Annotated in this window: 46 protein-coding genes (2 of these 46 only partly in view); 10 read left to right on the forward strand and 36 right to left on the reverse strand. The window is 51.8% G+C overall.

What is annotated here, in order from left to right; translation table 11 throughout:
• From MKY82_RS29365 to xylA, 4 genes are all read right to left on the reverse strand, one after another.
• Positions 1-560: the 5' end (the start) of a YcdB/YcdC domain-containing protein gene (locus tag MKY82_RS29365; RefSeq protein ID WP_339294914.1), read on the reverse strand. 1,792 nt of this gene lie to the left of the window's left edge; only the first 560 of its 2,352 coding nucleotides appear in the window; its start codon is at positions 558-560; the stop codon falls past the left edge of the window.
• A 243-nt stretch (positions 561-803) separates the two neighbouring features.
• Positions 804-1,433, reverse strand: a complete 630-nt coding sequence (locus MKY82_RS29370) for a bifunctional 4-hydroxy-2-oxoglutarate aldolase/2-dehydro-3-deoxy-phosphogluconate aldolase (RefSeq protein ID WP_071219632.1) — start codon at positions 1,431-1,433, stop codon at positions 804-806.
• A 150-nt stretch (positions 1,434-1,583) separates the two neighbouring features.
• Positions 1,584-3,080 carry a xylulokinase gene (gene xylB, locus MKY82_RS29375; RefSeq protein ID WP_220683871.1) on the reverse strand — a complete coding sequence of 499 codons (1,497 nt, stop codon included), beginning with the start codon at positions 3,078-3,080 and terminating at the stop codon, positions 1,584-1,586.
• Positions 3,081-3,288: 208 nt separating this feature from the next.
• On the reverse strand, positions 3,289-4,605 hold the full coding sequence (gene xylA / locus MKY82_RS29380) for a xylose isomerase (protein ID WP_071219634.1): 1,317 nt from the start codon (positions 4,603-4,605) through the stop codon (positions 3,289-3,291).
• Positions 4,606-4,972: 367 nt separating this feature from the next.
• On the opposite strand from xylA, the gene MKY82_RS29385 reads away from it, so the two are divergent.
• Both MKY82_RS29385 and MKY82_RS29390 read left to right on the forward strand, forming a co-directional pair.
• Positions 4,973-6,145 carry an ROK family protein gene (locus tag MKY82_RS29385; RefSeq protein WP_194544609.1) on the forward strand — a complete coding sequence of 391 codons (1,173 nt, stop codon included), beginning with the start codon at positions 4,973-4,975 and terminating at the stop codon, positions 6,143-6,145.
• Between the two features lie 153 nt (positions 6,146-6,298).
• Positions 6,299-6,502, forward strand: a complete 204-nt coding sequence (locus MKY82_RS29390) for a hypothetical protein (RefSeq protein ID WP_194544610.1) — start codon at positions 6,299-6,301, stop codon at positions 6,500-6,502.
• Between the two features lie 120 nt (positions 6,503-6,622).
• On the opposite strand, the gene MKY82_RS29395 is transcribed toward MKY82_RS29390, so the two are convergent.
• The 4 genes from MKY82_RS29395 to MKY82_RS29410 form a co-directional block, all read right to left on the reverse strand.
• The gene (locus MKY82_RS29395) at positions 6,623-6,859 is read right to left on the reverse strand and encodes a glutaredoxin family protein (protein WP_006212730.1); all 237 of its coding nucleotides are present in this window, start codon (positions 6,857-6,859) and stop codon (positions 6,623-6,625) included.
• A 67-nt stretch (positions 6,860-6,926) separates the two neighbouring features.
• Positions 6,927-7,868: a thioredoxin-disulfide reductase gene (trxB, locus tag MKY82_RS29400; RefSeq protein ID WP_071219637.1), complete on the reverse strand. Its 942-nt coding sequence runs from the start codon at positions 7,866-7,868 to the stop codon at positions 6,927-6,929.
• Positions 7,869-8,348: 480 nt separating this feature from the next.
• Entirely contained in the window at positions 8,349-10,370 is a 2,022-nt protein-coding gene (locus MKY82_RS29405; protein WP_339294915.1) for a heavy metal translocating P-type ATPase, read from the reverse strand.
• A gap of 336 nt (positions 10,371-10,706) precedes the next feature.
• A complete protein-coding gene (locus MKY82_RS29410; RefSeq protein WP_339294916.1) occupies positions 10,707-11,816 on the reverse strand; it encodes a PEP-utilizing enzyme, TIM barrel domain protein in 1,110 nt (369 codons plus the stop codon).
• Between the two features lie 266 nt (positions 11,817-12,082).
• On the opposite strand from MKY82_RS29410, the gene MKY82_RS29415 reads away from it, so the two are divergent.
• A complete protein-coding gene (locus MKY82_RS29415) occupies positions 12,083-12,697 on the forward strand; it encodes a hypothetical protein (protein WP_194544613.1) in 615 nt (204 codons plus the stop codon).
• A gap of 84 nt (positions 12,698-12,781) precedes the next feature.
• On the opposite strand, the gene MKY82_RS29420 is transcribed toward MKY82_RS29415, so the two are convergent.
• Together MKY82_RS29420 and MKY82_RS29425 are read right to left on the reverse strand one after the other, a co-directional pair.
• Entirely contained in the window at positions 12,782-14,074 is a 1,293-nt protein-coding gene (locus MKY82_RS29420) for a homocysteine synthase (RefSeq protein ID WP_194544614.1), read from the reverse strand.
• Positions 14,075-14,224: 150 nt separating this feature from the next.
• Positions 14,225-15,052 carry an SDR family oxidoreductase gene (locus MKY82_RS29425; protein WP_194544615.1) on the reverse strand — a complete coding sequence of 276 codons (828 nt, stop codon included), beginning with the start codon at positions 15,050-15,052 and terminating at the stop codon, positions 14,225-14,227.
• Between the two features lie 236 nt (positions 15,053-15,288).
• On the opposite strand from MKY82_RS29425, the gene MKY82_RS29430 reads away from it, so the two are divergent.
• The gene (locus MKY82_RS29430; RefSeq protein WP_127593924.1) at positions 15,289-15,546 is read left to right on the forward strand and encodes a DUF3949 domain-containing protein; all 258 of its coding nucleotides are present in this window, start codon (positions 15,289-15,291) and stop codon (positions 15,544-15,546) included.
• A 75-nt stretch (positions 15,547-15,621) separates the two neighbouring features.
• On the opposite strand, the gene MKY82_RS29435 is transcribed toward MKY82_RS29430, so the two are convergent.
• The 7 genes from MKY82_RS29435 to MKY82_RS29465 form a co-directional block, all read right to left on the reverse strand.
• Positions 15,622-16,479 (reverse strand): ABC transporter ATP-binding protein, encoded by an 858-nt coding sequence (locus tag MKY82_RS29435; protein WP_071219646.1) that lies wholly within the window; start codon positions 16,477-16,479, stop codon positions 15,622-15,624.
• Positions 16,472-17,314 carry a hypothetical protein gene (locus tag MKY82_RS29440; protein WP_071219647.1) on the reverse strand — a complete coding sequence of 281 codons (843 nt, stop codon included), beginning with the start codon at positions 17,312-17,314 and terminating at the stop codon, positions 16,472-16,474. The genes MKY82_RS29435 and MKY82_RS29440 overlap by 8 nt, the downstream gene beginning before the upstream one ends.
• Positions 17,295-17,984: an RNA polymerase sigma factor gene (locus MKY82_RS29445; protein WP_071219648.1), complete on the reverse strand. Its 690-nt coding sequence runs from the start codon at positions 17,982-17,984 to the stop codon at positions 17,295-17,297. The genes MKY82_RS29440 and MKY82_RS29445 overlap by 20 nt, the downstream gene beginning before the upstream one ends.
• A gap of 90 nt (positions 17,985-18,074) precedes the next feature.
• On the reverse strand, positions 18,075-20,276 hold the full coding sequence (locus MKY82_RS29450) for an ABC transporter permease (RefSeq protein ID WP_339294917.1): 2,202 nt from the start codon (positions 20,274-20,276) through the stop codon (positions 18,075-18,077).
• Positions 20,269-21,138 carry an ABC transporter ATP-binding protein gene (locus MKY82_RS29455; RefSeq protein WP_339294918.1) on the reverse strand — a complete coding sequence of 290 codons (870 nt, stop codon included), beginning with the start codon at positions 21,136-21,138 and terminating at the stop codon, positions 20,269-20,271. Before MKY82_RS29455 ends, MKY82_RS29450 begins: the two co-directional genes overlap by 8 nt.
• 307 nt (positions 21,139-21,445) lie before the next feature.
• Positions 21,446-22,351 carry an aldo/keto reductase gene (locus tag MKY82_RS29460; protein ID WP_339294919.1) on the reverse strand — a complete coding sequence of 302 codons (906 nt, stop codon included), beginning with the start codon at positions 22,349-22,351 and terminating at the stop codon, positions 21,446-21,448.
• Positions 22,352-22,400: 49 nt separating this feature from the next.
• Positions 22,401-23,195 carry a sulfite exporter TauE/SafE family protein gene (locus tag MKY82_RS29465; protein ID WP_194544620.1) on the reverse strand — a complete coding sequence of 265 codons (795 nt, stop codon included), beginning with the start codon at positions 23,193-23,195 and terminating at the stop codon, positions 22,401-22,403.
• A 123-nt stretch (positions 23,196-23,318) separates the two neighbouring features.
• Here MKY82_RS29465 and MKY82_RS29470 point away from each other — a divergent pair, with 123 nt between their 5' ends.
• Positions 23,319-23,498, forward strand: coding sequence for a hypothetical protein (locus MKY82_RS29470; RefSeq protein ID WP_071219655.1), 180 nt, complete (start codon positions 23,319-23,321; stop codon positions 23,496-23,498).
• A gap of 48 nt (positions 23,499-23,546) precedes the next feature.
• Here the strand turns inward: MKY82_RS29470 and MKY82_RS29475 are convergent, their stop codons facing one another.
• Together MKY82_RS29475 and MKY82_RS29480 are read right to left on the reverse strand one after the other, a co-directional pair.
• Entirely contained in the window at positions 23,547-24,107 is a 561-nt protein-coding gene (locus MKY82_RS29475) for a hypothetical protein (RefSeq protein WP_220683865.1), read from the reverse strand.
• Positions 24,104-25,015 carry a hypothetical protein gene (locus MKY82_RS29480; RefSeq protein WP_220683864.1) on the reverse strand — a complete coding sequence of 304 codons (912 nt, stop codon included), beginning with the start codon at positions 25,013-25,015 and terminating at the stop codon, positions 24,104-24,106. The genes MKY82_RS29475 and MKY82_RS29480 overlap by 4 nt, the downstream gene beginning before the upstream one ends.
• Before the next feature lie 188 nt (positions 25,016-25,203).
• Between MKY82_RS29480 and MKY82_RS29485 the strand changes: the two genes are divergently transcribed.
• Positions 25,204-25,545 carry a hypothetical protein gene (locus MKY82_RS29485; RefSeq protein WP_194544951.1) on the forward strand — a complete coding sequence of 114 codons (342 nt, stop codon included), beginning with the start codon at positions 25,204-25,206 and terminating at the stop codon, positions 25,543-25,545.
• Positions 25,546-25,691: 146 nt separating this feature from the next.
• On the opposite strand, the gene MKY82_RS29490 is transcribed toward MKY82_RS29485, so the two are convergent.
• The 5 genes from MKY82_RS29490 to MKY82_RS29510 form a co-directional block, all read right to left on the reverse strand.
• Positions 25,692-27,881: an alpha-galactosidase gene (locus MKY82_RS29490; protein ID WP_339294920.1), complete on the reverse strand. Its 2,190-nt coding sequence runs from the start codon at positions 27,879-27,881 to the stop codon at positions 25,692-25,694.
• A 48-nt stretch (positions 27,882-27,929) separates the two neighbouring features.
• Positions 27,930-29,972, reverse strand: coding sequence for a beta-galactosidase (locus MKY82_RS29495; protein ID WP_339294921.1), 2,043 nt, complete (start codon positions 29,970-29,972; stop codon positions 27,930-27,932).
• A 152-nt stretch (positions 29,973-30,124) separates the two neighbouring features.
• Entirely contained in the window at positions 30,125-31,411 is a 1,287-nt protein-coding gene (locus tag MKY82_RS29500; protein WP_339294922.1) for an ABC transporter substrate-binding protein, read from the reverse strand.
• Between the two features lie 69 nt (positions 31,412-31,480).
• A complete protein-coding gene (locus tag MKY82_RS29505) occupies positions 31,481-32,320 on the reverse strand; it encodes a carbohydrate ABC transporter permease (RefSeq protein ID WP_216534110.1) in 840 nt (279 codons plus the stop codon).
• On the reverse strand, positions 32,321-33,202 hold the full coding sequence (locus MKY82_RS29510) for a sugar ABC transporter permease (RefSeq protein ID WP_071219666.1): 882 nt from the start codon (positions 33,200-33,202) through the stop codon (positions 32,321-32,323). It lies immediately after the preceding gene.
• Between the two features lie 124 nt (positions 33,203-33,326).
• Here MKY82_RS29510 and MKY82_RS29515 point away from each other — a divergent pair, with 124 nt between their 5' ends.
• Together MKY82_RS29515 and MKY82_RS29520 are read left to right on the forward strand one after the other, a co-directional pair.
• Complete coding sequence (locus tag MKY82_RS29515; RefSeq protein ID WP_339294923.1) at positions 33,327-35,171, forward strand: histidine kinase; 1,845 nt, start codon at positions 33,327-33,329, stop codon at positions 35,169-35,171.
• Positions 35,149-36,786 (forward strand): response regulator, encoded by a 1,638-nt coding sequence (locus tag MKY82_RS29520; RefSeq protein WP_220687309.1) that lies wholly within the window; start codon positions 35,149-35,151, stop codon positions 36,784-36,786. The genes MKY82_RS29515 and MKY82_RS29520 overlap by 23 nt, the downstream gene beginning before the upstream one ends.
• Before the next feature lie 161 nt (positions 36,787-36,947).
• Here the strand turns inward: MKY82_RS29520 and MKY82_RS29525 are convergent, their stop codons facing one another.
• The 9 genes from MKY82_RS29525 to yicI all read right to left on the reverse strand — a co-directional run bounded on the left by MKY82_RS29525 (position 36,948) and on the right by yicI (position 51,615).
• On the reverse strand, positions 36,948-38,981 hold the full coding sequence (locus MKY82_RS29525; RefSeq protein WP_339219942.1) for a beta-galactosidase: 2,034 nt from the start codon (positions 38,979-38,981) through the stop codon (positions 36,948-36,950).
• Positions 38,982-39,054: 73 nt separating this feature from the next.
• Positions 39,055-41,430: a glycoside hydrolase family 95 protein gene (locus MKY82_RS29530; protein ID WP_339294924.1), complete on the reverse strand. Its 2,376-nt coding sequence runs from the start codon at positions 41,428-41,430 to the stop codon at positions 39,055-39,057.
• A gap of 211 nt (positions 41,431-41,641) precedes the next feature.
• On the reverse strand, positions 41,642-43,354 hold the full coding sequence (locus MKY82_RS29535) for an ABC transporter substrate-binding protein (protein ID WP_220683859.1): 1,713 nt from the start codon (positions 43,352-43,354) through the stop codon (positions 41,642-41,644).
• A 76-nt stretch (positions 43,355-43,430) separates the two neighbouring features.
• Entirely contained in the window at positions 43,431-44,339 is a 909-nt protein-coding gene (locus MKY82_RS29540; protein ID WP_194544629.1) for a carbohydrate ABC transporter permease, read from the reverse strand.
• A 14-nt stretch (positions 44,340-44,353) separates the two neighbouring features.
• Complete coding sequence (locus MKY82_RS29545; protein ID WP_194544630.1) at positions 44,354-45,316, reverse strand: ABC transporter permease subunit; 963 nt, start codon at positions 45,314-45,316, stop codon at positions 44,354-44,356.
• A gap of 124 nt (positions 45,317-45,440) precedes the next feature.
• A complete protein-coding gene (locus MKY82_RS29550; protein WP_339294925.1) occupies positions 45,441-45,593 on the reverse strand; it encodes a hypothetical protein in 153 nt (50 codons plus the stop codon).
• A gap of 132 nt (positions 45,594-45,725) precedes the next feature.
• Positions 45,726-47,282: a response regulator transcription factor gene (locus tag MKY82_RS29555; protein ID WP_339294926.1), complete on the reverse strand. Its 1,557-nt coding sequence runs from the start codon at positions 47,280-47,282 to the stop codon at positions 45,726-45,728.
• On the reverse strand, positions 47,257-49,065 hold the full coding sequence (locus MKY82_RS29560) for a sensor histidine kinase (RefSeq protein ID WP_339294927.1): 1,809 nt from the start codon (positions 49,063-49,065) through the stop codon (positions 47,257-47,259). The genes MKY82_RS29555 and MKY82_RS29560 overlap by 26 nt, the downstream gene beginning before the upstream one ends.
• Before the next feature lie 222 nt (positions 49,066-49,287).
• Positions 49,288-51,615: an alpha-xylosidase gene (gene yicI / locus MKY82_RS29565; protein ID WP_339294928.1), complete on the reverse strand. Its 2,328-nt coding sequence runs from the start codon at positions 51,613-51,615 to the stop codon at positions 49,288-49,290.
• A 171-nt stretch (positions 51,616-51,786) separates the two neighbouring features.
• Here yicI and MKY82_RS29570 point away from each other — a divergent pair, with 171 nt between their 5' ends.
• Positions 51,787-52,665 carry an AraC family transcriptional regulator gene (locus tag MKY82_RS29570; RefSeq protein WP_339294929.1) on the forward strand — a complete coding sequence of 293 codons (879 nt, stop codon included), beginning with the start codon at positions 51,787-51,789 and terminating at the stop codon, positions 52,663-52,665.
• On the opposite strand, the gene MKY82_RS29575 is transcribed toward MKY82_RS29570, so the two are convergent.
• Both MKY82_RS29575 and MKY82_RS29580 read right to left on the reverse strand, forming a co-directional pair.
• The gene (locus MKY82_RS29575) at positions 52,660-54,063 is read right to left on the reverse strand and encodes a glycosyl hydrolase family 18 protein (protein WP_194544635.1); all 1,404 of its coding nucleotides are present in this window, start codon (positions 54,061-54,063) and stop codon (positions 52,660-52,662) included. The two genes, MKY82_RS29570 and MKY82_RS29575, sit on opposite strands and share 6 nt — an antisense overlap.
• Positions 54,064-54,383: 320 nt before the next feature.
• Positions 54,384-55,139, reverse strand: coding sequence for a YqcI/YcgG family protein (locus MKY82_RS29580; RefSeq protein ID WP_339294930.1), 756 nt, complete (start codon positions 55,137-55,139; stop codon positions 54,384-54,386).
• A 184-nt stretch (positions 55,140-55,323) separates the two neighbouring features.
• Between MKY82_RS29580 and MKY82_RS29585 the strand changes: the two genes are divergently transcribed.
• Positions 55,324-57,042, forward strand: a complete 1,719-nt coding sequence (locus tag MKY82_RS29585) for a ribonuclease J (protein WP_220683855.1) — start codon at positions 55,324-55,326, stop codon at positions 57,040-57,042.
• 169 nt (positions 57,043-57,211) lie between these two features.
• Here MKY82_RS29585 and MKY82_RS29590 read toward each other — a convergent pair whose 3' ends face one another.
• A protein-coding gene (locus MKY82_RS29590; RefSeq protein WP_194544638.1) for an MFS transporter crosses the window boundary here: on the reverse strand, positions 57,212-57,671 show its 3' portion. The gene runs 764 nt beyond the window's last position; 460 of the gene's 1,224 nt are visible here — the last part of the coding sequence; its start codon lies off the right edge, out of view; its stop codon occupies positions 57,212-57,214.

Below are 57,671 nucleotides of genomic sequence, written 5' to 3' on the forward strand. Positions count from 1 at the left end.
TAAGCCTCATTCTCCTTAAGCTCGCTGGCCTTCAGATCCGATACATGGCTGCCGATCCATTTCAGCGCCTTCTCCTTGGCTGCTCCACGGGTTATCACCGGTTTGTCGCTACCTTGGTTCAACAAGGAACGAGGGATATAAATGTTAATAAGTTCACCCGTGACCGCATTGACCTGGGCATTGAAGCCGGAGCTTGAGTTCCCTTTAGTCAACACCATTTGCAGATCCCAAGCAAGCGCGCTCGATCTCATGCCATCATTCTCCAAGAACTGCACATTCGATACATTCACGTTCTTTAGCTCCGGGAAAGCCTTCTTGATGATGTCTTCCGCCTGCTTGGACGAAATTTTTGCACCCTTCGGTATTTCGTTATCCGTTACGCTTTCCGAACCGGCATTATCGCTGCTAGTCACGGCAGTTACCGTATCAGATACAGCGACTCCGCTGCCCGGAACGGAATTGTCTCCCCATACCGGCTGCGCCAAACATAACATAGCTGTAGCCGTAACCGCACACACGGTCTTTTTTACCCTTACCTTCTTCTTACCTGATGGATTCAACTTGATTCGCTCCCTTCCATTACTTGAACCTAACCATGCCTTACTTACACATGATGATATCCTTAACAAGTGACTGTACACGGCAGCAATGACATAACCAAGCTACCTAAATAATACCATAACTTGTCTATATATTCCTTATGTAGCAAGCTTCCAAAACATAACCAACATGATTAAGGATGAACGAAGTGTAACTATTTCGATCCCGCTTCTTACGAAGGGGAACACCCTATTGAACACACGCTAGCCAAGCTGGGCAGCTTCAACAAAAGCCGCGGTACGACGCCTGATCTCCTCCTTATTTCCGGACGCGAGCGCATCCTTCGGGAGCAGCGCGCTGCCTAAACCTACCGCAACTGCACCTGCATTAAAATAATCCGCAAGATTATCCAGCGTAACGCCGCCCGTGGCAAGCAGCGGAATGTGACTCAGCGGGCCCTGAAGCTCCCGGATAAATGACAAGCCCAGGCTGGCCATGGGAAACAGCTTCACGATCTCGGCGCCGGCTGCGTACGCCGCAACGATCTCCGTCGGCGTCATCGCCCCAGGCCATACATCAATTCCTTGCTCCAAAGCATATTCGATAACGGAAAGATCCGTGTTCGGCGAGATCAGAAATTGCGCTCCGGCGGAGACCGCCTCCTTCGCCATCTCCACATCAAGCACGGTTCCCGCCCCTATATATACGGCGCCATCATACCGAGTACGCCAATCCTGGATCATATGTAAAGCGTCTTTCGTATTCATCGTCACTTCCATGAACCGAATTCCGCCTTGGGTCAACCCTTCTCCTACGAAGTCCGCCTGTTCTCTCGTAATGCCCCGCACGATGGCAACGATTTTCTCGCGTTTGAGCTCAGGTGTCAGTTTCATTGTCTTCCCCCCATTTCTATTTACACTTCCGGCACGTTCCTAAATCGCATGGCTGCAATTTCAACCTGCTTCAAGTATATGCGGTCCACCGCGTTCACGCAAAAAAAGCAGGCCGGGAAACCTGTATTCCCGACCTGCTCTTCTATAGGGTTATCCCCGGAATTCGGACAGCTCAGCGCCTAGTTCACGCGTTGCTCCATATACGCTTTGATAGAGTTCAAACAATTGGTCATAAGCTTGAACTGCCTGCGGATTGGGAGAATACGAGCGTGCCGGCCGCAAAAACGCCTTGGCGCAGTCCTGAAGGCTTGGGAACCAGCCGCAGCCGTAGGCTGCGAGCATCGCCGCGCCCATAGCCGGGCCCTGTTCACTTTCCAGCTTCACGATTTCAGCGTTGAACACGTCCGCCTGCATTTGCAGCCACGTTTCGTTCTTGGCGCCGCCCCCGATGGAAATGACGCGGTCGATCCGCTTGCCGGATGAGCGAAGGATATCGATGGATTCACGGAGAGAGAACGTGATTCCCTCGAGTACTGAACGTGCAAAGTGAGGCAGCTTATGTCCCGCGTCCATTCCGATAAAACTGCCGCGAATGGTAGCATCCGGATGCGGCGTGCGTTCACCAACGATATACGGCGTGAACAGCAGACCTCCACTGCCAACCGGGATGCTTCCGATATCGCTTAACAGCGCGTCAAAGGAGACATCCGGCGCAAAGGTATCCTTGAACCAGGTCAGGCTGTATCCCGCAGCCAGGGTCACGCCCATGATATAGTAAGCATCTTTCTCTCCATGATTAAAGAAATGGACCTTGCCTTCAAAATCCACCTCGCGACGCTCCTCATAGGAGAGTACCACGCCCGATGTACCAATGCTGCACATCGTCTGCCCTTCTTCGAGAATGCCTGCGCCGATGGCGCCGCAGGCGTTGTCCGCACCGCCAGCAAATACCTTTGTATTTGGCAGCAGAGCGGCTTGCTCGGCGATCTCAGGGAGCAAGGTGCCGCACTGATCGAAGGATTCGACCAGCGGCGGGCATAGGGTGTGCGGCAGCTGGAAGGCATCCAAAATGTCGGTGCTCCAAGACTTGCCCGCTACATCCAGCAGCAGCGTTCCGGCTGCATCGGAATAGTCCATTGCGTATTGCCCGGTCAGGCGGAAACGCACATAATCCTTAGGCAGCAGGAACAAGGCAGCCTGTTCGAGCAGCTCCGGTTCAAACTCCTGCACCCATAGAATCTTGGGCAGAGTGAACCCTTCCAGCGCGCGATTGCGTGCAATCCCTAGCAGCTTCTCCTGCAGAGTCTCCTCGATTCGACGGCATTGCACCGTTGTGCGCGTGTCATTCCACAGGATGGCCGGCCGCAGCACTGCACCCTCACCGTCTACCAAGACCAGACCATGCATCTGGCCGGAGAAACTTATCCCCTCAACCTCGGATGGGTCAATGTTGTTTCTGCTCATTAATTCCCGTAACGACAATACCGTTTTGTCGACCCAATCCTCCGGTCGCTGCTCGCTGTAACCCGGCTTCGGCTGGCTCAGCGGATACGACTCCGAATGCTCGGCGACAACCTTACCGCTTGGGTCCACCAGCACGGTCTTCACAGCACTGGTCCCCAAATCAACTCCGATAACGTAACTCATCTATATCCTCCTTCGTCTCCTCATGAACCGAACATGAAAACATCGTTAGCACTTCCCCGGGGCGCACGATGCGTGATCCGAGGTATGCTTGGATGGCTGTCGACCATAGCTCGCTATAGTTTCCTGATTGAAATAAGTACACCGGCTTCCCTGGAGGGAGCCGGTGAAGGTTTGGATTTCATGGTACAAGCGCTAAAGAGAGTATCGATTAATTTGCAAGAATGTACTGATTCAGAATCGCTTTCAGCATTTCTTGACGTCCGGATTCGTTCTTGCGCGGGGACTCGTTGTTCAGGGCGTACTCTGCAAGGGAAGCCAGTGTAGCCTTGCCGGATACGACGTCTGCGCCGATGCCTTCGTTAAAGCTGCTGTAGCGTTTCGCGATGAAGTCCTCGAAAACGCGGTCTTCGATCAGCTTCGCTGCCACTTTCAAGCCTTTTGCGTAAGTGTCCATACCCGCAATGTGCGCATGGAACAAATCTTCCGGCTCGAAGGACGGGCGGCGAACCTTCGCATCGAAGTTCACGCCGCCGCGGCCGAGACCGCCGTTCATCAGCACTTCGTACAGCGTCAATGTCGCATCGTAGATGTTAACCGGGAATTCGTCCGTATCCCATCCGATGAGCATATCGCCTTGGTTCGCATCGAGGGAACCGAGCATGCCGTTGATGCGTGCTACGCGAAGCTCGTGTTCAAAGGTATGACCGGCGAGCGTGGCATGGTTCGCTTCGAGGTTCAGTTTAAAGTGCTTGTCGAGGCCGTACTTCTGCAGGAATGCAATTGTTGTAGCCGCATCAAAGTCATATTGGTGCTTGGTTGGCTCCTTCGGTTTAGGCTCGATCAGGAATTGGGCGTCAAAGCCGATTTCCTTCGCATAATCAACCGCCATATGGAACAGGCGTGCCAGGTTATCCAGTTCAAGGCCCATATCCGTGTTGAGCAGGGTCTCATAACCTTCGCGGCCTCCCCAGAACACGTAGTTCTCGGCGCCGAGGCGTTTGCCGACTTCAAGGCCTTTCTTCACTTGGGCTGCCGCATGAGCGTATACGTCCGCGTTGCATGTAGTGCCCGCACCATGCATGAAGCGTGGGTTCGTGAACATGTTCGCCGTGTTCCAGAGCAATTTCTTGCCAGTGGATTTCATGTGGTCTTCAATCGAATCCACGATCGTATCGATGTTGCTGTAGAACTCGCGCAGGCTGCTGCCCTCAGGCGCAATGTCCACATCGTGGAAGCAGAAATACGGAAGATTCATTTTCTCCATGAACTCAAAGCCTGCCTCAACGCGTGCTTTGGCGAGGTCCATGCCGGAGTAGTTGCCCCAAGGGCGAACCGCAGTGTCAGCGCCGAACGGATCCGAACCGCCTGCAGTCAATGTATGCCAGTAAGCCATGGCGAAACGGAGATGCTCTTCCATCGTTTTGCCGGCTACTACTTCTGTCGGATTATAAAATTTAAAAGCATAAGGGTTGGTTGATTGGCTGCCTTCGTACTCGACTTTGCTAATGTTGTTAAAATAGGCCATGAATAAATCCTCCTATACCTTGTTAAGGTGTGGTTAACGCTTACAAGGTTATCCTAACACAGGATTCCTACTTTGTCTATTGGTTAAACAAAGTTATTGCTTTACAACTTTTTCAAATCCGGTGACACCTGCTTTTAGGGCTATTTCTACAAAAGATCAACACATCTCTGTTTAGCTCACTGCCTAGAATTCCTGCAATTTCATATTTAAATGTTATGACGATGGAAACCACCGAACAAAAGATTAACGCGCACCCGGGCAGCGTTACGGGCTGTTGCAATTTCCGGACTTTGCCCCTAGACTATGAGCATATCAAGTCTCCAAAACTTATCATGATCAGGAAGCAAGACTAAAAGGATGAATACACATGGCGAATATTACCGGTGATCAGGCTCTGGTCAAAAAAATAAATACTTCGATTATCCTCGATACGATACGTCAGCACGCCCCTGTCTCCCGAGCGAAAGTCTCCAAGCTAACCGGACTGAACAAGGCTACCGTCTCCAATCTCGTGCAGGAGCTGTGCAGCAACCACCTGGTCCAGGAGATCGGACCCGGCGAATCCAGCGGCGGCAGGAAGCCGCAGCTGCTGCTGTTTAACGGACAAGCCGGTTATGCCGTCGGCGTTGAGCTGCGCGTCAAGCAAATGACCGCCGTGCTTACAGATCTGGAAGGCAAGATCCTTGCCGAAGAAGATACCGCCCTTGTAGGGCATGACGTGGAATCGGTGACGCGGCTGATGGTTGGTCTGATTCATGGCCTGATGCGGCAGACCCCTCCCTCCCCGTACGGGATCATCGGGATCGGCGTAGGCGTCCCTGGAATGGTGGACGGTGACGGCACCGTCCTCTTCGCTCCCAACCTGGGATGGGACATGGTGCCGCTGCAGAAGCAGCTAGAGGACGAGCTCGGACTTCCCGTAACCATCGACAATGAAGCAAACGCGGGTGCCCAGGGCGAGCTGCGCTTCGGAGCTGGCCGGGACGCCCGCCATCTCCTCTATATCAGTGCCGGCAGCGGTATCGGCTCCGGCATCATCATCAATGGCGAGCTCTATAAGGGGGCCCGCGGATACGCTGGCGAGAGCGGCCATATGTCCATCGATGCCGATGGACTGGAATGCACCTGCGGCAACCGCGGCTGCTGGGAGCTGTATGCCTCGGAGAAATCCTACGACAGCAAAGGCGCCGCTCTCCCGTCCAGGCGGACATCCGAGCTGATTCACCATGCAGAGCGAGGCCATGAGGAGACTATCCGGCATTTTGAAGAGCTTGGACGTTATCTCGGTATCGGCATTACCAATCTTGTCAACGGATTCAATCCGCAATCGGTCATTATCGGCGGTCCGCTGTCCGACGCACGGGCTTGGATTGAGGATACGCTGCGACAGGTCGTTGCCCAGCGCACGCTTCCTTACCACCGTGAGCTGATGGAGATTCGGTTTGCCGAGCTGGGCAGCCGCTCCACCCTGATCGGCGCGGCTTACTCCGCCATCTCGCAGTTTCTGGGGCCAGTGCGAGTCTCCATGCCGATTCATTAAAATTGACGATATTTTGTCGTAATTAACACCCTGCATATTAAGGAAAATCCCGCGATTTTCCGCTATAATTAATCTCGTCCTGCAATTTAAATCACGCTTCTCCTCGTGGAGATGCCGTGTGATCGTTATACTAAAGGGAGAGGAAACGCTCAAATGACCTATGTAAGCACTGCGGAAATATCGGCGGAAATGTTTGTGACCGTATTGCTGTGTCTCCTAGTTATCGCACCTTTGTTCAGTCTCGCCATCATGCGTTTTTTTCAAGGCAAGAAAAAAGCCGGCTTCATTCTCCTCGGCTCCGGCGTAGCAGCTTACGTCGTATTCCAGATCATCATGAGTCTGTTTTTTAACAAGTGAACACGATCTGAGCGAACGTCAGCAGCATATCTCGGCAACAAAAAAAAGCTCCTTCCCGGAAATCGGGGAAGGAGCTTTTTATCATAAGCAAGCAATAGGCTTGCCATAATGCTGATTAGATTACGCTTCGGGGTTCAACGCTTTGTTGAACTGGAGCTTATTCATGCCAAGAATGCGGTGCTCGCCGATGATCGTGAGCGGTACTGCGCGAACGCCCATATCCCATACTTGCTGCGCGAATTCGTCGTTTTGCTCGATGTTGCGCTCTTCAAATTCGATGCCTTGATCGGACAAGAAGCCTTTTACTTGTTTGCAGTGCGGGCAGTTGTTCGAAGTATATACAATCACATTTTCCATGGTTGATCAGTCTCCTCTACTCATGATTAGGCTCTGATTAAAGCCCGTTCGATCTCTATCTATCAGTTTACAACACAACAGCGTTGTGTTCCAAGCTCTCGATATATTTCTCCGCATCCATAGCTGCCATACAGCCGCTTCCTGCCGCGGTGATCGCTTGTCTGTAACGGGTATCCTGCACGTCGCCGCAAGCAAATACCCCTTGGATATTCGTCTCGGATGTTCCCGGGGTCGTTACGATATAACCGTTCGGATCCGTTGTAATGTTTCCGCCGAGGAAACCAGTGTTCGGATGATGACCGATCGCCACGAATACGCCGCTGACTGTAATCGTCTCCTCTTCGCCAGTTTCATTATTGAGTACTTTGATCCCTTTGACGCCTGTCTCGTCCGCGATGACTTCCTGCGGCGTGCGGTTCAGGGCCCATTCGATTTTCTCGTTAGCGCGGGCGCGGTCCTGCATGATTTTCGATGCACGAAGCTCCTCCCGACGGTGTACCAGTGTTACTTTGGATGCAAAGCGGGTCAGGAAGTTCGCTTCCTCCAGCGCGGAATCGCCGCCGCCGACAACAACGATCTCTTTTCCGCGGAAGAAGAATCCGTCGCATGTTGCGCAGGTACTTACACCGCGTCCTACATTATCCTGTTCTCCAGGAATGCCGAGATATTTGGCCGTTGCGCCCGTAGAGATAATCAACGTTTCGGCAACTACCTCACCCATACCGTCTACGTCCAGCTTGAACGGACGCTCTCCGAATTCCACGCTGTTCACCCAGCCTGTACGAAATTCTGCGCCAAAACGTTCAGCCTGCTGACGCATATTGTCCATCAGCTCAGGACCCATGATGCCTTCGGGAAAGCCCGGAAAATTCTCAACTTCGGTTGTGGTGGTCAGCTGTCCGCCAGGTTGCGGACCTTCAATGACGAGCGGGCTCAGGTTTGCGCGAGCCAGATAGATTGCAGCCGTAAGGCCGGCAGGGCCTGTGCCTATAATAACGGATTTGTACATATCGTTTCCCTCCTATATATGGAACGCTTAATTATAATCATTATAAATTAATATTAATTATGGTTATATCGCAGCCGTCTGTCAATATGTCACATCACACCCCCTCCGAAAATATTGTTAATCCATTCTTCATAATTCGAAATGTAATCCAATATTTTGGGGAACTGAACTTCTTTCTCCCAAGAAGGCGGCAATCTTTTGGGCCCGGAAGCGTTTACTTCGCAAACAATCGTACGCGGAGAGAGGGTTATATGAATTTAAGGGCACCACAAGACTCCCCCGCTCTTTTAACGAAAGGAAGATGAATGTTTGATGAAAAAAAGGACAACCCTTGGCAGCGAGTCCTTGCATGTCGAGCCTAGCAGCGAAGAGCTTGGGAGAAATCGAGATCGTCCACGGCCATTGAGAGCCAACAAACAAGAATCCCCTTCTTCTCACGAATGAAAAGAAGGGGACTTTTAACACAAGATACAGATTCGATTAACGGTTAGTGCGCAGCAGACGAAGCCCGTTCAGTATAACCAGAATGGTGCTTCCTTCGTGACCGATGACGCCCAGCGGCAGCGCCACGCCTTGAATGAAATTGGCTGCAATCAGCGTCAAAATCACGGTGATGGCAAAGATCATATTTTGCTTCACGATACGCTGAACCCGGCGTGCAACCTTGACGGTGCCGGCAATTTCATCGATATTGTCATTCATAAGCACCGCATCCGCTACCTCCAGCGCCGTTCCGCTTCCCGAAACGCCCATGCCGATGCCGACGGTCGCAGTAGCCAGTGCCGGTGCATCGTTCACTCCGTCCCCAACCATGACCACATGGCCGTAACGGGCCCGAAGCTCCTTAATATGTGTAACTTTATCTTCCGGCAGCAAATCGGAGAACACCATGTCTACGCCGCTCTGCTTCGCAATCACGTCGGCCGTCGCCTTGCGGTCCCCCGTCAGCATCGCTACCTTGATGCCCAGCTGCTGCAGCCGTTTAACGGCCATTGCCGCTTGAGGCCGGACCGCATCCTGCAGAGCGATCATGCCCGCGATACGGTCTCCCTTCAGAATAACGGAAACCGTCTTGCCTTCGGATTCCAGCATGTTCCGGATGGACAGCCAGTGCTGGCGATTCTCTTCAAGCGCGCTCAACTCCTTTTGCGCGGAAGCTGCACCGGAATGCTGATCAATAGTCGGATGATCCAAAATATCGCTTTTCCCTATTTTCCAAGTGATTCCTTCCACTTCCGCCTGCATACCCCATCCAGTTATGGACTGTCCGTTCTCTACCTGCTGCAGCGCGGCCCCCTCTTTCTCAGCCGATTGGACAATCGCCAAGGCCAGAGGATGCTTCGACATTCTTTCGATAGAAGCACTGATGCCAAGCAGTTCATGCCGTTCCCAGCCTTCGCCAGCGATAAAATCCGTAACTACCGGCGTACCCAGCGTCAAGGTACCTGTCTTATCAAAAGCGACAACCGCCGTGCGTGCCATATTCTCGATATGGGCGCCGCCCTTGAACAATACGCCTTTTCTGGCGCGATTGGAAATCGCCGACAGCATTGCAGGCATAATGGAGGATACCAGCGCACAAGGGGAGGCAACTACGAGAAACACCATCGCTTTATAGAAGGTCGTATCCCAATCCCATCCCAGAACGGGAGTAGCCAGAACAATCAGCGCCACGGTCGCAATGACAACGACACGGGCATAAATCGATTCGAACCGCTTGATGAACCGCTGCGATTCCGGTACTTCGTTCTCCGCTTCTTCCACCAGCTTGATAATCTTGGCAAACAACGTGGATTCCGCCGACTGGGTAACCTCAATGTACAATACGCCTTCCCCGTTTAAGGTGCCTGTGAACACTTCATCGCCTACGGACTTATCGACCGGTACGGATTCCCCGGTAATCGAAGCCTGGTTGACGGAGGAGCTGCCGCGATAAATTTTGCCGTCTGCCGGAATAAGCTCGCCCGGCTTTACCAGAATCAGATCGCCGATCTCCAGCTTGTTGATGGATACCGATACCATCTCTCCCTTCTCAATGCGAAGGGCCGTTTCCGGCTGCAGCTCCATCAAGGACGAGATATCCTTGCGGCTTCTCTCCATGGTATAACTCTCAAGCGCGCCGCTGAGGGCAAAGATGAAGATCAGCATCGCGCCTTCATTCCAGTACCCGATCGCTGCAGCTCCCATAGCAGCAGCAATCATCAGCAGATTCACATCCAGATCGCGCTCCTTCAGAAGGGTCTCCACACCTTCTTTCGCTTTCACCCATCCGCCGACGGCATAGGATATCACATACAACACAACGGAGAGCGGCTCAGACCATTGGCTGGTCAGCCAAGCGATCAGCATCAACAGGCCGCTGCCCAGCGCAGCCACGACCTCCGCGTTGCTCAGCAGACTGCGTATATCCCACTTCCCAGGCTGCCGCGGCTCACGAGGATCAGCTCCATTTTCTATTGTCGATATGCGTCCAGTCGTCGTTTGACTTTGTATCCATTGCATAACCAATCACCTTCCTAGTTGAGAATGAGATCCATTATTACTACCCTTAAAATGACACATGCTGCCCCGGCTTCGCCGGAGCAGCATGCTAAATGAGAATGAGAATCATTTTTGAACTTATACAATTTATTTTCCTTCGTACAACTTTATAAGTATCATACTCACTTCATCCTCATTTGTAAACCATATTTTTCACATTTTTTAAATACTGAAGAGTACCTATTGGCGTCCCCTGTTATTGAAGATGAACCTCTATACGTAAAAAAAGCCCTTGCGTTCTCTCCGCAAGGACTTCTCTTTAATCCTTCACCTAGTTTGTTAAGCGCTCACATTCCATCACTCGACAATCGTCGAACATCTGCGGCGCATCTCCAGCCTCGCACCGGTTATTCGAATGGCTGCAATCTCTGAGGACTGACAGCACACCTCGTGTATGCCCTGTCGGTAAACCATCCGCAAATCCGTGGTAGCCACCCCATTGATCCGGAGCGTTAATTGCGGCTTCGTTCGCTTAATTCGATGGATCATCTCGGAGAAAGCCGTGCCCCTGTGTCCTGCCTCATCCGACGATCCGGAATTCTCCGTCCCCTCCGAGTCGAATACAATCACATCGGCCAAACGGGCAATTTCCGCTGCCGTCGCTGGATTCATCCCTTCTCTGAGAAGCGCCCCATAACGAATACGCACAAAACGTCTTTGATCCATAAGGGTCTGCTCTGCCACTTCTTCGATAAAATTATGAATCGATATAAAGTCATCCGCGTGTGCCGGACGTACAGCCAGGAGCTCTAATTGGCAATCCACGCCTTCCTCGCTGCACTGCTCCATAGCCCGGAACAAGGACTCCAGCTGAGCATCCTGCGCTTCACGCAACTCCATCGTGTTGGAAAGCCGGGCATCGTGCAGCAAGCTGACCGCACACCTAGCTCCAGCCGCCGCCTGAAACACCGATACCCAATAGGTCATCCACAGCATGATAAGTCTCCGCCTCAACAGGACGCTCTTCTCTGCGCTCCGCGAATTCAACCACGCCGTGTAAACCTCCTGCAGCAGGCCATGCTGCACAGCATCCTCCCCGCGTATCAGCCCGATTCCCTGAGCACCTTGACTGATATCTCGTGCAATGGATTCAGGGTCTGCGGATCGGCTCATGACTTTCAGTCTTCGGTTCCTGTCACTCCACCCCAGCAGTCGGGTCAAGGAAGGTCTGTCCGTGCCGTTATGCCGAATCCCGGAAACCCTGAGGGCTTCTTCAATATCGTCAGGCGATGCCAATAACAGCAATACCTCCTCATGGGTGACTCCTCCTGCCATTGCAAAATGCTTCAGCAGATCCGTCTCGGGAGAAATCTCGTTTGCCCCAATCTCTTCAACTCCGATGAACTCTTGATCTTCAAATCGACGCTCTCCCAATTCACTGCGTGCTCCCCATTGCCTTTCCGTCATGGTTATCCTTCTACTCCCTTTCACCTTGAATTGGATAAACGCCTCCTTACAGATTATTATGAAACATTTGGAAATATACAGCCCACGGAATAAACACCGGCTGAAAAATAACAAGACGGAACAAACCAAGCACCCTGCTCTCCTTATACCGGATAACTGCGCAAGGGTGCGGATGCCTGACTCTATCTGTTTATCCTCATTTCAAGGACTGGATAAAACCTATACAATGGAGGAATGAATCCATCCCGGAAAAAGGAGAGTAGCACATGAGAACCGATTATGACCATTGGGAACCAATCAGCGTATCGGATGCCGCTGGAATTTTTGCTGAAATCCCTGCTCGTTGGTATATCGCCGGAGGTTGGGCTTTGGATTTATATTTGGGGGAGCAGACCAGGGAACACGGCGATATCGATATCCTGATCCTGCGCGAAGAGCAGGCCGCCATTTACGCGGCATTAGCCAAAGAATGGACGCTGTACAAAGCGGATCAAGGAACCTTATCCCTCTGGGAGGAAGGCGAATATTTGCACTCGGTTGGCGATGTATGGGTAAGTCGGAATGAGGAAGCCCCCTTCTCATTCCAGATCATGCTGGTGGAGGTCGAACTGGACAGCTGGGTTTATCGCAGAGAACCATCCGTTCGAAGACCGCTCCAAGATATATCCTTAATAACAGACCAAGGAATTCCTTATCTAAAACCGGAGATACAGCTCCTGTATAAAGGAGGAAGCAAGAACATCCGTGAAAAAGACGAACGGGATTTCAGGAAGGTCCTGCCCTTCCTCGATCGACAGGCTGCAGGGTGGCTTGCCCAAGCGCTGCGGACGCAGTTTCCATCGGGTCATCCATGGCTCGACAGCATGGATACAACCCCGTAGCGGCCTTGCGACAACAAAAAAGAGCACCTTCCTCCATATACAGGAAAGTGCTCTGAGATTTATTTGAAATCCATCAGTCAGCCTTTACTCCTGACTTGCCGCGATAGCTTGACCCAGATCATACAGGATATCATCGATAGACTCGGTCCCGATCGACAGACGCAGCAATTCCGGATTTACGCCCGCCGTAAGCTGTTCGTCTTCCGTCAGCTGCTGATGCGTCGTGCTCGCCGGATGAATGATAAGCGACTTGGAATCCCCGACGTTGGCCAAGTGGGAGAACAGCTTCACATTCTCGATCACCTTCTGACCTGCCGCTGCCCCGCCTTTGATACCGAAGGTCAGGATAGCGCCTTGTCCCTTCGGCAGGTACTTCTTCGCCAACTCATACGAAGGGTGACTCGGCAGCCCTGCATAGCTCACCCATTCCACCGCCTCATGACTCTCCAAGTACTGGGCAACCTTCAGCGCATTCTCGCTATGGCGCTCCACCCGGAGATGCAGCGTTTCCAGTCCTTGCAGCAGCAGCCAGGAATTGAACGGGGACAGCGATGCGCCGATATCCCGCAGCAGCTGCACGCGCGCTTTGATGATATAAGCGATCGGGCCTACTGCCTCTGTATATACAACGCCATGATAGCTTGGATCCGGCTGCGTCAATCCTGGGAACTTGTCATTAGCCGTCCAGTCGAATTTACCGCTATCGACAATGACCCCGCCGATGGAGGTACCGTGGCCGCCGATGAATTTGGTCGCGGAATGAACGACGATATCCGCTCCAAATTCAATCGGGCGCAGCAGATACGGGCTAGGGAACGTATTGTCGACGATAAGCGGAATACCGCTCTCGTGCGCGATGGCCGCAACGGCTTCCACATCCAGCACATTCCCCTGCGGATTGCCGATCGTTTCGGCAAACACGGCCTTCGTTTTGTCATTGATCGCTTTACGGAAATTCTCAGGATCCGTGGAATCCACGAAATGCACCTTGATCCCCAGCTTCGCTAGCGTATTGGAAAATAAATTATAAGTACCGCCATACAAACTCGAGGAAGAAACAATTTCATCACCTGCGCCTGCAATGTTCAGAATGGAGAAGGTGATGGCTGCCTGCCCGGAAGATGTCGCCAGTGCACCGGCACCGCCTTCGAGCGCTGCAATCCGCTTCTCAAACACATCCGTGGTCGGGTTCATGATACGCGTGTAAATGTTGCCGAATTCTTTAAGCGCAAACAGATTCGCCGCATGCTCGCTGTCTTTGAACCCGTAGGAAGTCGTCTGATACAGAGGGACAGCGCGGGATAATGTGGTCGGATCAAGCTCCTGACCGGCATGAACCGCTAAGGTTTCAATGGAAAATTGGCGTTCTTCTGACATGGGTGTTTCCTCCCTTTTCTTCATATGGAAAGTATGATGATTTCATAATTTCTCCCATTCTCTCATACTTTCTCTCGTTTGAAAAGAGAGATAACCCACTAAATTTATCGGAATATTATAAATTCTTCTGCATGCACCCGCAAGTCACCCTTATTCCTTGTCCTCCTTATACACTCTGCCCCATCCATATCCGGCTTCCGGGGACGTATCCTCCGGCATGCCCGGCAAGATTAAACCTCCGTCTATACGGAGATTGATGCCGGTAATATAGGATGCCGCATCCGAGCAGAGCCAAGCAATCGCTTCCCCGATGTCCGACGGCGTGCCGAGCCTTCCCAGCGGGATTTTTCTGCCCAGCGGCTCGTCCTCTGCCGATTGGTCCGGCTTGTGAACGGTTGCTCCCGGTGCCACGCAGTTTACGCGGATGCCATGCGGAGCCCACTCGAGCGCCAGCGATTGGGCGGCACGTATAAGCGCTGCCTTCATACCGCCATAAATGCTGTCCTTGGGATAGGCTCTCTCCCCCCGCGAAGACGTGATGAAGATGATATTGCCCGGAATTCCCTGGGCGATCATCTCCCGAACAGCATATTTGCTAAGCAGCATCGGCGCTCGAAAATCGAGATGAACCGTCATGTCCAGCGCGTCCTCTTCAATCTCCGTGAGCTCGTCATATAGGCCGATCCCCGCATTGTTCACCAACAGATCGATCCGGCCAAACTCCTCTATCGTCTTTCGTATCGTATTCTCCGCTTCACTGCGAACGGTCAGATCGCTTTGGATAATAAGAGGCGTCTTGCCATAGATATGGCGAATATCCTCTGCCATGTCCAATATTCCATCTTTACTCGAATTGTAGGTCATCGCCAGCCGATATCCTTTTTCAGCCAGAACCTTGGCAATCCCTCGTCCGATTCCGGCGCCAGCACCCGTTACCAAAGCCACCTTCTCCATTCCTTGATTACTTACGGTTCCCATTCAACTCGCTCCCTTCTCCATCATCCATTCATGCTACGATGACGCCGCTGTTCAGCGAATACGCGCACCGTGCCTACCCTTCCTTACCCTGTTCTGAAACGGATGATTGGCTTTCGATAGATAAAGTCGGCATGACGGGCGTTCATATGGTAAATATTTGAATCCATACCGAGGTTTATACGTAGTGTATATTAATATGGCTTTCCATATACGATAAACCAAAGGAGCGTGTACGTATGAGTTCTGCGATGTGGATTATTGCGAGCGTTCTGGTCGCCGTATTCCTGATCATGATCCCTGTACAGTACCGGTATATTGCAGCGTTAAAGAAAGATCCCCGGAGGCAGGGGGTCGATCAGGAAACGTATTACAACAACATGTCGTTTCAAGAAGAACAACTCCATTACAATACGCAAGGATGGTTTTGGCCTTCCACCATGGTTGCTTCGTGGATTTATAATTGGAGGCATAAGAGCGGAAAAACGACCAAATAGTCGGCTTTAAACGGATGAAAACGCAAAAATCATCGCCCGAATGAAGGCGATGATTTTTCATGATCCAAGCTATACTCAGCCGCGTCTGGCTAAGGCGTTCATATGTAGGAAAAAGGTATCCTCCAGCGTAGGCGCCTTCTCCACAAATTCGGGACCCGGCTGCTTTTTCCCCATCAGCCTTACTCTCATGTGATGTTCCGTCATTTGAAAATGAATCAGCAGCTCCTGCGGTATCCGCTCGAAGGCTTCCAGATCGATCTCGCCTTCCCAGACGCTGGACGCCACATTCAGCTTCCACTGGGTCGGTGAACCGATATACCGGATGCGACCGCGGTGTATCCATATCACGGTATCCGCCGCCTCTTCCCATTCGTTCAGCTCGTGGGCGGCCACGATCACCATTCGGCCCCTGGCGTACTTGGTCAGGTACGTGATAAGGAATTTGCGTTCCTCGGCGTCCATGCCGTTTAACGGCTCATCGAGGAATAGAAAAGAAGGAGAAGCCAGCAGCGCCTGTACGACGGCAATGCGCCGCTGCACCCCTTGCGACAAATTCTTGACCTTGCTCTTGCGAAAAGGCTCCAACCGAAAGTCCGCCATCAGCCTGTCAATGGCCTCCGGGTTATAGACGCCCTTTAACTCTGCCATATAGGTCAGCAGCTTGCCGACCTTCATATCTCCATACAGCTCGATATCCGCCGGGACATATCCGATTTGACTGCGGATTAGCGGCAAATGATCCCCTGCCCTGCGCCCGCTGTACAGGATCTCGCCTGCATCGGGCGCCTGCAGCGTGGTCAGCAGCTCGATCAAGGTGGTTTTTCCGGCGCCGTTCGCCCCGACGATGAGGTTGAGGCCGGATTGAATCTCCGCTTTGTCGATTTCAAGCCGGTACGTACCCGCCTGTCGTTCCAGTCCTTCCAGCCTAATCATTGGCCATTCTCCAGGCTCCGTTCAGCTTCAAACTGCGTCCGTAGGAAGAGACGAGCAGAATCACTCCGATAACAAGCAATGCCATGTCCGTCATCATTTTACCGCTCATCGAAACGCCGTGATCCACGATTTGTCCTTGAATCACGATCCACATGCCGTAGACCAGGACGGCCGAGATCAGTGAGACGACCATGCCTTTGCGAAACAGCATATACATCGCAGCTCCTCCCGTCACCAGCAGAATCCCCATCCACTCCAGGATAAAGGGTCCGAATAAAAAGCGGGAGGTTTCCGCCTGGATGGATCGCAGCCCGAGCGCGAGGGTACTCAGCAAGGCCATTCCGATGACGATACCGGTCACTAGCAGCAGGCGGGTATACAACACAAGAGCCGGCGGGTATGGGGTCAAGGTCTCCACGGCCCGCATCCCTTTATCCCAGGTTCGGCTGCTGAACAGCATCGATACAATCAGCAGCAGCGGGGTAATCAACGGAAAAATGCCGCCGGGCAATCCGGCAAACTGATCCAATGGATACTCCGGATCGATCAGCAGAACCAACATGCAGAATACCGCGCCTGCTGTGAGCAGAATGGATCTTTGATTCAATCGGATCTGGCTCCGGAGAATCTGTTTTAATGAGGGTGGGTCGACCTGCGGATTAAAATCCAGCTTGGGGGACTCGGGCTCAATCCTGAGCTGATTGAACTCTCCCTGAAGAGACGCAATGAGCTGCGCCGTCTCATCCGGTGACGGCGATGGAAGAGCAGCGCGTCTAAGCGGGCCGCGAAGCTCGTCTTCGAGTCTTCTCAATTCATTATCGAATGGATGATCCATGGAGATACACCTCACTTTCTTTTACTTTGCTCTGCGAATCCGGCTCTTCCGACTTGGAGCGGTTCCGTACCTGTTCCTGGGGACTCCTCTCCCGCGTCCTTCGGGACGAATGAACGGGTACCAAATCGGAATGCTCCATGGACAATGTTTTCTTCAGCTTTCTCAAGCCGTTATATAAATGCGTTTTCACCGTGCTTAAGGGGAGGTCGACCAGGTCGGCGATTTCCTGCAGCTTCAGATCATGAAAGAATCGAAGAGATATGACTTCCTGTTGTATATCGGGCAGGCTCTCCAGAGATGCTGCAATCTCAAGCGAGGTTTCCTGCCTTTCCACGAGTTCCTCCGCGCCGGGTGCAGGGTCGTATGCATCCGGCATCTCCTCACCCGCCAGACCTTCCGACCTGTAGGATGCGCTTTTCCAATAATCCTTGCACATATTCAGAGCCACGCGATAAAGCCAGGAGCGAACATGTTCCAGCGTGCCGTGCTGCTTCAGATGCCGAATGAGCCGGATAAACGTTTCCTGAACGATATCCTGGGCTTTTTGCCTGTCGGCCAGCCTCTGGGTCGTATAACTGAGCAGCGGACCATGGTACCTCGTCACCAGCATTTCAAAAGCTTCCTGGTCGCCGGCAGCCATGCGTTCGGACAGTTGCTGATCGGAAATCATGCCTTCCCCCCCCTTTCTATGTGCATTCTAATCTTCCCATTATATCTATTTCTCAATTATAACCGACCGTGTGCATGTGCATAGTCGTCATTATTTGACATTCAACATGGCATCCCATTTCTGCTGCCACTCTTTGTACGTAATCGGGCTCTCCGGATTTAAGTACGAATTCCGTTCGGTGCTCGGGAGCATCAGCCCTTGCTGGTAAAAATGAACCAGCAGCTCTTTGACCTGCTCCCCTCTGCCTTCTTCCAACGCCCTTCTGACTTGCTGAGCCATACTTATCCCTATTTTGTTTTGAGGATCATCGCCGTCCCCATTCCGGTAAAGGAGCTGCTGTACCGATCTAAGGCTTCCATAATCCTCTCTCAGCTGTTTATCGCTAAGCCCTTTCTCTTCCACATAATACACATACCAGAAAAGACTGCTGATCTTTCCGCGCACATCTCGTTCCGGATGTTCAAAATAATAATTAAGCCCATCCTGGTTGCCAAACAGAATCGAGTTCATCCATTCGCCCGACAAGTTTGAGTAGTTATATGTGTACTGGTTCGAGGACAGAATCAGACGATGATCCACCCGGGGATAATCAAAACCTTGACCTAAATATAAGATCTTGTCGACGTTGCTGTTGAACGCGGGTACCCACTTGGAGAAATAGTCATATTTTTTTTGCATATCCCGCAGCATCAACACGGATGCCTTCTCCATATATGGTGTTGTCACGACGGTAATTGGGAGATCATTCCGGCGGATTTCCTTCCAGAACCGACCTCCGTACAGGGAGATGTTCTGCTCGATCCCCCTATCCTCAAACCGCTGGTAGCCGGGCCTCCGTTCCAGCTCCTGCATCCCCGTATACAAGGGAACCGGATAACCTTCCACCTCCAGCTTCATCTCACCGAAAGAATAACGCATCCGGCCGAATTCCCAGCCCAAATAAACATATTTCGGAGGACGGTCTTCGTTATCGCTCTTTAAATATACATGCTGATAACCGGGAAGCGGATACCACGCGATAAATCCATCCAGTTTAACTTCGGGTCCCACACTGTAAACCGAAAATTCCTCACGGGAGTACCCGGCCATAAAGTCCATGACTTTGCCCCTATATTCCAGCTCGGCTTGAATGTCTCCTCCCTTGGCATCGCCGACCATCCTTACCGATAGCCGATCTCCCTGTCTGCGATAAGGAGCGTCAATACCTTGAAGTTGGACACGCTCAAGCTTGAACATCCGGTTCAGGGTTAACGGAAGCTGCCTCATGCCCGATAATTCGGAGGCGGGTATCGTTAGCTTTGCCATCACGCGAAGTTCATCGTTTGGCAGCCGCTTCAGTTTGATATCATAAGAAGAAACATGATAAAAGGATCCAGCTTCAGGATCATCGATATAAGAAACCGTAGGGTCTTCAAGCTTCGCATCAATTTGGGCATATCGTTCCGCCCATAGCGTGCCGTAAGGTACCGCTGCAGCTGCCGTCAATACGACAGCCCCGAGCACCGCGAGCCATCCCGCTTTCAGCAGCATCGTAGGGCGTTTGCGGTTTAACAAGAACAAACACACCGTTAGCAGCAGGAACGTGAAGGCAAGCACGAACCACCGGGAACTCATTAAATCTTCGCCAAACAGGTCGTACCCCCAATTCTCATATTCAAACCGATTGGATTGAAGGAAGAATTGATTGAGGTGAAACACTTGGGCCGGCATCCATCTTAATTCGCTGATAATATAAATTTCCATGAAAAACGTTCCGAACATCCATGCACAGAAACCAATCAAATAAACGATCCGATTCGGAATGCTTGCCCCGAGAAGCATGGCGAGCGCGAGTGTCACCATGTAGGAAACCTCATACTGGACAGCAAATTGCATGGTATGCATCATCGCAATATGACCGGCGATTCCTTGGCTAACCGACAGGATATAGAATATAACCGACGTCGACAATGTGAACAGGGAAAAGTACAACAAACTGACCACATATTTCGACGACAACAAGGTAAAGAAAGATACAGGCAAGCTGTGATTCCATTCAAAGGATCGACGGCGGACATCCCGGCGAATGGACAAGATGCCAATTAACATAGCCGGACCCAGGGTCATCGTATGACCCAGCATGTGGAAGGAGTAAGCCGCCGTGTACAGATTATGGTTCGGCCCGTTGCCGCTCGCCGCCTGCAGCATCATAATGATGAACAGAATCGCATAGATGATCGGAAGCGAGGCAAACAAAGGATTGCCGAACAAAAGCCGAAGCTCAAGAAGACTGTGCCTCCACCATTTATGCATGGCGATCCCTCCGCAGCAGGCTCAGATACCCATCCTCCAGAGTCGGATCCGCGGGAAACGCCCCTGCAACCGGAGGCGCTTGGCCGATAAACCGGCAGAGAACGCCTTCCGGGACGGTTCGGGTAGACACGACGGACATGGGATCAATCAAGGCAAATTCATCCGGACTCATCACCGCTTCCCATACTTGTCCCTTCCCGCAAGCCTGCAGTTCAGTCAGGCTGCCATTCATGGCCAACCTCCCCTTGTTCATGACTGCGATACGACGACAGTTGCTCTCGATATCGGCGACGATATGGGTGGATAACAGGACTGTCCGGTCGATGCTAAAGCGGGTTAACACATTCCGGAACCTGACACGCTCCTGGGGATCCAGCCCGGATGTCGGTTCGTCAACGATCAAGATATCAGGCGATCCCAATAATGCTTGGGCAATACCCAACCGCTGCTTCATTCCCCCGGAATAAGTGCGAACTTTTTTATCAGCCTTTCCCTGGAGATTCACCATCTCGAGCAGGCTGGAGATTTCCTTCTGCCTGGCACTCCGTTCCGTGATCCCTTTCATAGCGGCCACATAATCCAGATAATCTCGGCCGGTCAGCTGCGGATAAATGTGAAAATGCTGGGGTAAATACCCGATCATCTGCCGGATCTCCTCCGGCCGTCCAATCGATATCCCGTTCACTCTTACCTGCCCGGAAGTCGGCGTCAATAAGGTTGCCAGAATGCGCATCAGCGTGGTTTTGCCGGCGCCGTTGGGGCCTAGCAGACCCGTCATACCTTTATCCAATTGTAGAGAAACATCCAAGAGCGCCCAAGCGCCCTTGCGATAGGTTTTTGATAGATGCTCAATGGTAATCATTCTAGAATCCTTTCACCATTAACGATTATGGCATAAGCCGCGCGGTTTACGTTACTTGGAACGAACCATCGTCTCAAAAAGTTTGGCATTTCCAATCTTTTGACGCCAATTCATATATAAGGTACAAAAAAGCCCGTGATCCTTAAAGCGGATTGCGGGCATGATCTATATTCACCTAGCGTCAGGCTCTTATTCAGTTATTATAACATGCAAAGATGGGGTTCATCCGTAAACCTTCAGGCCGTAAATATTTCATGTCCCGAAAGATTAACGGGATGGATCATTCACAGGCTTATTTCACCGATCGTTACCGATGAGCCTCATATTGGTTGGCACGACTGATCGCCTGGATCGATTGGATGTCCTGCGGCGATAACTCTTCTATTTTTCCCGCCGCCAAGTTATGCCGCAGCTGTTCAAGCGAGCTTGCACCAGGGATGGTGCAGGCAACTGCGGCATGGGCCAAAGCATAACGAATAGCCAGATGGGAAAGATCCGTGTCACCGCCAACCTCTTCAAGCTCCTTGAGTACAGCGAGCAGCTCATCTTTGCTGTAATCCAGATAGCCCTTCTCGGCTTTGGCTTGTCCACGGTCCGATAAGATGCCGCGGGCAACGGGTCCCCGTGCAATGACGGATATTCCGTTCTCAGCAAGCAGGTCGAGCACCGCTTCCTCCGGTCGCCGGTCCAGAATGCTGTACTGGCTCATGACGCTGACGATATTGGATTTCGCAACATACTCGCGGATGACGTTCGGCCGGATGGACGAAATGCCATAGTATCGAATCCACCCTTCCCGCTTCAGCTCTTCAAAAGCTTCAATCGTCTCGTCAATAGGATCATCTAACGTCCCCCCATGAAGCTGATACAGATCGATATAATCCGTACCCAATCTGCGGAGGCTGTCCTTAACGGCGGATTTGATGTATTCCTTGGAAGGATCCCATACCCAGCCTTCCTGTCCCGGTACACGACGGTTGCCGACTTTGGTAGCGATGATCACATCCTCGCGCCGGCCTTGAACCGCTTGGCCTACCAGTTCCTCGTTACGGCCTTCGTCGTACAGATCCGCTGTGTCCAGAAAATTCACGCCCCGGTCCAGCGCTTCATGGATAAGCTTCACGGCTTGTCCCTCATCCGTACCCAGTGACATACAGCCTAGCCCGATTTCGCTTACATACAATTCCGAAGATCCCAGCTGATTGGTTCTCATGCTTGATCCCCTCCTCTTCCCTATAATGAATAAGGTTCTACTTCTTTACTTACCCTAAAATATCGATCCAGATCTTCACGGCCGTAACCGCAATGAGAAGTGCCAAGGCGTATCGCAGCAGTCGGACATTCATCTTGCGACTGATGATGGCGCCGAAGGGGGCACCCATCAAGCTTCCGGCAACCGCGAACAAGGACGGCCAGATCGGAATGTCACCAGAGGCGATTTTGCCGACAACGCCCCCGACCGCGGACAGAAAGACGATCGCGAGTGATGATGCGATGGTGATCCGCGTCGGTATCTTAAGGATCGTCAGCATGATGGGGATCAGGATAAAGGCGCCTCCAGCGCCGACAATCCCCGCAATACCGCCAACGATAAAGGCGGCTCCCATAGCAATCCCCGAGTGATAAGTCACCTCGCTAACCGACCTGTTTTCCATGGTTGCCCGGGTCGGCACAATCATCAATAACACGGCGATAACCGCCAGAAAACCGTAGATCACGTTAATCGTACCGCTGGTCATCAGCATCGAGGACAGACTCCCGATCAGACTGCCAACCAAGGTACTGATCCCCATCTGAATGACCAATGGCTTGTGAAAGTACGACTCACCGCCGCGCGAACTCATCCGGTTGGTGATCATGCCTGACAATGAGGCGAAAAATACCTGCAGCATGCTGATGGACGCCACTTCCTTGGAGGTAAAGGCCTCCAGTCCAAACCAGGAAGGAACGTAAAGCAGCAAGGGAAAGTTAATGATCGCTCCGCCAATTCCCAGCAGTCCTGAGAAAAAAGAACCGATGATACCTATAAAGATCATGACTACAAGCTGCACTATCAAGGTGATCGATCTCCAATTCAATTTAATATCGTGACGGCGCACATTGCTATTGAATGTGCCCCGTTGTTGATTTATAATAAACCCAAGTATTTATATCGGAAATAAAGGAGGTGTATGGTGACCATGTTGAATAAGCTGAAATTCCTTTTTCAGGACCGTTGCCCCGACTGCGAGCAGAAGCTGATTTCCAGGCAGGAAGACATGGCTACGATCAAGCATTGCCCGGATCACCACTACACCGAAGAAATATATAATCAGCTGGGAGTTACGATTGTCTATCATCCCAGCAAAGATAACAGTTAAACTTGGTTTAAACTCTTATTAGCAATTACGGGCAGAAGTCTTTGCGCTTTATTCCTTTCCCTCTGCCCATTCCCGTCCGGCCAGCCTGACGAGAAGCAGAACCGCGATCTCGGCAATCATCACAACGAGCGAGCATACAAAAATCACAGGGATCATATCGCCTGAATCCAGATTTAAGATGAACGGGTAGGCGATAAGCCAAAGCAGCTGCGCTGCCATAAACAAGTGCCCACGGAAGCGCGCCTTATGATCCAATCCGGATTCGGCGTCTGTGAAATTGGCTTGGATGCCTCGGCAGATTCCGAAAATCAATACCATATGCAAGCAGACGGCAGGCAGTTGAATCAGCAGCCCCTTCACCGATTGCATAGGCACGCTCCCTGTCCCCACCTCAGGAAACCAGAATAATGAAAGAACCGACCAGATCAGCAGCAGCCAGGCTGACAGATGACCTGCCCTAAAATATCCGTTTAATGCCTGAAGCCGCCATAATCCCGAAGCCATCAGCAGGTATCCCAGCATGTCCGGCAATACATCCACAAATTCGATCTTAAGGTCGACCAGTACAAAGAGCAGCCCCCACACGATGCGATAACAAGCGCTCCTCATGACCCCTTCCTGCTTTCCCGGACAAATTTCGCCATTTCTTGTTCCGTCGGACTTGGTTGATAAGGAATCAGCGTGTCTTCATACCATCTCCGCCCGCGTTCCTCTATAAAGGTGCTTCTCAATATCAACTGATATACCTGCATACTCTTCTTAAGCGATGGCATATCAAATTGATGGCTGATTCTAATGGAATCCCCTTTATTAATCTTAAGTGGAAGCTGAATCTCGTCGATAGGTTCACCTCTTAACTCGATGTGCGCTTCCGAAGGCTGCGACTGGTAACTAGTACCCGGTATTAGTCCGGAAATGTCGGCATGGATTCGAAGATCCCCCTCTTCTGCGATATCCAGCAATTTAGAAGAGAACGCCGTTAACTGAAGGTTCCGCTTCACGACGGCAGATTCGTAGCCCGAGTTATCGGAAGAGGATCCGCCGGACGTCCACGATACCGGATGTTGTTCTTCCTGATCATATACGCCAGGCCATATGTAAATCTCCCCGATATCCACTTGTTCCGAGGTTCCATCGGAATATAGGGCGGTAATCTCTCGAACGAGAACCGGTTCCTTAAGCTGCTCTACTTCTGGGGCTTCTTCCTCAGGAGCGGGTTTATTCAAGTTCACCATCATTTTGCCTAAGTATTGCCTCTGATACTCTGCATATTTGGGGTATGGCGTTACGATCTGTTCGGGATAACCTTCGATCCGGATGGAGCTTAACGTCTTGTCTGATCGTTTGTCCTCTACATAATACAAGTCAAATACGCTGCCTCCCCCTTCCCTCGTCTCCACATGATGCTCAAGGAATACGGTTCTTCCCAGTTGGTTGGCTTCATAATACCAGACATTCCCGACCCAGCTGCAGGCTACGAACAGGATGGCGAGAACATAATACCATTTCTTGCTCATGGCCCCTCCTTATGTATCATGCGATTGTTCCATATTATTTAACTATATTAACACGTAAATAGATGAAGAGGGTTTGATCAGCGTTAATTTTCATATGCTTCTGGCGGAGAAAGCCCATGAATTTGAAATAAGGTTACGCCATCATGGACAGACTAGTTGAAGCCACCCTAAAATCAAGGAAGGTGTTCATGATGAATCCATCGATCGAAGAGGTCACCCATTGGCTTCAATCCAAAAGCAATCACACTCTGCACATATCCAAGCAAGAAGAGAAGGATCAGGATCAGATTAAAATACAGCTGGAGCGTTTTGAACACCAGCAGCATCAAGAGCAGTCCATCGACGGTTATGGAGACCGCCATGCGCTCCTGCTGCACGGCCCCGGCGTTGTCATCACGGCCGGCCATGAAGCGCCCCTGCCAAGTGATGCCTTCGTCATTGGACTGGACGGGTTAACGGCTGCGGACATCCAGGACCATCAAGTGGTGCTCACTACGGATCGGAGTACCTATTCCATCACGACAACCTAAGGAGCAGCCGGAATGAAACAGCAAGAACCGCCAGAGTTGTTGAGCTCTGACGGTTCTTTTGGCTTTATTCGCTTATGCTGAATCTTTATTATACATAACGCTTGCGCTCGGGGCGCGTTTGGCCCCCCTTGGCATGAGTCAACAGCTTACACTCGCTCGAATCTCCACATGAAGCTCTGGAAATCGCCATGCATCGCGGGAATGGCCAATCCGGCGTTCATCAGTCGGTCCCCGCCGTAGATGTTCCCATCCTCCACGCACCGATAATCCCCTTCCGGATCCAGCCCTGCCGTGCGCAGCCACACAATCGGCTCATTCGCCTCGCTTAAGATGCGGAAGTAATACAGCACCGCTTCCGAGCGATCCTCGGAGACGATGGTCCAGGCTGCTTCGTTCCCTTCGAACGGATTCCGAAGGCGATAGAGATCCCCGAACTGCACCAGATGCCGAATCTCCTTGTACAGTTTCACCTGCTCGCGGACCTCTTCCTTTTCCTGCTCACTGAAGGCCGTCAGGTCAAGCTCATATCCGAAATTGCCCGACATCGCTGCATGGCCTCTCGTACGCAGCGAAGTATTCCGAAACACCTGATGATTCGGAACGGCGGACACATGGGCTCCCATGGAGCTTAGAGGATACACAAGGCTCGTTCCGTATTGAATCTTCAATCGGCTGACGGCATCGGAGTTATCGCTTGTCCACGTCTGCGGCATGTAATACAGCATCCCCGGATCATAACGTCCGCCGCCGCCGGAGCAGCTCTCAAACAAAATATGCGGGAACTCGGTCGTCAGCTGCTCCATCACCCGATACAACCCCAGCATATAACGATGGGCCGTTTCCCGCTGGCGCTCAGGCGGCAGCGCAGCCGATCCGATTTCCGTCATATTCCGGTTCATGTCCCACTTCACATAGGTGATCGGCGCACTTTGCAGGATGCTCCGAAGCATATCGGCCACCGCATCGCCTACTTCCTCACGGGAGAAGTCCAGGATCAGCTGCTGTCTTCCTTCCGTTCGCCGGCGTCCCTCCACATGCAGGCACCAGTCCGGATGCTGACGGTACAGATCGCTATCCGGCGAAATCATCTCCGGCTCAAACCACAAGCCGAACTGCATATCCAGATTGCGGACCCGCTTCACGAGATCCTCCAGGCCCTCCGGCAGCTTGTTCTTGTCAACGACCCAATCCCCAAGGGAAGTCGTATCATCATTTCGCTTGCCGAACCATCCGTCATCCAGCACGAACAGCTCGATACCGAGATCCCTTCCGGCGCTGGCGATCTGCTCGATTTTATCCGCATTAAAGTTAAAGTAGGTCGCTTCCCAGTTGTTAACCAGCACCGGGCGCGTGGCATCCCGGAATTGCCCCCGGCTCAGCCTTGTACGGTACATCTTATGATAGCGTCTGGACATGCCGCCGAGGCCCTCCGCCGAGAAGACCATTACCGCTTCCGGCGTCTGGAACGATTGTCCCGGCTCCAGCAGCCAGGAAAAATCGAATGGATTCAATCCCATCGTGACCCGGGCTGTTTCGTATTGATCCACCTCAACCTGCGCGGAGAAGCTGCCGCTGTATACAAGGCTGAAGCCGTACACCTCACCGTGCTCTTCGCCGGCGCCTTCGGACAGCAGCGCAAGGAACGGATTATGGTTATGGCTGCTTGAACCCCTGCGGCTCTCAATTCCCTGCATGCCGGGAGATAATCTCCTGCGCTGCACATGGCGCTCTCTCGCCCATGCCCCATGAAGATGCAAAAGATCATAACGGCTATGATTCATATCCACGCTGGCGCTCATGGCCCGCAGCAGGGTGATGTTCTCCTTGCTGTCATTACGGAAGGACACGGAACGCGTGATGGCGTCGAACGCATTCATGACCGTATAAGACAAATAAATCGTCAAGCCGCTTGCCCGATCAAGCAGTTCCAGCTCCAGCGTATCCGCCTCGGCATCCTGTTCCGTATATACGGCAGGCAAGCCTTCCAGCTTCGGTTTGCCGCTGTATATCCGGTGACGGACATATTCCGCTTCGGTGACCGTAGTCCCGTTAGCCAGCTGTACCTGATATGCAGGCTGCCGGAAATCGCCGCTGCCGTAGCCCGGATATTCCTGAGGCAAGCTGTCCAGGGAAAAGGAAGCATCCTCGCGAAACGGCGTTGGCGAAAAGGATGCTCTTCCCCGGCGTTCCAGCAAATTGCCGACGCGGTTATCGCGAATCCGGCGCCCCCAATAGGCATGCGCCGGATAAACGCCCCGCACAAGCTCAATCACGTAACTTGACCGATCGCTTTGGAGATGGAACACTCCCAGATCTTCATGAAAATGTATACTCACTGCTTTTTGCCCCCTAACAAGGTCCGAGTTAAATCTCCATGGTCCTTCTTAAGACCTTACGGCGGCCGTCCTTTCCAGAATCATGACGTCCCTTCCCGGAATCGTGACATGGCCTGAAATCTGCCGGCTGCCCAGGAGATCGAATTGATTGGCAGAACCTGCATCAAACGTCATCTCTTCGGCATTGTGGTTCATGATGAACAAGTAGGAGTTCCCATCCTTCACCCGCTCTACCACCTCTACTCCGGCTGGTGTTTCCAGCAGCGGCTTCACGCCCTGTTCTTCGCACAGATTGGCGAGAAGTCCCTGCAGGAACTGCGAATCCGGACTGCTCGCCACATAATAGGCCTGACCTTCGCCAAAGACATTCTTCGTGAGAACAGGCGTGCCTTTATAGAAGTCCGATCCGTACTCCGCCAGAACCTCCGCTGTCTCCGCATGGATGACGTCACACAAAATTCCACATGGATAACTTCCACGCAGCGACCCCCAATCCTGCTTCATGTTGATCTGATTTTGCTGCCCGGGAAGCAGGGCATCGATCTCCTCGGCCCAGATGCCAGTCACCTTGCGCAGCTCGCCGGGATGACCTCCCAGGGTCACCAGATCGTTCTCATTGACGATGCCGCTGAAGAAGGTCGTCACAAAGGTTCCGCCCCTGGACACAAACCGCTCCACGCGCTGGGCAACGCCAGGCTTAACCATATACATCACCGGGGCAATGACCACATCGTACTTGCTCAGGTCCTCCTCAACGCTGATGATATCCGTCTGGATATTCAGCTGGTACAGCGCATCATAATACTTATGAACCTCATCCACGTAGTTCAGCGCTTTGGAAGGTCCGCTTGACAGCTCCAACGCCCAACGATTCTCCCAATCATACATAATCGCTACCTTGGCGTCCGAACGGGAGTCGAGCAGCTTGTCTCCGAGCTGCTGCAGCTCTTGCCCCAGCTCCGCGCATTCCCGGAAGACCCGGGTATGCTCATGTCCGACGTGCTCGATCAATGCGCCATGGAATTTCTCGCATGCCCCGACGGAACGGCGGAGCTGGAAGAACATGACCGTATCCGCGCCATGCGCTACGGCCTGATAACTCCACAGCCTCATTACGCCGGGACGCTTAGCGGAATTGTAGGGCGACCAATTCTGAACGCTCGGAGTCTGCTCCATCAGCATGAACGGCTGTCCGCTTTTCAGCCCGCGCATCAGATTATGCGCCATCGCCGTAAAGCTTACCGGCGTATCGATCGCGGGATAATTGTCCCAGGATACCACATCCATGTACTTCGCCCACTCGAAGTAATCCAGCTCAGGATAAAAACCCATCAGATTAGTCGTGACCGGAATATCCGGCGTAATTTTCTTCAGCTCATCTCGTTCCAGTCGGTAACATTGCAGCAGGCTGTCGGACTGGAAACGGCGGTAATCCAGCGATATCCCTTGGAAGAAGGTTCGGTTTCCGGCGAATTCCTCGCTGAGCGCATTCGGTACCACAATCTCGTCCCACTCGTAAAAGGTATGGCCCCAGAAGCCGGTGTTCCATGCGGCATTCAGCTTGTCGAGCGACCCGTAGCGCTCTTTCAGCCAGACGCGGAACTGCAACTCGCAGTTGTCGCAATAACAATACCCGCCGTACTCATTCGAGACGTGCCAGATGACCAGTGCCGGATGATCTTTGTAACGCTCAGCCAGCTTACGCGCCATCAGCACCGAATATTTGCGATATGTCGGGCTGTTCGGACATGAATTATGGCGACCGCCGAATTTGCGTTTGCGCCCGTCGTAGTCAACACGCAGGATGTCCGGGTATTTCTTGGCCATCCAGGCCGGATGCGCCCCCGTGCTTGTTGCCAAGCAGACATGAACCTGCTCCTCTGCCAAGCGGTCCATAATTTCGTCAAGCCACGTGAAATCATAGCTGTCCTCATCGCGCTGCGTTTTAGCCCAGGAGAATACATTGAGGGTCGCCACGTCAACACCGGCCAGTTCGAACATGCGCAGGTCCTCTTCCATCGTTGCCTTATCCCATTGCTCGGGATTATAGTCCCCGCCATACCATATCTTGGGAAAACGTTGATTAATCATCAAATTGCCTCCTTCATCGTTCTTCTAGCTAGGAAAATCGTAACGATCGACGTGATTTGAATCTTAAAGAAAAGAGGCACCATCCCAAGTCTTGTCGGACAGGGATCATACCTCTTATGATGATTCGCTAACTCGGGTTAGAGTGCTGCTCCTTACTTTTTCAGACTATCCCAGGATGTCTGCATATCCTCAAGCATCTTGTTCGCATCGGATTTGCCGGCGAAGAAGGCCTGCATCGCACCGGAGAATTCCTGTGCTACACCGTCAGGGAACTTCGCGGATTGTCTTGGCAGTACTTTTCCAGCCTGCACATACTCCCACACAGCGGAGCCGAGGTCACCCATATCCTCAGGCGTTGCTTCGATGGTTTTCAAGGCCGGAATGAATTTGAATTTTTTGACGATGTATTCTTTACCGATATCGGATGTAACAAACCAGTTCAGGAAAATCTTCGCTTCTTCCTTAGACGCGGAATCCTTGTTGATGACCAGGTTTGCAGGTACGCCTACGTTCAGCTTGTCATTCAGCTCCGCATTGTCGCCAAGCGGCATCGGCAGGTAGCCAAGATTCAGGTCCGGATTGATGGCATCAATCTCGGTTTGGGCCCAGTTGCCGTTCTGCATCATGGCTGCTTTGCCGGTAGCCAGCAGGGAGATGGCCGTATTGTAATCGGTGGTCAGCGGGTTTTTGTTCCCGTGATCCAATGTCAGCTGCATCAGCTTGGCCCACTCTTCGAACTTCGCATTGCCCGCGAATTTTTGCGTGCCGTCGTTCAAGCCCTGGATAAAGGCATTCGGATCCTCCTGCTGGGCAAACGCCGGGTTAATGCCTTGGTTACCGATCAACCACCATTCCTGATAAGCATTAGCAAAAGGGGTTATGCCTGCCGCTTCCAGCTTCTTCGCGGCATCTTCCAGTTGGGCATAGGTTTTAGGAAGCTCGGTAATGCCCGCCTGCTCAAACAAATCTTTATTGTAGATGTAACCCCATCCTTCAAGGTTCATCGGCATGCCGTATACTTTACCGTCTTTGGTCATCGGCTCTTTCGCCATGTCCACCAGATCGTTCACCCAAGGCTGATCGGACAGATCCTCCAGCCGGTCAATCCACATCTCCATCTCGGCGTCGCCGCCATTGGAGAAAATATCAGGCGCATCGTTGGATGCAAATTTCGTTTTCAGAGCAGCACCATAGTCGGCACCGCCGCCCACGGTTTGAATATCCAGCTTGATGTTCGGATACTCCTTCTCGAATTCAACCTTGAGTTCATTCAAGCCGTCCACGATCTCGGTTTTGAATTGGAAAATCTTAACGGTCTTCACTTCGCCGGAAGCTCCATCCGAGCTTCCGCCCTGGCCTTCCTCCGACTTGCCGCCGCAGGCCGCAAGCACCAGCGAGAAAGCCAGCAGCATCACGAGTGATAATTTCATTTTGTTCATCTTTACTACCCCCTAGAATTGTTTATATATAAAGATGGAATAACCGATTTGGGAGAAGCCAGGCTGCCTTTACCCCTTAACGGAGCCGGCAGCTACGCCTTCAACAATGTACTTCTGTAACGACAGGAAGAAGATGATGATCGGCGTAATGCCCAGCACGAGCGCCGGCAGCGCCATATCCCATTGCTTCGAATACTGCCCGAAGAAGGCAAAGGTCGCAAGCGGAATCGTCCGCAGTTCCGGACTTTGCAGAATCAAGGACGGCAGCAGGTAATCGTTCCAGACCCACAGACAGTTCAAGATGATGACCGTCACCATCATAGGTTTCAGCATCGGCAAAACGATCCGGGCAAATACTCTGAACGGAGAAGCTCCGTCGACCGTGGCGGCCTCTTCGATTTCAAGCGGAATGCCTTTCACGAATCCGTGGAACAGGAAGACCGACAACGGGATGCCGAGCCCCAGATAACTGAGAATCAAGCCCACGATACTGTTGTTAACGCCCAGGAAGTTAATGACCTGCAGCAATGGAATCATAATGGATTGGAACGGAATGACCATGGCCGATACGAACAGCATGAACACGATTTGATTGAATCTCGTATTGGACCGAACCATTCGGTAAGCCGCCATCGCACTCAGCATGGCGATGATTAGATTGCTGATAACCGTAATGATGACGGAATTCACAAATGCTTCCGGGAAGCGGGTCATTTCCCAAGCCTTGCTGTAGTTGTCAAAATGAAAGGCGGTTGGCCAGTTGGCCGCGTCGACCATAATATCGCCCAGCGATTTGACCGAGTTCACCAGCAGGAAATAAAAGGGCGCCAGGAAGATCAGCGCTATAATGACCATCACAATCTGCAATACGATCGTGGAAGCCGACATAGGAGGTTTCTTCGATCTCATTTAAGCTTCAACCTCCTTCTGCTTCGTTAATCGGACTTGAATGAGCGTGATGACGGCAACGACCAGGAAGAAGATCAGGGACTTGGCCGTCCCGAGTCCATACCGGTTGTTCAGGAATGCCTCATTGTACACGTTCATGGCCAGTGATTCCGTGGAGCGGTATGGCCCGCCCTTCGTGAGGGACAGGTTCAGGTCGAACATTTTGAAGGACCAGGATATCGCCAGGAATAAACATACGGTGACCGCCGGCATGATGAGCGGAACGATGATGCTCTTAAGCACTTGAAACCGGTTCGCTCCATCAATCTCGGCAGCTTCCATGACTTCCTTGGACACATTCGTAATGGACGCGATGTAGATGACCATCAGATAGCCTGACGATTGCCATACAAAGACCATGACAATGCCCCAGAAGCCGGTCACTTCGTCTCCCAGCCACGGAAGATTAAAGAACGGAATCCCCGTAGCCTCGCCAACGGTGGCAAAGCCCTTTATGAAGATAAACTGCCAGATGAAGCCCAGCAGCAATCCGCCGATCACGTTCGGCATGAAGAAGATCGTCCGCAGCCAGTTGCGCGCCCTAATATTTTTCGTTAAGAAGTAGGCCAGGAAAAAACCGACCAGATTCGTTAGAAGCACGCCAACGATCGTAAACTTGGTGGTAAACCAGAAGGACTGTGCGAATGCGCTGTCATTTGTGAAAATCTGTTTGAAATTGTCCAGCCCGACCCATTCGACATTCCCCGAGACACCATTCCAGTTGGTAAACGAGTAATACATCCCCATCACAAATGGGATAATGATCGTAATACCGAAAAACAGCAGCGCGGGTCCGATATAAACCAACTGCTGCGTCAAGGCAGCCGTTCTCTTGCTGTTCATGTAAATCCCCCTCCGCTTGTCCTATCGTTTCTCTATCCATTTCTCTATGATTTAATTATGCTAAGATGAAGACCCTGGGACTACCACAGGATGTGAACTAAATGGTATAGAAAATTGATCGGCGGTGAATTTATTGAACTGGAATTGGAACAGCATTCGCACAAAATTGATTACCTTTATGATCATGGCCACCATCATTCCGACCACCATCTCCATGATCATCAGCTATGTCATGACCACCAACTCGCTCAAGGAACGGGCCGTTGTTGAAAATATGAACCTCCTCTATCAGGGACGGTTGAATTTGGAGAGCTATTTGGAAGACATGAACCGTAATTCCCTTACGGTTTATTCGGATCCGGATTTTTTCCGCAGCCTTTATTATAGTCATGAGAACATCAATGCCAGCGGCAGGCAGTCCGCCACGCTGCAGTCCATTCAAAAAGCCATCAGCGGCTCCAGACAGGTCTATCTTTATGTCGACGGCAAAAGAGAGGCCACATTGTTCGCCCAGGATATCGCCAGAAAAACAAGTGACGTCAACCTCTATCCCGAAATTCCCGATCTTAGTAACGATACGGTGGTCTTGCAGCCGCCCCATCCCCTGCACACGTATGGCTTTCAGTTAGCTTATCCCTACGAGGCCGATAAACAAGTATTCACGATGTACCGGGTCATAGAACGCGTCCCTTCTACCGAGCGATTAGGCATTCTCGCCATCGATCTGGATATGAACTTCCTGAGTCGGATCAGCAATCAGCTGTTCCAGCCCGAACATGAGCAGCTGTATATTACGAATGAAGCCGGCTATATCATGTATGCCGGCCATGACGAGAGGCTTGGACAGCAGATTCAAACGGAATGGTACGACACCATCAAGCAGTCCGGCAAGAAGGAAGGCCATTTTGAGTATAACAACAAAATCTATCTGTATAACAATATCAAGACGTCGATCAGCGACTGGACGATGATTAAGGAGATTCCTTCCTCCTATATTCTGAGCAGCGCGGACAAAGCAGCCTTCGTCAATATTTTGCTGATCGGCGTATCCCTTATTCTCATCATCGCTGCCACGATCTGGATTTCGGTCTATGTTACGGCGCCGATCCGGGAATTGGTGGGCCTTATGAGCCAAGTCAAAAGCGGACGAATGAGCGTGGATATCTCCTCTAACCGCAAAGACGAAATCGGAACCCTCCACCGCAGGTTCGGCAGCATGATGGATACGATCAACAACCTCATCTTGCAGGAATACAAGCTGAAGCTGGCGAACCGGACCAACCAGCTCCGGGCGCTGCAGGCTCAGGTGAACCCGCATTTTATGAACAATGCGCTGCAAACCATCGGCACCCTTGCGCTTGAGCATGGCATGAAGAGGATTTACTCCCTGATCTCCGCTCTTGCCCGGATGATGAGATACAGCATGTACAATACGGACAAGCCGGTCACACTGGCCACGGAGCTCGATCATATCAAGGATTACGCGGAGCTGCAGAAGGAACGATTTGAGAATCAGTTCGACTTCCGTTACGATGTGGATGAGTCGACTTTGCAGGTGTTGATCCCGAAAATGCTGGTTCAGCCGCTGATCGAGAACTTTTTCAAGCATGGCATGAACCCCTTGGCGGAAAACAATTACATCGCGTTAAAAAGTAAGCGCCTGTCGGCCTCCATCGTGCAGATCACGGTTGAGGACAACGGAAACGGAATGCAGGATGAGCCGTTTCAAACCCTGCAGGAGCAATTGCTTCGGATGGAAGAGATGGATCTGGAACAGCTTCAGGTTCATTCCGAAATGGAAACGGAAGACAACAGCGGGATCGGACTCATCAACATCATGACAAGGCTGAGACTGTATTATCGCGGAAAATCCAAGTTCAGCATCGAAAACAACAAGCCGCATGGCTTTCGAGTTGTACTGACTATAAATGTGGAAGGTGAAACGGATGAAGGCATTGATCGTGGATGACGAGTCTCGCGTGCGTAAAGCCATACGACTGCTGGTCCAATGGGAGACGCACGGGATTACCGATATTGAGGAAGCCGCCAATGGCCTTGAGGCGATGGAGCTGATTCCGGCGTTCCGACCGAGCCTCGTGCTCATGGATATGCTGATGCCGCTCAAAAACGGCGTGGATCTCATGGAATGGATTCATAAAAATTACCCGGATATTAAATTCATTGTTATCAGCGGGCATGACGACTTCGAATTCGTACGCAACACCATCTGGTACAGCGGCACGGATTATATCCTGAAGCCCATAGAGGAAGCCGTTATCAACCAAGCGGTAGCCAAGGCTACTGCCGCCTGGAAAGCCGAGGAACGGGAGCGCCTTGCAGCGCGGCAGCAGCATGTTCAGGTGAACGAGTACCGGCCGGTCTATTCCGAGAAGCTGTTATCCAGCCTTATCGATGACAAAAGCGCCCATTCCCAGGTGGTCCATCGCCTCAAGGATGAAGGCATCGTACCGGAGCATGCGCAGACGATACGTCTGGCCGTCATGCAAATGGACAAGTCTGACCACGCGCTTTATAGCCGCTTTGGCCATCATCAGGACTTGCTTATGTTTGCCCTGCTCAATATTTGCAATGAATTTCTGCAAAAGGACCGGATCGGGATCGCTTTCCGTCACTTTGGTTCACCTCACCAGCTGGTTATTTTGCTGTGGGATCAGCTTGCCACACTTGCCACGCTGCTACAAGAGATCAACAACGGGATGCACCGCACCTTGTCGCGCCACATGCATTTTGGCGTGAGTCCCGACGGTCAATACCCGGCAGACATTCCGGAATTGTATGCCCGAAGCTCGTCCGCCCTGCATCAGCGCGATTTAACGGTGCTTAATCACTTTATCCATGATACAGAGGAGCAGCGCCGATCGGGGGTTGACCATCATAGAGGCTTGCAGTTCAGCGGATTTGAGGATACCTGGAAGCTCGCCATACTTAGCGGCCAGCCCGCTCCCATAACCGAAGCCGTAGAGTCATTCATCGCAGCTATTCGGAAAAGCGGCGTTCTCACGCCGGAACTTCTGGAGCGCTGGGACCGCGATATCGAAAGATTCGCCAATCACGTCATTCATGAAACGGCTAACCCGTCGTCTGAAGCTTTGTTGAAATTGTACAAAGAGGAAAGCGCCACCATCGAGCGGCCAAGCCCCGACAAGTATGTGTGCTCGCTGTCCGAGTGGCAGCAGTATTGGATTGAATTAATGAGCCTGCTGGCCTCGGCTGTCCAGTCTCAGAAGCAAACGGGTCAGGACCTGATCCATGACATTACGGCGTTTATCGAGCAAAATTATCAGAACGATGTCTCGCTGTATGATATTGCAAATCGATTTCACGTAAGCCGTGAGTACATTTCCCGCAAATTCAAGCAAAGGCACGGCATTAACATCCCGGAACATCTGAACCGCATCCGCATCTCCAAGGCCAAAATCCTGCTGCAAAACCCGGGCTTGAAAATGGCAGCGATTTCCGAAATGATCGGCTTCAAGAACGAGAAATATTTCAGTCTTGTCTTTAAGAAGCAAGAGGGCATTTCGCCGAAGGAATTCCGCAAGCTGCATGAGCAGGAAGCATAGACTGGGCAGCGGTTTGCCGCTAAAGGCAAGCAGTCTGAGTTGGGCATATAAAATAAAGCAGAGAGAGCATGGGAATCCCCCGCTTTCTCTGCTTTTTTATGTGAACCCTTAGATTAATGCCTTCGCAGTTAATGCCTTCGCAGAAACTTCATGCACTCCTTCTACCCCTGCTGCTTCTCCAAGATCATGACTCCGCGTGCCGGCACTTCGCAGGAATCTCGATGCTCCTCTCCTGTCAGCAGGTCAACGTAGGTCTCCCCTGCCAATGGCACGAGTTTGCTCTCCGGCATGTGATTAAGTACAAAGGTGAACTCCACGCCCTCCTTCACGCGTTTTGTCACCTCAACGCCTTCCGGAGCCTTCAGGACAGGCTCAATGCCATGGTCATTGCATATCGTTTGCATCAGGTCCTTCAGGAATTTAGGCTCCGGACTTGTGGCCACATACCAGGCCTTCCCCTGCCCGAAGGAATTCACGGTTAACGATGGCATCCCCTGATAGTAATCGGAGCCGTATTCGGCAACGACTTCCGCTCCTTCAGCATGGATCACGTCGCATAGAATGCCGCAGTCGTAGGTGCCCTCCAGTTGTCCCTTCCGGCCTCGCAGCACCATCTGATTCTGCTGGCCCGGAAGCAGCGCATCAATCTCCTCGGCCCAAACTCCCATCACCTTGCGCAGCTCGCCCGGATAACCGCCCAGCGTCACCAGATCATTCTCGTTCACGATCCCGCTAAAGAAGGTCGTCACAAAGGTTCCGCCTCGCGATACAAAGGCCTCAACGCGCTCTGCAAATCCCTGCTTTGCCATATACATCACAGGCGCGATGACAACGTCATACTTCCGGAAGTCCTCTTCCACGCTGATCATATCGGTCTGAATATGCAGCTGGTGCAGAGCATCATAATATTTATGGACCTCATTCACGTAATTAAGGGCAACGGTCGGACCGCTCGACAGGTCAATGCCCCATCGATTCTCCCAGTCGTAGATGATCGCGACTTTGGCGTCGGAACGGGCATCCAGGATTCGGTCCCCCAGCTGCTGCAGTTCCTTGCCCAGCTCCGCGCACTCGCGGAATACGCGGGTATGTTCATGTCCTACATGTTCAATGACCGCTCCGTGATATTTCTCGCAGGCTCCGATCGAACGGCGCAGCTGGAAGAACATCACCGTATCCGCGCCATGGGCGACCGCTTGGTAGCTCCACAACCGCATAACCCCAGGTCGCTTGGCCGAGTTGTACGGCTGCCAGTTCTGGACGCTCGGCGTCTGCTCCATGAGCATAAAAGGCTGTCCTCCCTTAAGTCCCCGCATCAAGGCATGCGCCATGGCTGTATAGCTATATGGCGTATCCAGAGACGGGTAGTTGTCCCAGGATACAACATCCATCTCTTTGGCCCATTTGAAGTAATCCAGCTCGGGATAGAAGCCCATCAGATTCGTGGTCACCGGAATATCTGGTGTGATTCGCTTCAATTCATCCCGCTCCAGCTTATAGCAGTCCAGCAGGCTGTCCGACTGGAAACGGCGGTAATCCAGGGATATGCCTTGGAAATTGGTCCGATTACCGGACCACTCCTCGCTTAATGCGTTAGGTACGACAATGTCTTCCCAGTCGTAGAAGGTATGTCCCCAGAAGCGGGTATTCCATGCCTTGTTCACGGCATCCAGCGTGCCGTAGCGCTGCTCGAGCCAAGTCCGGAATGCCGCGGCGCAATTATCGCAGTAACAGTATCCGCCGTATTCGTTCGATACGTGCCAGATCAGGACGGCAGGATGATCCTTATAACGTTCCGCCAGCTTGCCGGCCATGATTTTGGCGTATTTACGGTAAGTGGGGCTGTTTGGGCAGGAGTTATGGCGACCTCCGAATTTGCGTTTACGTCCCTCGTAGTCGACGCGCAGCACATCCGGGTATTTACGGGCCATCCAAGCCGGATGGGCCCCTGTGCTGGTTGCCAGACAGATATATACCCCGTTCCGGTACAGCCGTTCGATCGTCTCGTCCAGCCAAGCAAAATCGTACGTATCCTCATTCGGCTGACTCAAAGCCCAGGAGAATACATTGATGGTGGCCACATCGATGCCCGCCAGCTTAAACATGCGGTCATCTTCCTTCCACGCTTCTGCATCCCATTGCTCGGGGTTATAATCGCCGCCATACCACATTTTGGGTAATTTTTCGTTAATCATTTAGGGTTCAGCTCCTTTAGCTTCTTAATTCCGAATCCAGTTCGCCATCAACAAAGCGTTCTACGTTGTACGATCAATCGTGTTCGCGGCTGCCTTCGGAAGTCGCTGGCGTGATCAGGTATATCGCCCCGCTGACCGTTTCAAATGAGCCCTGCTCATCCATCGTCACCGCACTTCCGTCTTCCCTTTTAACGGCGAGAGGCACGGAACAGCTAATTCTACAGACTCGGCCATGCGTAGAGATTACGCGCGCAGACGTTAGGATGCCTTCTCTCCATTCCATGTCCACAATAAACCCGCCGCGAGCCTTTAATCCTCTTACGGATCCTGCTGCCCACGCTTTCGGCAGTGCCGGCAGCAGCTGAATAGCACCCAAGTGGCTCTGGAGCAGCATTTCCACAAGTCCGGCCGTGCCTCCAAAATTCGCATCGATCTGGAAGGGAGGATGGTCTCCAAACAGATTAGGATGCATGGAACGGGAAATCAGCGTCCGGACATAATCATACGCCTTGTCCGGCTGCTGTAGCCGGGCAAACAGGTTGATCAGCCATACGCAGCTCCACCCCGTATGCCCTCCTCCATGGTCGATCCGCGACATCAGCGTACGATAAGCGGCTTCCGCAAGCTGCGGCGTATCCTGAAGGGTAATGTCGGAGCCGGGGTACAGCCCATACAAATGCGATACGTGCCGATGTCCGGGCTCCGCTTCCGGGTAAGGCTCGCTCCATTCCATGAGTTTGCCCTCGGCATCAATGGCGTAAGGCAGCAGCCTCGCTGCCGCTGCCCTCCACTCCTTCCGCAGCTCGGCATCCTGGTCCAGCAGCTGCGATGCTTCAATACAATTCTGGAATATATCCCGGATGATGGCCATGTCCATAGTGGAGCCTGCCGACACGCTGCAAGGCAGGCCTTCCGCGGTAAGGAACTGATTCTCGGGCGATGTCGACGGGCTGGTCACGAGATGCCCTTTCCCGTCTTCAATAAGCCAATCCAGGCAAAACAATGCCGCATCCCTCATCAGCGGATAAGCCGTTTCTCGCAAGTATTCAAGATTCGGCTGGAATTGGTAATGCTCCCATAGATGCCGGCACAGCCATGCGCCGCCCATTGGCCAGAAAGCCCACATGGCCCTGCCATCGCTCGGACTGGCCATTCGCCATAGATCCACGTTATGGTGGGCAGCCCATCCACGGGCGCCGTAATGAATTTTCGCCGTCCGGGCACCGCTTACGCTAAGCTCCCTGATCATCTGGATCAGCGGCTCATGACACTCGCTCAGATGCGTCGTCTCTGCGGGCCAGTAGTTCATCTCCGTATTGATATTCGTTGTATAATCGCTGTTCCATGGCGGCTGTACATGCGGGTTCCATATGCCCTGCAGATGTGCAGGCTGTGTACCTGGCCGAGAGCTGGCAATGAGCAAATACCTTCCGAATTGAAACATCAGCGCCTCTAGAGCAGCATCCTCCCGTCCTTCCCGGTACGCTTCCATCCGCTCATCGGTGGCTAAAGCTTCTATGGAACGTCCATTCTCTGAACGGCCAAGCTGAAGGTCCACGCGTCTGAACAAGGCTTGATGGTCTTGGACATGCCGTGAGCGCAATTCTTCAAAGCCACGCCCCATCGCGTCCTGAAGCCTTCTCCTGCATATACCGGACGGATCGGTTCCTCCAGAACCCGGAGAGCGATCGAAGCCTTCAAAATTCGTGGCAGCCGCAATCAGCAGCGTGACCGAGCCTGCGCTGTTAATACGTATACCGCTGTCATCCACCGTAACCTGCCCGCTATCCGTTAAGGCCAGCAGCCTCATTTCATACCGTATGCCAAGCCCGTCTTCATAGAGCACCGCCCCGGGGTGATCACCTCTGTAATTCTCAGCGATATGGGTGGGAGCGTGTCCGTACAACACCAAGGATCCGTCTTCTGCGCTGCAGGTACCATGCTGCAGCGGTGAACGAAGCCCGATCTCCAATTGGATGGTTCCAGCGTTCGTGGTCGTATAACGAATAACCGCTACCTGATCAGGCGCACTGATGAATACTTCCCTGCTGAAGCGACCATCGGAGCCAACGGCTCGAAAGTGAGTGGATGCAATTCCTGTATCCAAATCCAGTTCGCGCCTATAGTCCGTCCAATCATCCCCAACACCGCTCTGTCTAATAACCAAATCTCCTAAAGGTAAAAAGGACTCCGTGCTTCTGCCGACCATCTTGCCCTCAATCAACTGTTCGGCTTCGGTATACTTTCCGGACGCAATCAGCTCTCTTGCCGATGCCAAATGCCGGAGAGCCTCATAATTATTCGTGTCCCGGGGAAACCCGGACCAAAGTGTATCTTCATTCCATTGAATGCGTTCTTCCTGTACGCCCCCGAACACCATGGCGCCAAGACGGCCGTTTCCAAGCGGAAGCGCTTCTTCCCACTTGGCCGCGGGCTTCCGATACCACAATGTTGAGGCCTGCTGCTGTACTGAATTCAGTGTAATCCCCCCTTATTCCAATTTGATAAAGGTCTTCTCGAAAAACACCTTAAATCCTTCATCTTAGGTTGTATTTATTCGAATAACTTAAGGCCCGCCGCTAGCAGCAACTGAGCAGCAACTGCCTTGAATAGCGGTAAAAGGGGCCGCATACAGCCGGCCCCTTCTATTCGCTTCTATCTTAATTATTCCAGAGTTCCACGCGTTCGCGTACCAATTGGGTGTATTCCTGCTCCATCTTCTCGGCGCCGGCATCATTCAGTTCTTTGATGAACTGATCATACAGCGCATCGAATTTCGCCGGATCGGCAAGAATGACTTCCGGAATCCGCTTCCGGGTAATCTCTTCCACCTTTTTGTACGTGATATTGATATTGGAGTCGCTCGGTACCGGAATGTTGTAAGCAACGCCCCACGGCTTCACTTCAAATTCTTCTTGTTTCGGCCACAGGTCTTTCCACATTTCCGCGCCGTACGCTTTCAGCGTTTCCTTCGCGGATGGCGTATAGTTCTCTATGATCGTCTCCGGGAAGTTCGTTGTGTAATAATTGTCCGTCGAATCCTTCACGCCGTCGCCGTAACGAGGGAACATGGCGTTGTACAAGCCGATTCCTGTTTCCTTGGTGAAGTTGGCGTTGTCATAGGTTTTGCGCTCTTGGACATCTTCCGGAATGACGCGCTTGCCGTCCACCACGTTGTAATGCTCGCCTTCGATTCCCCAATTCATCAAAACTTGCCCTTCTTCGGAAGCCAGATAATCCAGGAACTTGATGATTCGAACCGGATCCTTCGCGGATGTCGTAATGCCTACGCCCCATCCGGCGACGTAACCCGTGTCTTGGAATGTTGCATCCTTGGTCGACTCATCCAGTTGGATCGGGAATCTCGCATAGGTGCGGTTTTCCTTACCGGAAGATCTTAGCGCGTTGGTTGCATTGCCGAAGCCCCACTCCTGATCGATGACGCCAAGAACACGGCCAGAGGAGATTTTAGCTTCGTATTGGTCCGTCTTCTGCACGAACGTTTCTTTATCCAACAAGCCCTCGGCGTTCATATGATTCAGCCAGCGGAAGTATTCCTTCTCTTCCGGCCGCTTGTAATGAAGCTTCGCCTCGGTTGTTTCCGGGTCGATATAGTACTCGCCGTCATCCGATACGCCTGTCGCGATAAACGCCGGGTTTGTTACCGAGATCATGATTCTCCATCCGTCCGCATTCAACGTCAGCGGAATCGTCGGCTGGCCGTCAATGGTCGGGTGTTTCTCGGCATACTCTTTCAGTGCGTTCTCATAATCCTTCACCGTTTTCAGTTCAGGGTAACCGAGTTCTTTCAGCACTTCATGCTGGATCTGGAACGTGCCGCCAGCATCAAGGGCCTGATGGTCCACCGCTGCAAGTGTCGGGAGGACATAGATGGCCTCATCCTCATTGCTCCATTTCAGACGGCTCATATATTCTCCATACACCTTCTTGATATTCGGCGCATGCTCTTCGATCAGATCTGTCAGATCAATAAACGCTCCGGAATCCACAAACAGATTGGCGTCACCCTTGGCAAATACCAAGTCCGGATATTCCCCGCTCGCCACCATCAGCGGGAGCTTCTGATTGGAGCCGTCCACCGCGTATTCGGCCTGGATCGTAATGCCGGTTTTCTCGGTCAGCTTCTTGCCGACCGCGTCCTGCATGTTGGCCCAGTTTGCATTGGAATCCGCGCTGTAATACGTCATGGTCATCGGCTCGAGCTTCTCTTCCTGCTGCGTATCGTTGCCGCTGCTTCCTTCTTCGCCGCCGTTTGCGCTATTGTTGCTGTCGCCGTTGCCGCATGCCGCCAGAACGAATGTGGCCATCATCATGATCGCGAGCAGCAGCGACAATCTCTTCTTATGTTTCATTGCTATACCCCCTAAATCGATTTTTAATCATCTATCGTATAACAGGACATGTTGCCTGCTGATACCATACTTGCGCTTAGCTTTTTACGGCTCCAAGCGTCATGCCTTTCACAAAATACCGCTGCAGGAACGGATAGACGAGCAATATGGGAACCGTAACCACAATCGTGATCGCCATTTTGATCGATTCCGGCGACACCTGCTTCACGATATCGGCCATGTTCTGCCCCGACATCATGCCGCTGGTTTGTCCCTGCGTGCTCTGCAGCACCTTCATCAGCTCGAATTGAAGCGTCGTGAGATGGGGTGCGTTGCCGTTATAGAGATACGTATCGAACCATGAGTTCCACTGCCCGACGGCCAGGAATAAGGCGATGGTAGCCAGTACGGGCTTACAGAGCGGAAGAATGATTTTGTAATAGATCGTGAAATCGTTGGCCCCGTCAAGCTTAGCCGATTCCTGCAGCGAATAAGGCAGGCTGTCGATGAAAGACCGGATAACGAATACGTTGAACGCGCTTACCATTCCCGGAATGATGTAGACCAGAAACGAATTCATCATGTTCAGGTCGCGGATCAGAATGAACACTGGAATCATTCCGCCGGAGAAGTACATCGTCAGCGCAAGAAAGGTCGACATGAACTTTCTTCCCTGAAAGTCCACCCTGCTGAGGACGTAGCCCAGCATTGTGCCGCTTAACAAGCCCAAGAATGTTCCTGCCAGCGTACGGAGAATCGTAATTTTGGCCCCTGTAATCAAACCGTCGTATTTGAAGATCTGCACGTAATTCTCAAGCGTAAACTCCCGCGGCCAGAGATAGATCCCCCCACGTACTGTATCTACGGAATCGTTCAATGATATCGCAAGAACATTCAGGAACGGATACAGAGTAACGATCATGACCAGTGTCATAAAAGTAAAGTTAACAATATCAAACACGCGGTCGGAGAGCGTGGGCTTGAATGCTGTTTTAGTTCGTGCCATGCTGCTTCCCTCCCCTACATAATCGATTGCTTCGTGAATTTTTTGAATACGCCGTTAGCGATCAGCAACAAGAGGATACTCACAATGGAGTTGAACATCCCGATGGCCGTACCGAATGAGAAACGCCCCATCCCAAGGCCATAATTCAGCGCATACAGATCCAGCACCTGGGAATAATCCACCACCAGCGGGTTACCCAGCAGGAACTGCTTCTCGAAGCCGATGCTGATCAGATGTCCGATGGACATGATCATTAGAATTGCAATCGTAGGGGCGATGCTTGGCAGCGTAATATGCCATATTTGGCGAAGTCGGCTCGCGCCGTCAACCTTGGCTGCTTCGAATTGCTCCTGATCAATGCCTGAAATCGCTGCCAAATAAATGATCGCGCTCCAGCCCATTTCCTTCCATATATCGGAGCCCGTTACGATGTACCAGAACAGGTTCCCCTGAGCCATGAACTGTATGGGCTGATCAATCAACCCCAGCCACATCAGCAGCTGATTGACAGCGCCTCCATCTGTGGACAGCATTTTGGTCACGATACCGGCAACAACGACCCAGGACACAAAATGAGGCAGATAAGATATCGTCTGTACGGTCCTCTTGAATACGCTTCCACGAAGCTCATTCAACAAGACTGCGAATAGGATCGGAATCGTGAACCCAACGATCAATCCCATGAAACTCATGGCGAGTGTATTCCGCAACACCAGATAAAACTTATCGTCCGCGAAAAGCGCTGCGAAATGGTCCAAGCCCACCCATTTTTGCTCGAATATCCCTTTGCCTGGCTTGTAATTCTGGAATGCCATCAACCAGCCCCACACCGGCAAGTAGCTGAAAATGAATACAATGACGATGAATGGAAGCGACATTCCGTACAGTACTTTCTGCTCTTTGAAAGTGGCCCAAAAGCCTTTCTTTTTCTTTGCGGCAGGTTGGATGCTACCTTCTGTCTTTGTTACCGCTTTCAAACCAACCCCTCCTCTCTTGTATATCCTGATGATAAACCAAGCTGGGGCAGGGAAGTACCCGAAGGATTGGCTTAAAAATCATATAAAAATTAGACATTAACGGGGGGAGAGAAATGCAGAAGAGCTATGTGCCGCCCCGTGTCCGGATCGTATCTCCGATCGCTGTTAAATCCGGGAAACTTCGGATGGTAGGGTAAGGTTGTTTCCCGGCTTTAAAGGCGACCGCTGTCGCTTCTCCGATACGATTCCGGCCCCTCCGCTCTATGCTTCGCAGCATTTGAATTCCCCGATAATGCCTTGGGGAAGGAAAGGGGGAAAACAAAAAGACGCGTACCTTAGTCGCGTCTAAAGGGCACGATATGAAAGTACTTATGTTTAGTCTGGTTGTAGGTGAGAATGTGACGACTGATTACAGGTCCAGCTCCTTACGGAAATTGGATGGAGAGGTACCGACGTATTTTTTAAACTTGCTATGAAAATAGTCGACATTCGTATACCCGACCTTCTCCGCAACCTGATACACCTTCATGCCCTGCTTCAAATAATCCTTGGCTTTGTCGATCCGGACCTTATCGAGGTACGTATTGAAGTATTCTCCGGTTGTATTTTTGAACATCTTCCCCAGGTAGGCGCTGTTGTAATTAAATACGGAGGCTAGTGTTTCCAGTTTAAGATTCTCATTATAATTACGCTGAATCAGATCCATGATCCGCTTCATCTCCTGATCCCGTCCGCCATTGCCCGCCTGCCAGTTCAGCTCCTCCAGGAATTGGGACGAATGGCGGCACAAATCATAGGCCGTGCGCTGGCGGAATATCGCCGCAATCCGATCCGAGTATTCCTTCGTGCGGGACTGCAGCTCGGCGTGATGCTGCATCAGCTTGTTGTGCACCCCGGTCAGAAGTTCCACGAAGGCGCTTTTCATCCTTTCCTCCGTGTAATCTTCATTCACCATGGCATACGCTGCAGCATGCAGCAGCTTCCGCTGCACCTCCACATTGCCCACATCCACGGCGTAATAGAGCTGTTCCATCAGCCGCTCCGGATCATAGGGCTGCCGTTCTTCATCCGTTATGCTGCCGGCAAACCGCTCGGATTCAGGGAATAACAACTCGCCGGGAGCATAGAAGAAGCGTTCGCGAATCCGTTCCTTGGCACAACGGTACGAATCCGCCACATCTTCCAAACGGTGGACCTGACGGCCCAAAGAGGCCGTTATCGACGTGCCAGCCCGACTTGCGGCTTCCTCCACCAACTGCAGCAATTCTTTACGCCCACCTGCCGTCAAGACCGGCGTATGCATTAGGACGCCGAGCTGTCCATGCATGGAAAAGACCGCGCCGTGGCCGTTCTCTTCAAAAGCTTTAATCAGCTGATTTTTCAACCGATCGTCGACCCCCTCAACGGATTCATCGTAGCCGTTACGATGAACAAGCAGCACTTGGTAATGGTTCCATAACAGTCCCGACCGCTCGGCCATATTCCGTAAAGCTGACGGATCGGGATTGCCCTCCGGGCTGAACCATGTCTGAATGAACTGCTCGCGGTTCATATCCGAGGCTGCTCTATTCAGTGCCTTCCTCTCCTGTTCCTGCTCGACGGCTTCTTTAATCTGAAGCAAATACATGCTCAGCTCGTCCTCATCCACCGGCTTCAAAAGGTATCCGTCCACGCGGTGGGACATCGCCCGCTTGGCATAATCAAAATCGGCATATCCGCTCAGGATGAGCAGATGGATCTCGGAATCCAGGCTTCGGATGGCTTCGATCAGCTGCAATCCGTCCATTCCCGGCATTCGGATATCAATTAACATCAAATCCAGGTCGTACATCCCGTGCTTCTCCAGCGCTTCGCTCCCGTTCGCTGCGGTTCCAACAACCTGATACCCAAGCTCGGTCCATGGCACAATGCTCTTCAGCCCTTCGCGCAGCTTGGGTTCGTCATCCACGATTAACACTTTCATCATCGCTCTCTCCTCCTGTCGGGATACTGAATTCAATACGTGTTCCTATGCCCGGTTCGCTGTAAATGATCAGACCTGCATCAGGGCCGTAGGTAAGCTGCAGGCGGACATGAACATTCCGAAGCCCGATCCGTCCTCCGTCCTTCTCATCGGTATCGTTCAAATAACCGTAGATCATCTGCAATCTCTCCAGGGTTATACCCGCCCCATTATCCTCGGTAATCACGTGCAGTTTTCCTTCACTTGCCGTGACCCTCACCCTGATGAAAGTGCCCTCTTCCTTGTGATCCATCCCATGTATGACCGCATTCTCCACAAGCGGCTGTATGATCAGCGGCGGGATTCTTACCCGATCGGCTTCGAGATCCACCAGCAGTTCATATTTCAGACGATCCTCATAGCGGAACTTTTGAATATCCAGATAACACTGCACCATCTCGATCTCGTCTTTTATCGTTGTTTTTCCGCTCCCGATCTCAAGATTGCTTCGCATCATTTTACCGAGCAGCCGCACAATCCGGGCGATTTCGTCTTCACCCTTGAGATGTGCTTCCATGCGAATAGACTCTAAGGCATTAAACAAAAAGTGCGGATTGATCTGACTGGCCATCATTTTGAATTTAATTTCGTTCTGCTTCTGCTCCATTAACCTTTTCTGTTCATTGGACTCCTGCACTTCGTTCATCAGGTCGTTAATGTTACCCACCATGGAGTTGAATTGGCGGGATAACTGACCGATCTCATCCTTACCGTCAATTTCCATGGCAACGCCGAGGTTACCAGTACCCACCTTCGTAATATGCTTGCTGAGGCGCAGCAGCCGGTTAGAGATCAATGAAGAGAAGCTATAGATCAGAAGAACGGCCAGCAGCAGGCTGATGATGATGACTGTCATCGCCAGCTTGCTGATTCGATTGGCTTCCGCCACAATGCTATCAATTGAAAATATGGAAATAATGCGCAGACCGTTAACCCCGGATTCCGTATTCAACGGTTCAATCAGCACCTTGGAGGCTTCCTCATGTATGACGGATTCATAGCTTCCGCTCGCATTGTAGACAACCCCGCTGGTATCTTGAATCTCGGCTAGCGTTTTCCCGTACAGCTCCGGACGGTTAGCGGCGACAATATTGTTATTGCTGTCCACAATAATGGTGTCAAACGTTTCCTGGCTCAGGATCGTGTTCAGCATGCCCGTATTGACATTGATTACAAGCACGCCACGGTTGTCCTTGCTTCCAAGATCAACCCCCTTGATTAAGCTGAGGTACACTTTCTGATCGCGTTCATCCGTTATATAGTCCCAGTAGATGACGCCGATATCATCCTCGGCTCGCTGATACCATTCCGTTCTCTTGATGTCATCCTCGGGATAAAGGAATTCCCAATTGTTCAGCATGGTGGGGTTCTCGCTGTAGAAACGGATATTTGAAATTTCCTTGTACATCAGAATCGCCTGCTGTAAATCGGGATACTCCCTGTATGCTACGAACACATCATATACGCTTTCATATTGTCGGTTGGCCAGATTTCTCAGACGCTCGTCGTAGGATAGCCGATAGGATAAATCGTCTGCCACGTTGATGACTTCGGTTGACCGTTTCTTGACCCGGTCCACGTTCTGGTAAGCTTGCTCCAACGCATTGTTGAAAGCAAATTTGCGGAGCTCGCCCGTAAGGAATATCCCCACGATGGCTACCGGGACAAAGACCACGACAACAAAAGACAATATCAATTTGTTGCGGATTTTCATGTCATTCACAAGTTGAATGAAATAAGATAACATCGGACCGTCTTCGCTCCTGTCCTTTAATCTTCGGCAAGCCCTTTATATAGGAAAACGGTTACAACCATTTGTGAATAAACCTGCCGCAGGCCTATTATATCAGCATTGCCTTTAGTCCAGGGCCAGCTAAAATATGGAAGAAGCCCGACTCCAGCATAAGGCTGGTCCGGGCTCATCTTTGCTATGCTTTTTTTCCTTATATCGAGCAGGCGTTCCCAGAGCTTACCCTTCCAGAGTTGCTGTGAAATTCACCGCTTGTTGTCCGGCTTCCACTTGAATGCTGCCTTCTTGCAGGCTCACTCCCGAGCCCTCTACAGATGAAACGGCCCCGGTGTCATGCAGCTTCACGGAGAATGGCTTGCCGCTGCCTTCCACCGTAAAGTCGATCCGGCTGCCTGCACGGACCGCCCGCACAACCAGCTCGCTCTCCCCGTTCATGTTGCGAACGGTGACCGAAGCTTCGCTGCCGTCCTCCAATGCATACAAGCCAAGCTCAACTCCGTCGGCATAATCATATTCCGGACGGGTGTCGTTTGCGCCCAAAGCCAGGAACGAGTTGCCGCGTACAAACAACGGCAGCCCGAGGAAATCGTACGTTTCCTTGCGCCAAGTTCCGCCATCCACCGTTTCTCCGGTTAACAGATGCGTCCAGCGGCCCTTCGGCAGATAGTACTTCACGTCGCCCTTCTCGCTGAACACCGGTGCCACAAGCAGGGAATCTCCCAGCATGTATTGACGATCCAGCATTTCAACGGCCGGGTCTTCGGGGAATTCCAGGAACATGGCGCGCATGCTTGGCACCCCTTGCTCCGATGCCTGTACGGCGGTATGGAACAGATAAGGCATCAGACGGCTCTTCAGCTTCGTGAAGAAGCGCGTAACGTCCACAGCCTCCTCGTCGTAAGACCACGGCACCCGGTAAGAGCTGCTGCCGTGCAGACGGCTGTGGCTGGACAGCAAGCCAAATGCCAGCCAGCGTTTGAATACATGCGCCGGAGCCGTATTCTCGAAACCGCCAATATCATGGCTCCAGAAGCCGAAGCCGCCGAGACCGAGGGACAAGCCGCCGCGCAGACTCTCCGCCATCGATTCATAATCCGCATAGCAATCGCCGCCCCAGTGAACAGGGAACTGCTGTCCGCCTACGGTTGCGGAGCGTGCGAATACCGCCGCCTGATTCTTGCCAAATTTCTCCACCAGCACATCAAAGACCACTTTGTTATAGAGCTGGGTGTAGTAGTTATGCATTTTATGAGGATCGGAACCGTCAAAATACACAACGTCCGTCGGAATGCGCTCGCCGAAATCCGTCTTGAAGCTATCAACGCCCATATCTGCCAGCTCGCGCAGGTATCCTGCATACCATTCGCATGCGTCCGGATTCGTGAAGTCCACCAGCGCCATACCCGGCTGCCATAGATTCCACTGCCACACATCGCCATTCGCTTTCTTCACCAGGTAGCCTTTTTCACGGCCTTCCTCAAAGAGGCGCGAGCGCTGCGCGATATATGGATTGATCCACACGCAGATTTTCAAGCCTTTTTCTTTCAAACGCTTCAGCATGCCTTCAGGATCCGGGAACACCTCTTCATCCCATTGGAAGTCCGTCCAGTTGAGCCCCTTCATCCAGAAGCAGTCAAAGTGGAACACTTCCAGCGGGATATCGCGTTCCAGCATACCGTCGACAAAGGAGTTGACGGTCGCTTCATCATACTGGGTTGTAAAGGAGGTAGAAAGCCACAATCCGAAGGTCCATGCCGGCGGCAGTGCCGGTTTGCCTGTCAGGTTCGTGTATTTGTCCAGCACGCCTTTCGGATCAGGCCCGTCAATAACAAAGTACTCCAGTGACTCGCCTGGCACGCTGAACTGCACCTTCTTCACTTTCTCCGAAGCCACTTCAAAGGATACGAGGTCCGGTTGGTTGACAAACACGCCATAGCCTTTGTTCGTCAGATAGAACGGAATATTTTTATAGGCTTGCTCGGAGCTTGTTCCGCCATCCTGATTCCAAATATCCACGACCTGGCCGTTCTTCACAAACGAAGTGAATCGTTCGCCAAGTCCGTATACCCACTCACCTACGCCAAGATCCAACTCTTCGCGCATGTAGGTCTGTCCGCCATCTTCCACGATATGTGCCATGGATTTGGCTCTGCTGCCGGTTATGCGTTCTTCTCCTCTATAGAAGTGAACCGACCACTCCGGACCTTTCTTGATCACGACGCTCAAATTGCCGCTGCGAAGAACCGCTTCCTGATCGTTCTCTTCAATGACCGTATGGTCACCTTCCTGTTTGTACAACTCGAATGCAGGTCCTCTATCTCTTACGCCCGCATAGTGAACCAGCTTTACGCCGATGACGCCGGGTGCCGGAGAATGAAATTGCACGGTGATCAGCTGGGCGTTAATCGTTGCTCCTCTGCCCGGAATCGGGGCCGTGGAGGCATAGGCTGTCAACGTATCTCCTTTTACCGCAAAATCATAAGCCTGAACCGCTCCCGAAACGGAATATCCTTCCCGGATAAGCCAGTTGCCGTCTGTAAATTTCATTTTTTAATCCGCCTTTCTATATTATGAAAATTGAACTTTAAGATGAAAGCGTTATAATATCATTATACTGATCTATTTTAAGCCAATCTAACAGTATTCCATTGTTTTATAGCACAATTTTGATATAAGATGACATCGTTCAAGCGGCAATTCATTCCAAGGAGGTACATCATGGATCAATCCTTTCGCCAGTCCTTAAAAGAAAGCACCGTTCACGGGAATGAACGCTTCCCGTTTGGTGCCTACTGGTATCAATTTGCCCCCGGGGCCCATGTGGTAGACTCCCATTGGCATAAGGAAGCGGAAATTTTCCACGTGCTGGAAGGCGAGGTTCTGTTTCAGATCGACTCGGAATACATCCCTGTCCGGGCGGGTGAAGCGATATTTATCGATGGAGGAGATCTCCATACCGGTCATGCCCGGGGCGACCAAGGGTGCAGCTTCTGCGCCATGGTGTTCGATCCCGGCATGCTTGCCAGCAGCAGCTACGATCTTGTACAAGAAGGAATGATTGTTCCCTTTCAGGAGCGAAGAGCCACCTTTCCGAGATGGATGACATCTGAAACCGATGAGCAGCTGCTTCAGCATATAAAGGAAATGACGCGGCTGTCGAAGCATAAACCTGCCGGTTATGAGGTCGCTATTAAGGGACATCTGTTTCTCATGTTGTTTCAGGCAACATCCTCTGGCCGACTGGTCAACAGGAGCCGGAGCGAAGCAGCAGATATGGTGAGAACGGAACGATTGAAGAAAGTCATTCTCTACATCCAGAATCATTATCACCGTCCTATCCGGCTGAGTGAGTTGGCTGATCTGATCCCGATGAGCGAAGGCCAGTTCTGCCGTTTCTTCAAATCCATGACCGGGCAAACGCCCGTGGATTATATGAATTCCTATCGCGTTCGCCAGGCTGCTGAACTCCTTCGTCAGCCAGACAATAAAATATCCGACATCGCACTCGATGTCGGATTCGGGCATATCAGTTATTTTGTTCGGGTCTTCCGTAAGATCATGGACTGCACGCCTTCGGAGTATCGGAGAAAATTATAATTTCGGCAGGCTCGGTATGGTCTGATTGCAATCTCCCGGTAGCGGCAGGTTTCGGCATACGTACTGGCCCGCACTGTTCTCATTCGCTGCACCTGACGGAGCGGGCTGATGAACGCGCTGTTTCCAGAGCTGCCACAGCATGAATCCATCATTCGCCCTTCCCTTATTTTTCATATAGTTCACCATCGTTTCTACATTATAATAAGGTGTTGCGATATTATTCTGACCGTTCATCATGTCGGCATCGTATACCGTGCCCGGTGCGGCATTCAGTTGCAGGACGGCCCCGCCGGATCCCTCCGGCGCAATTTGCATGCCCATGTTGATAGGTCCATTGTATATTGCCTTATACGATTCATAACCTTCACGCGGATCGTAATAAATACCGCCATCGTAGGACATCAGATTGATGAAGTCGATCTTGCCGCCATGATCCTTAACTACGCGGTACATGGTACCGCCAAAAGGAGATCCCCATTGAACCTTGCCTTCCTCAAACGGCGTTCCTTTTACGTAATAAGCGCCCGTAGACCAACCGGCGATGGAAATCTGCAGATTCGCGTTTCTTGCATGGATTTCATTATAGAGACTCGTAATAATACCCGCGATCTCTCCATCCTTGGTGCAGCTGAACTGGGAGGCTGTTCCTTTGTTGCAGCTGCTGCCGCTGGATTCCCAGTCAATATCGACTCCGGCAGCGCCAAGATCGAGAGCCAAATCCACAATGTTCTTGGCATTGAATCCGGACCACTGTGAACCTTGGCTGTATGACCAGCCTCCTACCGATAGGAACGCTTTCGTTCCGCGGGCTCTGAGAGATGCGATATGGTTACGCAGATCCTGAGACTGCTGGGCTGTAAATTTACGTTGACCGTTCGGGGTGGTCGCCCCTTCCACAAATTCCAAGCCCGCAACGGCTTGATCAAACGCGTAGGACCCTTGAATATACGTGGTATCCGGCCTTACGAATGCAAGATTGAGATGGGTGATGTAATTGGGAATGCTCGCGGTCGTCAGATCGTAAATACTGGTGTTCCAAGAACTCGCATAAGCGACATACATACGGTCACCAGGCAGCGGAGGATCTACAGGAGGGTCTACTGGCGGATCCACCGGGGGATCGACGGGCGGTGTCCCGGGAGTGCAATTTCCAAGGTCCTCCCATACACCCCATGGTCCGGTCGTTCCAGGCACCTCGCCCTGTGTCCACCATTTCGCTTTCCAGGCATGACCGTTGAAGGATACGATATTTCCCCCGCCATATACGGCAGAACTGCTCCATGCAGGCTCCGTACAGGCCTCAGCGGCTTGAGCCTTGTGCACAGGGAACATACCAAGCACCAGCACGGCGATGAATCCGAGAATCCATCCTCTCATCGTTCTGGACAACCTTGTCATTCATCAAACAACTCCTTCGCCAATGGATTTTGTTCATTAAAGCGGTTTCAAAGCTGGTGAAAGCCTCGTACCTTGCACACCTCCTAACACATATAGATGAAATGATATGACGCACTTTAAGTGTAACTTGGTCATTTTTTGTACAACAAGGATAAGATTTACTTATTCAGGGGCAAAATCCTATACCATGGCCACTCAGCACTTTTACGCAAAAAAAAGCTGTCACACTGCGGATTACCGCGAATGAGGCAGCTCTTAAATAGAAAGCATGGTTAACCCTGACTCCAATTTAGGGTATGATGATAGCAACGTGTTATTTCTTATCGTTGATTGATCTCTTTGTGCCGCCTTGCAAACGGACATTTCGATAGTGACTCCGTGTTATCTCGCAAAAAATATTGCTTCCATTCATAGTTATCCTCCGCCCCGTAGAGCTTTAAGTCAGGGTGCGGTGGTACGGGATCATATTGGGCCAATCGCTGACGAATCAATCCCTTGGTGTGTTCTGCTTGCCTTGTTCGGGCATTGAACTGCTTCAGAACCCAACGAGGCGTAAAAGCAAGCATCATGTAGGGAAAGTATCTGCTCTGGCGAAGTTCATGTGCCGGTGTAGCGCAATAAACAAAATAAGGCTCGCCTGCAAAACAAAATTCCCATAGATGATTCGTCGGTTCCTCCGGCAGATCCGCCGGCCAAGGTTCCGTATCATATTCGGTTGTTCGGCTTAAAAGCTGCCAGAACAAGCGCTCATAATACTGGACGCCTTCCAGGCTATCGCGGCCATGCTCCGTATAAATCATGACGACAAGTGAAGTATAGGGCCCAAAGTCCCTGGAGCCGAGCCCGAACTCGCGCAGCAGAGCAGCCAGCTGTTCCGCCGCAGCCTGTGATTCACCCTGATGAATAAAGCCGTATCTAAAATGATTCAGTGCATGTCCTTGCACAGCCGGAATACAGGGGAATTTGGCGTAACGGTCCGTCATTTTCTCGGTCAGCTTGGTTATCGCTTTCCGCTGCCATTCCTCATGCAATCCATGGACAGCATCCGTATGATCCAACCTCAATAAACCGCTCATTACCAGTCCTCCTCTACTACAGCATATAAGAGTGAGTAAAAATAGGTGACTGTCACGAGCGAAAAGCACATGAATTTCGAAAAGCGTTTCCCAAAAGCTTGAACTTTCTGATATCTTAAGTAGAGAAGAAATTAAAATGACCAGGCTTATGCCTTAATTACCATAGAGAGGATTCTTTCACATTATGTCTAAACCCCTGCTAACAGATAAGATTCAAACTGCCAAGCCCGCCAAAAAACCGAGGCCTTCCGCTCCACCTGTGCGCATCTTTGCGCTGGGGGGGCTTGGCGAGATCGGCAAGAACATGTACGGTGTGGAATTCAAAAATGAGATCATTATCATCGATGCCGGCCTGAAATTCCCGGATGCCGAAATGAGCGGCGTCGATTACATTATTCCGGACATTCGTTATTTACTTGATAACAAACATAAAGTAAAAGGTATGTTCCTGACCCATGGTCATGAAGATCATATTGGGGCTATTCCCTATGTGCTTCGTCAAATCCAGATGCCGATCTATGGCGGGGCCCTGACCATCGGCCTGGTTCGTGCGAAGCTGGAAGAGCATCGGCTGCTGGATCAGAGTGATCTACGAATCTTCCATGAAGACGAAACAATTGCATTCCGTCATCTTTCCGTTCATTTCTTCAGAACCACCCACAGCATTCCGGATGCCTTTGGGGTCGTAGTGGAAACACCGTACGGGCCGATCGTACATACCGGAGACTTTAAATTTGATTTTACGCCGGAGGACAAGCCCGCCAATCTGCATAAAATTCTGCATATCGGCGCACGGGGCGTCCTGGCCCTGATGGCTGACAGCACCAATAGCGAGCGGGACGGGTTTACCCCTTCGGAACGCACCGTCGGCGATTCCATCCTGCGTCTGTTCCGGGAATGTCCCGGACGGATCCTGTTTGCTACTTTTGCATCGAACGTTCATCGTTTGCAGCAGGTTGTTGAAGCTGCCATCCGGACAGGCCGCAAAATCGCCATCGTCGGCCGCAGCATGGAGAAGGTGTTTGTGATCGGTCAGGAGCTTGGTTATATTCGCGTACCGGACGGCATGATGATTGATGTAAAAGCCGTTAACCGTTATCGCGACGACCAGGTGCTGATTATTTGTACAGGCAGTCAGGGCGAACCTAATGCGGCGCTGACACGCATCGCTTCGGGTGCCCACCGTTCGATCCAGATTCATCCGGAGGACACCGTTATTTTCTCGTCTTCACCGATTCCTGGGAATACCCAGAACGTCAACCGCAGCATCGATCTCTTGATGCGGGCAGGAGCGGAGGTTAAATACGGCTCCATTCTCGATATCCACACTTCGGGTCACGGCTGCCGCGAAGATTTGAAGCTTATGATCAGCAGCTTGCGTCCCAAATATTTTGTACCGATCCATGGGGAATACCGGATGATGCTTAATCATCGTCACCTCGCCGTGCAGGTGGGGGTTCCCGACAGCAACGTTTACTTGATGAACATCGGGAATACACTGTCCCTATTCCGCAACTATGCGCGTAAAGGGCGGAACATCCCCTCCGGAGATGTCTATATCAACAATGGTGAGCTGCGTACCCATGAGAAGGAATTGCTCGAGGAACGAGTACAACTCGCTCACGATGGCGTTGTCATTGTCGCTATCACCATTAATCGCGAGACCCGCAAGCTGCTCTCCGGGCCGGAGCTGATTACCCGCGGATTTGTGTATATGCAGGACTCCAAGCCTCTTCTGCGCCGGGCTGAAGCGATGCTGCGCAAGCAGCTGAACAAAGCCGGTGAACAGCGTGAATACAACCGCGCTGCCTGGGAACAGATGACGAATAACACACTCAATCGTTATTTTAAAAGGGAACTGGGCCGGAGCCCGTACATTATGCCTTCCATTATGGAAGTATAAGTCTCATTGACTTTGAGCCTTAACTGTATCTCAAACATAAAAAGGGTGGATCCAAGGTAATTTGAACCTTTGGATCCACCCTTTTCTTCCGATATCAGAAAGCATACACTACGAAGCATGTCCTGCTTGATTCGCAAGAAAAACGCCATCTAAACGGGACTCTTTAGCCTTAGTCCGCAAGCTCCAGCCCTTTCGTTTCCTTGCCAAGTACCAGTACGCCGAGCGCACCGATCAGGATGGTCACAAAAAACATCACGAAAATGAATTCGATAGGGGTGCCATTTTGCTTCAGCACACCCACGAGCAGCGGCGCAATAACGCCGCCGATCCGTCCAAACGAAGTGGCAAGCCCTACCCCCGTTGAACGAACCTTCGTCGGATAGAGTTCCGGACTGTAGGCATATAAACCTCCCCATGCTCCCAGATTGAAGAATGACAAGGAAATGCCTGCTGCGAGCAGCGAACCTTCCGTGTTGGCGTAGCCAAACCAGATTGCGCTAAAGGCCGTTAGCACCAAATAGGTAACGAGCACGAATTTCCGCCCGAACTTTTCTATAAAATACGCGGCTGTAAAATAGCCCGGCAACTGGGCAAGCGTCATAATCAGCACATATTGAAAGCTCCTGACC

The sequence above is a fragment of the Paenibacillus sp. FSL W7-1279 genome (genome assembly GCF_037969845.1).
In the GTDB taxonomy this organism is placed as follows: Bacteria; Bacillota; Bacilli; order Paenibacillales; family Paenibacillaceae; genus Paenibacillus_AQ.

Excerpts from the sequence above, each read along its gene's own strand:
- MKY82_RS29370 (WP_071219632.1), bottom strand. The coding sequence starts at position 1,433 with ATGAAACTGACACCTGAGCTCAAACGCGAGAAAATCGTTGCCATCGTG.
- xylB (WP_220683871.1), bottom strand. The coding sequence starts at position 3,080 with ATGAGTTACGTTATCGGAGTTGATTTGGGGACCAGTGCTGTGAAGACC.
- xylA (WP_071219634.1), bottom strand. The coding sequence starts at position 4,605 with ATGGCCTATTTTAACAACATTAGCAAAGTCGAGTACGAAGGCAGCCAA.
- MKY82_RS29385 (WP_194544609.1), top strand. The coding sequence starts at position 4,973 with ATGGCGAATATTACCGGTGATCAGGCTCTGGTCAAAAAAATAAATACT.
- MKY82_RS29390 (WP_194544610.1), top strand. The coding sequence starts at position 6,299 with ATGACCTATGTAAGCACTGCGGAAATATCGGCGGAAATGTTTGTGACC.
- MKY82_RS29395 (WP_006212730.1), bottom strand. The coding sequence starts at position 6,859 with ATGGAAAATGTGATTGTATATACTTCGAACAACTGCCCGCACTGCAAA.
- trxB (WP_071219637.1), bottom strand. The coding sequence starts at position 7,868 with ATGTACAAATCCGTTATTATAGGCACAGGCCCTGCCGGCCTTACGGCT.
- MKY82_RS29405 (WP_339294915.1), bottom strand. The coding sequence starts at position 10,370 with ATGCAATGGATACAAAGTCAAACGACGACTGGACGCATATCGACAATA.
- MKY82_RS29410 (WP_339294916.1), bottom strand. The coding sequence starts at position 11,816 with ATGACGGAAAGGCAATGGGGAGCACGCAGTGAATTGGGAGAGCGTCGA.
- MKY82_RS29415 (WP_194544613.1), top strand. The coding sequence starts at position 12,083 with ATGAGAACCGATTATGACCATTGGGAACCAATCAGCGTATCGGATGCC.
- MKY82_RS29420 (WP_194544614.1), bottom strand. The coding sequence starts at position 14,074 with ATGTCAGAAGAACGCCAATTTTCCATTGAAACCTTAGCGGTTCATGCC.
- MKY82_RS29425 (WP_194544615.1), bottom strand. The coding sequence starts at position 15,052 with ATGGGAACCGTAAGTAATCAAGGAATGGAGAAGGTGGCTTTGGTAACG.
- MKY82_RS29430 (WP_127593924.1), top strand. The coding sequence starts at position 15,289 with ATGAGTTCTGCGATGTGGATTATTGCGAGCGTTCTGGTCGCCGTATTC.
- MKY82_RS29435 (WP_071219646.1), bottom strand. The coding sequence starts at position 16,479 with ATGATTAGGCTGGAAGGACTGGAACGACAGGCGGGTACGTACCGGCTT.
- MKY82_RS29440 (WP_071219647.1), bottom strand. The coding sequence starts at position 17,314 with ATGGATCATCCATTCGATAATGAATTGAGAAGACTCGAAGACGAGCTT.
- MKY82_RS29445 (WP_071219648.1), bottom strand. The coding sequence starts at position 17,984 with ATGATTTCCGATCAGCAACTGTCCGAACGCATGGCTGCCGGCGACCAG.
- MKY82_RS29450 (WP_339294917.1), bottom strand. The coding sequence starts at position 20,276 with ATGCATAAATGGTGGAGGCACAGTCTTCTTGAGCTTCGGCTTTTGTTC.
- MKY82_RS29455 (WP_339294918.1), bottom strand. The coding sequence starts at position 21,138 with ATGATTACCATTGAGCATCTATCAAAAACCTATCGCAAGGGCGCTTGG.
- MKY82_RS29460 (WP_339294919.1), bottom strand. The coding sequence starts at position 22,351 with ATGAGAACCAATCAGCTGGGATCTTCGGAATTGTATGTAAGCGAAATC.
- MKY82_RS29470 (WP_071219655.1), top strand. The coding sequence starts at position 23,319 with ATGTTGAATAAGCTGAAATTCCTTTTTCAGGACCGTTGCCCCGACTGC.
- MKY82_RS29475 (WP_220683865.1), bottom strand. The coding sequence starts at position 24,107 with ATGAGGAGCGCTTGTTATCGCATCGTGTGGGGGCTGCTCTTTGTACTG.
- MKY82_RS29480 (WP_220683864.1), bottom strand. The coding sequence starts at position 25,015 with ATGAGCAAGAAATGGTATTATGTTCTCGCCATCCTGTTCGTAGCCTGC.
- MKY82_RS29485 (WP_194544951.1), top strand. The coding sequence starts at position 25,204 with ATGATGAATCCATCGATCGAAGAGGTCACCCATTGGCTTCAATCCAAA.
- MKY82_RS29495 (WP_339294921.1), bottom strand. The coding sequence starts at position 29,972 with ATGATTAATCAACGTTTTCCCAAGATATGGTATGGCGGGGACTATAAT.
- MKY82_RS29500 (WP_339294922.1), bottom strand. The coding sequence starts at position 31,411 with ATGAACAAAATGAAATTATCACTCGTGATGCTGCTGGCTTTCTCGCTG.
- MKY82_RS29505 (WP_216534110.1), bottom strand. The coding sequence starts at position 32,320 with ATGAGATCGAAGAAACCTCCTATGTCGGCTTCCACGATCGTATTGCAG.
- MKY82_RS29510 (WP_071219666.1), bottom strand. The coding sequence starts at position 33,202 with ATGAACAGCAAGAGAACGGCTGCCTTGACGCAGCAGTTGGTTTATATC.
- MKY82_RS29520 (WP_220687309.1), top strand. The coding sequence starts at position 35,149 with ATGAAGGCATTGATCGTGGATGACGAGTCTCGCGTGCGTAAAGCCATA.
- MKY82_RS29525 (WP_339219942.1), bottom strand. The coding sequence starts at position 38,981 with ATGATTAACGAAAAATTACCCAAAATGTGGTATGGCGGCGATTATAAC.
- MKY82_RS29535 (WP_220683859.1), bottom strand. The coding sequence starts at position 43,354 with ATGAAACATAAGAAGAGATTGTCGCTGCTGCTCGCGATCATGATGATG.
- MKY82_RS29540 (WP_194544629.1), bottom strand. The coding sequence starts at position 44,339 with ATGGCACGAACTAAAACAGCATTCAAGCCCACGCTCTCCGACCGCGTG.
- MKY82_RS29550 (WP_339294925.1), bottom strand. The coding sequence starts at position 45,593 with ATGCTGCGAAGCATAGAGCGGAGGGGCCGGAATCGTATCGGAGAAGCG.
- MKY82_RS29555 (WP_339294926.1), bottom strand. The coding sequence starts at position 47,282 with ATGATGAAAGTGTTAATCGTGGATGACGAACCCAAGCTGCGCGAAGGG.
- MKY82_RS29560 (WP_339294927.1), bottom strand. The coding sequence starts at position 49,065 with ATGTTATCTTATTTCATTCAACTTGTGAATGACATGAAAATCCGCAAC.
- yicI (WP_339294928.1), bottom strand. The coding sequence starts at position 51,615 with ATGAAATTTACAGACGGCAACTGGCTTATCCGGGAAGGATATTCCGTT.
- MKY82_RS29570 (WP_339294929.1), top strand. The coding sequence starts at position 51,787 with ATGGATCAATCCTTTCGCCAGTCCTTAAAAGAAAGCACCGTTCACGGG.
- MKY82_RS29575 (WP_194544635.1), bottom strand. The coding sequence starts at position 54,063 with ATGACAAGGTTGTCCAGAACGATGAGAGGATGGATTCTCGGATTCATC.
- MKY82_RS29580 (WP_339294930.1), bottom strand. The coding sequence starts at position 55,139 with ATGAGCGGTTTATTGAGGTTGGATCATACGGATGCTGTCCATGGATTG.
- MKY82_RS29585 (WP_220683855.1), top strand. The coding sequence starts at position 55,324 with ATGTCTAAACCCCTGCTAACAGATAAGATTCAAACTGCCAAGCCCGCC.